This window comes from Actinomyces oris (assembly GCF_001937665.1).
GTDB classification, from domain to species: domain Bacteria; phylum Actinomycetota; class Actinomycetes; order Actinomycetales; family Actinomycetaceae; genus Actinomyces; species Actinomyces stomatis.
This window is the reverse complement of the sequence record NZ_MSKL01000005.1, coordinates 1-57,671: the sequence shown is the minus strand read 5'-3', so window position 1 is coordinate 57,671 and position 57,671 is coordinate 1. Positions and strand designations below refer to the sequence as shown.

Genomic DNA, 57,671 nt, shown 5'->3' with positions numbered 1-57,671 from the left:
GACGGACCACGATGACAGACGCTTCCTCCAAGCCCTCCGAGCCGCCTGCCGGCCAGGACCTTGCCGTCTCTGGCACGTCCACGGCTCCGTCTACGCCGCTGACGTCCCGGCCGCTCGGTGCCCCAGCTCAGCTCACATCCGCCGATCCGACGGACTTCACTCGCACCCTCACCCTGCCTGAGGATGTCGCCCCGGTGACCCTCCTGGGCGCCCGGGACGAGGTCCTCACCGACGACATCGAGGAATCCACCATCACCTTCGGCATCGGCCCCGCCGGCACCGGCAAGACCTACCTCGCCATGGCCAAAGCCGTCGACATCCTGGCCTACTTCGATCACCCCGGCTCCTCCGACGGCCCCACCGAAGCGGTCAACGGACGACTCGAGCACCTACGCGGCATAGCCCTGGGATTCCGCAACCTGGCCAGCGACACCACCCGCAGCCTCATCCACGTCGGATGTCTTAAGGACCACCTCGCAAGCGCCTAAGGGTGTCGATATGTCCCACCTACCACACCCTCAAACACGAAGAGCCCGTAAACTGTCAGAGGTTGTTCCACGTGGTTCTCCTTCACTGGTTCTGATGATGTTTTAGGGCCCTATGTCACACGACACGCTCCATCCAGGCTCTCGAATTGAAACGTCGGATACCGATGATAAGCCTTACTAGTTCTTCAAGGCATACCAACAAATATACGGCTGGCAACGGAATACCTAGAACGAGGCCCCCGATCATAGCCATCGGTACGCCGATGAGCCACGTCGTGGACAGGTCCATCTTGAATACGAACCCGCTGTCGCCGCCAGCGATCAGGACGCCGCGGGAAAGAACCATGTTGCAGACCTTGCACCAGAGCATCACGGCAAAGACTCCAAGAACGCCATGTGCGATCGCTGTCGCCTCCGGCGAGAGGTCCATCAAGGAAAGGTAGGAGGAACGTACGGCGAAGAGAACCAGACCGGTGATCAGACCCCCGACAAAGGAGGCACGGAGCAAATGCCTCGCCAACTTCATCGTTGCTTGCAAGTGACCTGCCCCGATGCTCTGACCGATCAAAACCGCTCCTGCCGCGGCCAGACCGCTCATCAGGGCGGTGCTGAGCGACATGGCAGAAGAGGTGGCGGCGAAGGCAGCGAAGTCCGTGCGGCTTATTCGCCCGAAAATCGCGGCGTACGCCTGCTCCCCGAGAACCCACTGCAGTCCTCCGCCCAGGATCGGGGCCGATCTCCTCAGGATTCGGTTCAGTTCTCGCCTGACGGGTACCATCTCATCGCGATCGCGCTCCTGGATCTCTGCCCGAAGACCTTGCAGGTAGTAGAGCCAGATACCGGAAAGCAGTGCGGCCTCGAAGGCGCGGGCGAGGACGGTTCCCAGCGCAGCCCCCTTGACACCCATCGCTTGAACCGGGCCGATTCCGAAGATCAGCAGGTAGTCGAGAAGAATATTGACGAAGGCCGCAGTGATACTGACCGCGGTCGGCAGGATCGTGACTTCCCGGCTTCGCAGAAGCGCGGAGAGGGATTGGCTGACTGCCAACGGGACATAGCTCCAGCACAGGATTCGCGTAAATTCGGCCGAGGTCGCAATCAGCAGAAAATCCCGTGTGAAAACTGACATGATCGGTGTCGCACCGAGGTAGAAGATTATCGCCAAAATGACGCCGACCAGAACGGCTACTTCCAGGCCCAACTCGACGAGGCGACGGTAGGCGTGCCTGGCCTTTTTCCCCCAGTACTGTGCAGCGAAGATGGACAGCCCTGTCACCCAGGAGGAGAGCAGGAGACCGATTGGCATGACCGCCTTCAGCGAAGCGCCGACGGCGCCTATCGCGAGATCCCCCAACTGACCGACCATGACCTGATCGACGATCTCGAGACTCGCCATGACAATGCTTTGGAGCGTCACCGGCAGTGCCAGGCGCGCAATGCGCCACCACTCGTTCTTTAGTGGGGTGGAGCTGGTTGCTATCGACATAGTCCCACGTACTCCTTGAATGCCTCACCGATGCGTTCCGAGTCCAACTGCCATACTTGCGACCCAAGGTGCACAAATATAACGCATTGTCCGGCGGCCAGGTGCACAGGATCGAGTTTGGTCGGATGGCGTCCACGGACGGCAGCCCCACTCGGGTTCACGAGCACGTCTATTCGGTGATTATAGCCGTTCTCGCCAATGAAATGCCACGCGAGCGCGCTGCCCTCATCGAATACACGTCCGCGCCAGGTGGCGGAATCGTTATAGAGCGAGGCCATCCGGGCGCGAGTTCGAAGAGCCTGCCTCGTAACCGTGCGGAGGTTTGCGGGATCGTTCCAGGGGAGCGCGTGATCGTTGAAGAGCGGCGTCCCCGTGATTGTCGTGCCACTGCCGTCCCCGATGACTGCGTTGATAGCGATCGACGCCTTGAATTCTTGGCCGCTGTGAATCCAGGGGATTCCGGGCAGCATGAGGGCAGCCAGCCAAATTCCCCGTGCTTGGTTGTCCGGCATCGTCGCGAAGGCCCTGACAGAATTATGGTTTTCAAGGGCTCGCAGACACCGGTGCATTCCGTAGGAGGATCCGGCGTCGAGTTCCGCGGCGCGCTTGGCGAACCATTCGCTCCCTGGCTTCTCGGGTATTCCCAAGTGGATGTCGTCAGTAATCAGCAGCGGCGGTTCGTTGAAGTCTTCATACCAGAGTTCGAGATTGGGGGCGGCTTTACGCATGCGTTGTCGATAGTTCTGCGGAAAGCCGTGCCCCATGTCAATGAACACGCCGTCGACGCCCAGAACGTTCTGCGCGTGGTGGAGCGTGGTAGTGATGTATTCCAGCACACCCTCATTCAGCCATTGGTCGTCGACAGCTTGCGGCGTGAAATAGCGTAGCGTGTTGTAGGCAGGGTAGTCGAATTCGGGGTTGGTGAACAGCCGCAAGTAGGTGATGTCGGTCCATGGCTGGTTGTGATCATCGAAGGGCCAGTCGCTGAATGCGGGAGCAGGTACTACGGGATCCTCTCCACCGGAGGAGTAGCCCGTGGTGGAGAGCCTGACCTCCGACGGATCTGGAGTAGGTTGGATCAGGTTCCTGAAAACTGACTCTGCTGTGGGGAGGTCGTGAAGCCGCCCTGTCTCGATTGCGGTCGCGATGCGCGCGTACTGATCGGCTGTGAATGAGGGCTTGCGGAACTCGGTGAACTTACTTCGTCGAATCCAGTACACCCATTCCGGATGATCAGACAGGTAGTCTGAGTCGGGAGCTAGGGCGCGGAGCGGGATTTCTTGGATGACCTTCATGCCAAACCGATGGGCTGCCTCGACCAGAGCACCATACTGCACTTTCGCAGAAAGGCCGAGGCCCGCCTCGACAACCGTATTGTCGAGGCGGCGAGGAGTGGTAATAGCGTAGGGTGAGCCCACGGTCCCTTTCGCTTTCGCTTCACTCATCTCGAAGACCGGGAGGATGTGGAGATGAGTCACTCCGAGATCCTTCAGGTACGGGAGCAGGAGGATCGTGCGCAGGTACGTTCCGCGTGTGATCGGCGTGTAAGGATCCCCGCCCCTGGTCCTGGTTGGGTGGACCCCCTCGAGTGCGGAGAAGTGCCGTATGAAGATGTTGTACACGGCTTGACCGGCGTTGGGTGCCTGTGGCTTGCTACGGAGGATCGAGATAACGGCTCGCTCCAGGGCATCGAGCACACTGACCTCGCGCACCCCTGTCCCGTCGTGAGGTGCGAACCAACAGGCTGGCACCGACTCCACCGTGTCGAGGCCGCGGTGTCTTCCGCTCAGAGCCTTGTGAACCTGGTCAAGGAAGGTCGTTTCAGTTCGCATGCTTGCCGACCAGCCAGGATTCTTGCCAACTCGGATCGGAGCAGCTCAGTTTTGTCGCAGCCGCCGTGATGGTGTGCCACTCGCGCAGCAGCTGCACGTGCGAGGGCAACGCATCGGTGACTGACCGCTTGATAACCGGTAATTCGGACTGGAGGGAATCGATCGCCCGACTGACGGCCACGTCCTCCTTCATGTGGATGAGTTGTGTAAAGTCTTGAAGGAGCAGATCAAGTCCTGCCGTATTCTTAAGGTGGACTTCTAGAAACTCTTCCAGGTGGCGAGCAAGCCTCCAGGCTATGATGCTTTTGTCACGTTCCGTGGTCGGATTATCGATCGACTTTAGGGTCTTGTAAAAATTTCTGTAGAAGTGCTGGTAAACAATGAGGGTTGCTACGCCCCGCCAGTAGGAGTAGAGCTTCGTTTCGTCACTGTATCTCGTGTCGGTGTGCATATGTACGGCGGAACGGTTGTGGTAGACGCGTCCCAAACCGAGCTCGATAATGTTTGCAATCGTGAAGTAGTCGGATCCGAGAGCATAGTCGACGGGCGAGCAGGGAATGTATCTGAAGAGGTCGTACAGGGCCACGTTTCCGCAGTCCGGTTCCTTTTTCGAGTTGAACTCCAGTCGATCCTCGATATATTCACTGGCATTACCTTGGATATGTTCTTCGAGAACAAGGCTAAAGTCTTCAGGTTCGATGCTGAGTGTACGGAAAAATCGATATGCCGGCTCGCGGTTGGGCTGGTGTATGAGGTGATCGATATCGATGCTCCACTTGCCTGTGTAGCCGCCGCCTACCATAAAACACGTCATGCCCTCCGTGTCAACTTCGCCCAGAAAGGACATTTCCAGTTCAAGTGGAGGAATTAGCCGTCCTTCGTTCTCCTGGGCATAGGTGTCGGAGTCGCGCCGGTGTAGATGCCGAGCTCCCATTGCGGAGGCCACCAGGTACAGCCGGTTAAAAACGTTGCCATAGTTGAGCACTCCGGTGTCAGAAATGCTGTCCAGGGCAGCCCTGGAGGGTGGGGGCAGATGACGCTTCAGCGCCTCCTGAAACTCGGCAATGTCGGAGTCATCCAGTCGATATATGTTAAGTTGGGGGTGCTCGGCCGCCACCTCAGAAATGAGGTGCCGGTTATCTGACCGGTTCTCAACGATGACTAAAGGAATTCGTTCGCCGAGCGTGTGTCGCGCGTGTTCGATCTCCGCTACGTGACGCTCCAAGGCGGCGCGCTCGATTGGTCTGTGGGTGGGCACCATAAACACCCTGTCGGAGTGTGTCACTTTATCCTCCATTCTTGACCTGGATGCAGGCATATCGTCGAAGGTGACAGCTAAGCGTGCCTCCTGTGGACGCCGTGGAGAGGTGCTGGATGCAGTGTGTTCAGATGAAACGGAGTGGGATGATGTGTATGTCTCGCGGTGCTATGAATTCAGGAGAGTTCTGAGGTGTCAGGGAGGAGGGGGTGTTCTATGAATTATTTCCTGATGAGAAATCCAGATTTATAGAGCCTGACAGAACTTGATGGCGCAGTGACATACGCAGATGAGGGTGTGGTCGTTCCGTAAGAATGTGAATCCAGGTAGCGTCGCGGCGTTATTTATATCACTCGGTCGATCGTTGGTCAAGCCTCCGGTGAGACTCGTGAAAGATGCCCGTCTACGAGGCTCGGTGCCTGGCGTAGGACTGCCCGCGAATCTTGCGGACCGCGGAGGGCATGACAGGGGTCGGCAAGGTCGTCGGGTGGTTGTTTGATCTCTAGTGGTTCCGACGTGTTGGTGCAGGTGCGGCGTGACTCGCACGGTGATGATGAAGGCTTCTACTTAATTCCGTCGCCAACGAGGTCGCGGAGGTCACGCCGCCGATGTCATCTTCCACCACGGTCGCCCTGACCCACCGGCACCTTGGCAAGGTTCTTAGGAGCGTGGCCGGTCCCAGAGTTCAGCGGGGTGCGCGCCATGACCTGACCAAGGTGTCAAGCCGTAGGTTTTGTGGAGGCTGGTCTATCTGGCGCCGGTGGTTTCCGACTGGGGCTGGCTGATGGTCTGCTGGCCGACGTCGTCGGTGTCTGGGGTCCAGGTGGCTTCGTGCTCGGCGGGGGTACGCATGCCGATGGTGGAGTGGGGCCGGATGGTGCCCGCATTAGTGGGCCCATTCGGCGGTGGCGACCAAGGGCGGCGTCGATGTCCTCCCAAGGTACCTGGTCACATGACAGCCAACGGGGCGATGATTCGACGGCGGTGTACGCCCCGGCCCAGGGTGCCGTGCCCTCGGCGTCTTTCGGGCCAATCATCTAGGATCGACAGTGATGACGACACCGCCCACCGCTGCAGCCGATTCGCCGGCGATGACCTCCTCAACCGCCAACTCCTCAATCCCGGCAGGTTCCACAGCCCCGACCGTCTCATCAGTCAACTCGGCCACCACTCATCCGGAGTCCACCACTCCCGACGCCACGGTCGTCCGCACCCTCACTCTGCCCGAGGACGTCGCCCCGGTGACCCTCCTGGGCGCCCGGGACGAGGTCCTGCGCGCCATCGAGAAGGGCTTCACCGACGTCGACATCCACGTGCGCGGCACCGCCGTCACCGTCTCCGGCCCCGCTGCCCGCGTCGACACCGTCGTCGTCCTGCTCTCCGAGCTCATCGACGTCGCCCGCACCGGCACGCCCCTGACCGCGGACGCCGTCGAACGCGCCGTCGGCCTGCTGGAGACCTCCACCCGCCCCACCGAGGTCCTCACCGACGACATCCTCACCTCCCACGGCCGCACCATCCGCCCCAAGTCCCTCGGCCAGAAGGCCTACACCGACGCCATCGAGGAATCCACCATCACCTTCGGCATCGGCCCCGCCGGCACCGGCAAGACCTACCTGGCCATGGCCAAGGCCGTCGACGCCCTGGCCCGCAAGCGCGTCTCACGCATCATTCTCACCCGCCCCGCCGTCGAGGCCGGCGAGAACCTCGGCTTCCTGCCCGGCAGCCTCACCGACAAGATCGACCCCTACCTGCGCCCCCTCTACGACGCCCTCCACGACATGCTCGAGCCCGAGGCCCTGCCCCGCCTCATGGCCGCCGGCACCATCGAGGTCGCGCCCCTGGCCTACATGCGCGGACGCACCCTCAACGACGCCTTCGTCATCCTCGACGAGGCCCAGAACACCAGCCCCGAGCAGATGAAGATGTTCCTCACCCGCCTCGGCTTCGGCTCGCGCATGGTTGTCACCGGAGACATCTCCCAGGTCGATCTGCCCGGCGGACGCGAGTCCGGCCTCATCGTCGTGCGCAGGATCCTCGCCGGTGTCGAGGGCATCAGCTTCTGCGAGCTCGGATCGGCCGACGTCGTGCGCCACCGCCTCGTGGGCCGCATCATCGAGGCCTACGCCCGCCACGACGCCGAGGTCGCCGCCCAGGATGCCGCCGCCCGACCCGCCGGACCGCCTGGCCGTAGCGGCCGCAACAGCCAGTACCGTCGGGGGAGCAGCAACCGCCCCGCCCGGCCTTACTCGGAGAGGAACCCGCATGACCACTGAGGTCATCAACGAGACCACCACCGTCATCGACGCCGCCGAGTTCGCGGACCTCGCCGACCACGTCCTGACCGCCATGCACGTCAGCCCCGCCGCCGAGCTCAACATCATGTTCATCGACCCCGAGCCCATGGAAGAGCTCCACGTGCGCTGGCTCGACCTGCCCGGCCCCACCGACGTCATGAGCTTCCCCATGGACGAGCTGCGCCCCGGCTCGGCCGACTCGCCCACCCCCGCCGGGACCCTGGGCGACATCGTCCTGTGTCCTCAGGTCGCCGCCAAGCAGGCCCTGGCCGCCGGGCACTCGGCGGTCGAGGAGATGCTCCTGCTCACCGTCCACGGCATCCTCCACCTCCTGGGCTACGACCACGCCGAGCCCGAGGAGAAGAAGGAGATGTTCGACCTCCAGCGCCGCCTCCTGCTGACCTTCCTGGCCGAGCGCGGCAAGTGAGACCCGCGTGACCGGTATCCCCACCGCCGCGCTCATCGCCTGCGCGGTCATCGTCCTGGCTCTGGGCGCCCTGCTCTCGGCCGGAGAGTCCGCCCTGCTGCGCTTCACCCGCGCCGCCGCCGACGACCTCATCGAGGAGGGCCGCCGCGGCGCCGCCCGGGTCCGCCGCCTGGCCGAGCACCGCCCCCGCGTCCTGGGCGCCCTCAGCGTCGCCCGCGTCGCCGTCGACATGCTGGCCGCCGTCCTCATCACCCTGGCCGCCTCCGGGCTCGTGCGCGCCTGGTGGCAGGTCCTGGCCCTGGCCCTGCTGGCCAACATCATCCTGCTGGGAGTCGTCGTCGGCTTCTCTCCGCGCACCTACGGCCGACGCAACCCCGCCGGCACCCTCCTGGCCCTGGGCGGCCTGCTCACCTGGGTCGACGTCCTGGGCGCCCCGCAGCGCCGCCTCCTCTCGCGCACCCGCCGCTCCGAGGCTGCCCCCACCGACGCCGAGACCCGCGAGGCCGTCAACGAGGACCTGCGCGAGATGATCGACGAGATCGGCGAGACCGACACCATCGAGGACGAGGACCGCGAGATGATGCGCTCGGTCGTCGAGCTCGGCCAGACCCTCGTGCGCGAGGTCATGGTCCCACGCACCGACATGGTCACCATCGACGCCCACAAGCCCGCCTCCGCCGCCATGCGCCTGTTCATCCGCTCCGGCTACTCCCGTGTGCCCGTCATCGGGGAGGACGCCGACGACGTGCGCGGCATCCTCTACCTCAAGGACGTCCTGCGCCGCCTGGCTGCCCACCCCGAGCACGAGGAGCTGGCCGTGGCCGGATTCGTTCGGGAGGCCGAGTACGTCCCCGAGACGAAGCCCGCCGACGACCTCCTGCGCGAGATGCAGACCGGTCGCTTCCACATGGCTCTGGCCGTCGACGAGTACGGCGGCACCGCTGGCCTGGTCACCATGGAGGACCTCCTGGAGGAGGTCGTCGGCGAGCTCACCGACGAGCACGACCCCGAGCTGCCCGAGGTCGTCGAAGTCGCCCCCGGCACCTACCGCGTCCCCGCCCGACTCGCCCTGGACGAGCTCGGAGAGCTCTTCGACCTCGAGATCGACGACGACGACGTCGACACCGTCGGCGGCCTGCTCACCAAGGCCATCGGCCGCGTCCCCCTGCCCGGAGCCGCCGGAGACACCCAGGGCGTCCACCTCCAGGCCGAGGAGGCCACCGGCCGCCGCCGCCAGGTCTCCACCATTCTCGCCTCCCGCACCACCGCCCCCGAAGAGGACACCGATGACTGACACCGCCGACCAGACCGCCTCCGCAGCCCGCGACGACCAGCCCCAGCCCCCCGAGGAGGCCACCGAGGAGCTCCTGTCCGAGCCCCTCGAGATGCCGGCGCCCGGCCCCGCCCCGGCCGGCTTCCGCTTCCCTACCGACGCCGAGCTCATGGACGGACCCAACCCGCTGACCGATCCTGACGATGAGGAAGACGGCGAGGACGAGACCGGAGACGAGGCTGACAGCTCCGATGGCTCCGGTGCCGCCATCGGGCTGGACGCAGACGGCTTCCCGATCCTGGACGAGGACGACGACGCGGATGAGGACGAGCCCGCTGACACTGCCGACTCGACCCGCGTCGAGATCGTCGTCCCCGACTTCCCCGAGGACTTCCGCGCCGGTTTCGCCTGCATCGTGGGCCGCCCCAACGCCGGCAAGTCCACCCTCACCAACGCCATGGTCGGCGCCAAGATCGCCATCACCTCCGGGCGCCCACAGACCACCCGCCACAACGTGCGCGGCGTCATCCATAAGGAGAATGCGCAGATCGTCCTGGTCGACACTCCCGGCCTCCACCGCCCCCGCACCCTGTTGGGCAAGCGCCTCAACGACCTGGTGCGCGAGACCCTCACCGATGTCGACGTCGTCGTCTTCTGCATCCCCGCCAACGAGAAGATCGGCCCCGGCGACCGCTTCATCACCCGTGACCTCGCCGAGCTGCGCACCCCTGTGGTCGCCGTGGTCACCAAGGCCGACACCGTCACCCGCGAGGCCCTGGCCGTCCAGCTCCTGGCCGTCAGCGAGCTGGGGGACTGGGCCGACATCGTCCCGGTCTCAGCCCAGCGCAACGAGCAGATCGACGTCCTCGAGGAGGTCCTGCTGGGGCACATGCCCCTGTCTCCGCCGCTCTACCCCACCGGGGAGATCACCGACGAGCCTCAGCAGGTCATGATCGCCGAGCTCGTGCGCGAGGCCGCCCTGGAGGGCGTGCGCGACGAGCTGCCCCACTCCCTGGCCGTCGTCGTCGACGAGATCGCCGACCCCGACGACGAGCGTGAGGTCGGCCGCATCAAGGGCGCCGGAGGTCGTCTCCAGGTGCGCGTGAGCCTCGTCGTCGAGCGCGACTCCCAGAAGGCCATCATCATCGGCAAGGGAGGACGGCGCCTCAAGGAGGTGGGCGTCACCGCCCGTAAGGGCATCGAGGAGCTGCTGGGGCGCAAGGTTTACCTCGACCTGCACGTACGCACCGCCAAGGACTGGCAGTCCGACCCCAAGGCCCTGGCCCGCCTCGGTTTCTGAACCCCTCCGCGCTGCGAGCGGAGTGGTGCGGACGGTATCTGGGACGGGAACGTGCGACACCAGGCGACTCGACATCCGAATCAGTCGCGCACAAGGGGTGCTGTCACGCACACTTGGAAGGTCCAATACCACATCGACCTGGAGACCAAACGCATGACGAACAACGCCGTTCCCAGTCAGCCCCGTACCGACGCAGGTAGCGCAGGGCGCCGCTGCCCCGACGACCTGTGGGCGCTGGGTGAGAGAGCCGTCGCCCGAGCACGCCGGTGGGCTGACGAGTCGGCCTCCGAGCCGGTACCGCGCTCGGCCAAGCTTCTCTCCGGCATCCTCTCCGACCCTGAGGGCCTGACATTCACCACTCGCTTCGTCGACGACGTCGTGCGTCCCACCGACCTCGACGTCGCCAGCACAGCCCTCAAGCGCCTGTCCGCAGGGCGTACCGACTTCCTGCCGCACGCCCTGGCCGGAGCCATGGGCCTGGGCTCGGCCGCCTCCCGCCTCGCCCCGCGCACCGTCACCGCCGTCGCCCGGCGGGTCTTCCGGGAGATCGTCGGTGACCTCGTCGTCGATGCCACCGACAAGGGCCTCGGACCCGCCCTCGCCCGCCTGCGCAAGGGCGGCAACCGCCTCAACGTCAACCTCCTGGGCGAGGCCGTCCTGGGGGAGAAGGAGGCGGCCCGCCGCCTGGCCGAGGTCTCCCGCCTTGTCACCCGCGAGGACGTCGACTACGTCTCGGTCAAGGTCTCCGCCGTCACCGGCCCCCACAACCCCTGGGGCTTCGAGGAGGTCGTCGCCCACGGCGTCCAGGCCCTCCTGCCCCTCTACCGCCTGGCCCGCGACCACGGCGCCTTCCTCAACCTGGACATGGAGGACTACAAGGACCTCGACCTGACCATCGCGGTCTTCACCGCGATCCTCGACCAGGAGGACATGCGCGGCTACGAGGCCGGCATCGTCCTGCAGGCCTACCTGCCCGACTCCCTGGGCGCCATGCAGCGCCTCCAGGAGTGGGCCGCCAAGCGTGTCGCCTCCGGCGGCTCACGAGTCAAGGTCCGCATCGTCAAGGGCGCCAACCTGTCCATGGAGAAGGTCGACGCCGAGATCCACGGCTGGGAGCTGACCACCTGGCCCTCCAAGCAGGCCACCGACACCAACTACAAGCGCATGCTCTCCTGGGCGATGACGCCCGAGCGCACCCGCAACATCCGCCTGGGCGTAGCCGGCCAGAACCTCTTCGACATCGCCTTCGCCTTCGAGCTGCGCGCCGCACGCGGCGTCGAGGACAGCGTCGAGTTCGAGATGCTCTCCGGCATGGCCACCGGCATCCAGGAGGTCGTCCGCCGCGAGACCGGCCACCTCCTGCTGTATGTGCCCGTCGTCAACCCTCACGAGTTCGACGTCGCCATCTCCTACCTGGTGCGCCGCCTGGAGGAGAACGCGGCGCCGGAGAACTTCATGTCCGGTGTCTTCGACCTGGCCAGCAACGAGCAGATCTTCGCCCGCGAGCGCGACCGCTTCCTGGCGGCCCTGTCAGACCTCGACCCGGACGCCCCGGTGCCGGTGCCCAACCGCACCCAGAACCGGCTCGCCGAGCGGGAGGCTGGCATTCCTCAGGAGACCGGGACGGTTGCCGAGCGCGCCAGGAGGCCCTTCGTCTCCGAGCCCGACTCCGACCCGGCCCTGGCCGCCAACCGCCAGTGGGCCCGGGACATCGCCGCCGCCATCCCGGGCTCCACGCGGGGCGTGGCCGAGGTGGAGGCAGGTGCCGCCCGCCTGGCCACGAACGCCGAGGTGGACTCCCTCGTGGCCGCGACGGCCGAGGCTGCCGGCGTCTGGCAGTCCCTGGACCCGGAAGAGCGGGCCGCCGCCTTGCACCGCGTCGGTGACGTGCTGGCCGCCCGGCGCGCCGAGCTCATCGAGGTCGCCGGCTCCGAGGCCGGCAAGACCATCGACCAGTCCGACCCCGAGGTCAGCGAAGCCATCGACTTCTGCCACCACTACGCCGAGGCCTCGCTGCTCCTGCACGACCCCGAGTACATGGTCGGGGCCCGCTTCGCCCCGGTGGACGTCACCGTGGTCGCCTCCCCCTGGAACTTCCCGGTGGCCATCCCCACCGGGGGAGTGGCCGCGGCCCTGGCGGCCGGCAGCGCCGTCATCCTCAAGCCCGCCCCGCCGGCCCGACGCTGCTCGGCCGAGCTCGTGCGCGCCTTCCACGACGCCGGGATCCCCGAGGACCTCGTGGTGCTCGCCCCGCTGGAGGACGGCGACGTCTCACGCCACCTGGTGACCCACAAGGACGTCGACCGCGTGGTCCTCACCGGCTCCTACGACACAGCCCGCCTCTTCCGCTCCTGGAAGCCGGACATGCACCTGCTGGGGGAGACCAGCGGCAAGAACGCCATCATCGTCACCCCCTCGGCCGACCCCGACATCGCCGTGCGCGACGCCGTCTACTCGGCCTTCGCCCACGCCGGCCAGAAGTGCTCGGCCTCCTCCCTGCTGGTCCTGGTCTCCTCGGCCGGCACCTCCGAGCGCATCGCCCGCCAGCTCGTGGACGCAACCGCCTCCCTGAGGGTCAGGCTGCCGCTGTCGCTGGACTCCCAGATGGGGCCCGTCGTCGTGCCCGACGACGAGAAGGCCGTGCGCGGCCTGACCACCCTGGGGGGCGGTGAGCACTGGGTCCTCAAGCCCCGCTACCTCGGTGATGGCCTGTGGACCCCGGGTATCCGAGCCGGGGTCGTACCCGGCAGCGAGTTCCACCTCACCGAGTACTTCGCACCCGTCATCGGCGTCATGCGGGTCGACACGCTCGAGGAGGCCATCGATGCGGTCAACGCGGTCGACTACGGGCTCACCTCCGGGCTCCAGACCCTCGACGCGGCCGAGCTGGCCGTCTGGCTCGACTCGATCCAGGCCGGCAACATCTACGTCAACCGCGGCATCACCGGGGCCATCGTGCGCCGCCAGCCCTTCGGCGGCTGGAAGCGCTCGGTCATCGGCTCGACGACGAAGGCCGGCGGTCCCTCCTACCTGCTGGGACTGGGGGACATCGAGCCCGCAGACGGCCAGTACGTGAAGGAGTCTGCGGGCCAGGGCACTGCGGCGCTGGACCCGCGCGTGGCGAGCCTGTGCGACGCCGTCAGCGGTCAGCTGGGCGAGGACGACCTGGCCGGGCTGCGCCGCGCCCTGGTGGCCGACGCCTCGGCCTGGAGGAGCGCCTACGGCGCCAACCGCGATGTCACGGCACTGGCCTGCGAGCGCAACGTCCTGCGCTACCGACCCACTGACGTCGTCGTGCGCGCCGGGTCTGGAACCGAGCCGGCCGACGTCGTGCGCGTCATGGCGGCCGGCGTGCGCGCCGGAGGGTTCATCAGCCTGTCGGTGGCCGACCGTCTGCCCCAGCCGTTGCAGAACGCGCTGCTGGCAGCAGGCGTCCAGGTGACGGTCGAGGACCAGGACACCTGGGACGCCCGCCTGGCTGAGCTCTCCGCCTCCGGCGGGCTGGGAACGCGTGTGCGTATCCTCGGCCCACGTGAGGAGACCTCGGCCGCCCGCTGGAGCCAGGCCAGCCGGGTGACCGGCGGGAGCCCCGACATCGCCCTGTACACCGGGGCCGTGACGGCCTGCCCGCACTCCGAGCTGCTGCCCTTCCTGCGCGAGCAGGCTGTGGCCATCACCAACCACCGCTTCGGCACCCCGCTGGACCTGGCCGAGGGCCTCCTGTAGGCCGGTCGGCGCCGGACCTCGGACACGTCGCCGAACCGAGTAGTCGGGTGGTGCCCTCCCCAGACGGAGGGCACCACCCGACTACGATGAGTGGCAGCGTTTTACGTCAGACGGGGGAACTCCTCGAGGGAGAAGACCGACTCCACGGGCACGTCGAAGTAGCGGGCGATGCGCAGGGCCAGGTGCAGTGAGGGGGCGTACTCCCCGCGCTCGAGGTAGCCCACCGTCTGGTAATGGACTCCTAGCGCCTCGGCGAGCTCTCGGCGGCTCACCCTGCGGTCGGCGCGCAGGACCGCGATCCGGTTGTGGACGATGTCGTCGGACATGGTCACAGACCGGACTGGGAGCGAATGGTGGACTGCACGCGCGCCAGACTACCGATCGTCTCCTTGCGGAAGCTGTGTCGCACGATGAACGAGGCCCCCGCGAAGCCGAGAACTGTCCATGCCACCAGGACCCCGACGGCAAGCGCCGGGGAGAAGGCTCGGCCCACCTCCCACGAGGGGTCACCCACCAGCACCCAGCGGGTCAAGTGCCCCGACCAGTAGGTGGGTAGTACCAGCTGAACCGCCTGCACCCAGGACGGGAGGCGGTCCATGGGCATGAAGAAACCACTCGTTCCGACGAGGGCGAAGATGGGCAGGTAGGAGGCCATGAAGCTGTAGGCGCCGCGAACGAAGGTGCCCACGAGGAAGCCCAGCGGGACCGTCGCAACAGCCGACAGCGCTATGAGTGGCAGGCAGGCCAGCACCTGGGACGTACTCACGGGCAGCGCCTCAACGAACAGGGCTCCCCCGAGAAGAATGGCACCCTGGAAGACCAGGGTCTGAATGATCGAGGACATCGTCTTTCCGATCGCCCACGCAAGCGGGCCGTGGGGCAGGATGCGCACCCGCAGCAGGGCGCCGCCGATACGGTCGATGTAGGTCTCGCTGGCGATCTGGAGGGTGATGAAGCAGCTGATCGTGCCGATGCTGCTGGCGAGGAACATGGGGCCGAAGGTTGCGTGGGCCTCGGCGTTCACCTGGGTGTTCCTGCCGACGACCACGATGGCGCTTAAGGATGCCAGCAGCGCGACGCTCATTCCGACAATACCTGCTCGAAGATCGGTGGCCGCCTGTCGGGAGGCTGCGCGCAGAACTGCCAGGACGGTGTGAATGCTCATGCTCGGGCCTCCTTGCTGACGAGGGAGAGGTAGGTCTCCTCCAGGGTGGGACGGGTGATGGTCAGCCCGGTAATGGTGTCGAGGTCGAGCCCCTTGACAAAGCACTCGGGGCGGTGGGTGGTGTGGACATGGTGAGCGCCGTCCTGGACCCAGGTGATCTCGGCGCCGCGATCGAGACGCTCGCGCAGCGCCGTGACCGTGCCGTCGGCAAGGATCCGCCCCTCGTTCATGATGAGCACCCGAGAGGCCAGGTGCTCGGCCTCGGCCAGGTCATGGGTGGTCATGATGATGGTGGCGTCATCGTCGACCCGGGCCAGGATGAGATCGTGCAGGCGCGCCTTCGAGACCGGGTCCAGTCCGGTCGTCGGCTCGTCCAGGATGAGGATCTCGGGTGAGGCCATGAGCGCGGCCGCGAAGTCAATGGTGCGTCGCTGCCCGCCGGAGAGCCGTGACAGCCGGGAGCCGGCCTTCTCGCTGAGCCCGACGGCGTCGAGCACCTCGTCGACACTGCTCACCCGGCTTGTCGCCGTCAGCTGGACCGAGCGGATCCACTCCAGCTGGTCCCTCACCCGCCACTTGGCGTGATCAGTCCAGCTCTGCTGCACCAGTCCGATCCGCGCCCAGAAGTCGGCGCCCGCCCGGCGCGGATCGGTGCCGAGCACGCGCACCCTGCCGCTGGTCGGCATCAGTGAACCCAGCAGGTTCTCCACGAGCGTCGTCTTGCCCACGCCGTTGGGGCCGAGCAGGCAGACGACCTCTCCGGCCTCGACCGACAGGTCGATGCCACGCAGCACCGGGGTGTCCCCGTAGGAGAACTCGAGGTTCTCCGTGGTGATGACTGGAGCCATCGCACAAATCCTCCTGAGTAGAGGCGTAACTGAATATAGTAGAGATACTACATCATGACGTTGGTGTTCGTCGGATTGAGAGTGTGGCCTGCGGTGGAGCTCCTTCGGCCTCCGTCTCACACTGCGGTCCCGTGCGGCCGTCCTACCTGACGACGGGGTGTCATCGGGGTAGGGTCTACGTCGTGCGAGCGACTCCAGGCCACCAGGTGAGCCTCCTGCTTAGTCGCCGCGGCGGGGCCTGACAGGCCGGCACCCCGACCGCGGCTGGCTCGTTCTGCTCGGCCACGTTCGCGGCCGCGTTCCTCAGGAGTCAGACGAGTCTTCCGGGAACCGCCGTCGGAACCACGAAGCACCTGATCCCAGGAGAACCCCGATGCGTAACGCCCGCCCCGCCCCCCAGCAGCCCTCCGGTATGCCGTTTGCCAAGTACCGGCCCTTCCTCGACGTCGCCACCATCGATCTGCCCGACCGCACCTGGCCGGACAAGCGCATCACCACCGCCCCCCGTTGGCTGAGCACCGACCTGCGCGACGGCAACCAGTCCCTCATCGAGCCCATGGGGCCCCAGGCCAAGCGCGCCGTCTTCGACCTGCTTGTGACCATGGGCTTCAAGGAGATCGAGATTGGCTTCCCGGCCGCCTCTCAGACCGACTTCGACTTCGTGCGCTCCCTGGTGGACGACGGTGCGATCCCCGAGGACGTCACCATCTCGGTACTCACCCAGTCGCGCGGCGACCTCATCGACCGCACCCTGGACGCCTGCGTCGGCATCCCGCGGGCCACCGTCCACCTCTACAACGCCCTGTCACCCATCTTCCGTGACGTCGTCTTCCGTATGGACCGCGACCAGGTCCGCGAGCTCGCCGTCGACGGCACCCGCCAGATCATGGCCCGCGCCGAGAAGGTCCTGGATGAGGACACGATCTTCGGCTACGAGTACTCCCCGGAGATCTTCGTGGACACCGAGCTCGACTACAGCCTCGAGGTCTGCGAGGCCGTCATGGACGTCTGGCAGCCCGAGGGGGACCGCGAGATCATCCTCAACCTGCCCGCCACCGTCGAGCGCGCCACCCCCAACGTCTACGCCGACCAGATCGAGTGGATGAGCCGACACCTGTCTCATCGCGACTCGGTGTGCCTGTCACTGCACAACCACAATGACCGCGGCTCGGGCGTGGCCACTGCCGAGCTCGGCCTCATGGCCGGCGCCGACCGCGTCGAGGGCTGCCTGTTCGGCCACGGCGAGCGCACCGGCAACGTGGACCTGGTGACCCTGGCCCTCAACCTCTTCAGCCAGGGCGTCGACCCCATGCTCGACCTGTCCGACATCGACGAGGTCCGCCGCATCGTCGAGCGGGCCACCGGCATGGACGTGCCCCCGCGCACCCCCTACGCCGGCGAGCTCGTCTACACCTCCTTCTCCGGCTCCCACCAGGACGCCATCAAGAAGGGCTTCGCCGCGCGCACCACGCAGGTCAACGCCAAGAAGGCCGAGGGGCTCTCCGACGCCGAGGCCGAGATCGCCGTCCCCTGGGCCATGCCCTACCTGCCCATCGACCCCCACGACGTGGGCCGCTCCTACGAGGCCGTCGTACGCGTCAACTCCCAGTCCGGCAAGGGCGGGGTCGCCTACCTGCTGGGCACCACCCGCAAGCTCGAGCTGCCGCGCCGCCTCCAGATCGAGTTCTCCCACATCGTCCAGCGCCACACCGACACCTACGGCGGTGAGGTCGACGGCGCCCGCCTGTGGTCGATCTTCGCCGACGAGTACCTGCCCGCCGCGGCCGCCCCCGAGGCCGAGCTCAGCCGCTGGGGCCGCTTCGAGCTGCGCGGGGCCACCCTGACCTCCACCGGTGACGACAAGGACTCCACCCTCACCGTCACCCTGATCGACGGCGGCCAGGAGAAGCACCTGACCGCCGCCGGCAACGGCCCCCTGGACGCCTTCGTCACCGCCCTGGAGAGCACAGGCCTGAGCGTGCGGATCCTCGACTACGCCGAGCACGCCCTGAGCGAGGGACACGACGCGAAGGCCGCCAGCTACGTCGAGTGCGAGATCGACGGCCAGATCCTGTGGGGCGTTGGCATCGACCCCTCCATCACCACCTCCTCCTTCAAGGCCGTCATCTCCGCCCTCAATCGCGCCCTGCGCTGAGAGGGCGTGAGAGACTGCGCCCGTGACGAGCAGGCTGTACCGGGATGAGGCGATCATCCTGCGCACCTACAAGCTGGGCGAGGCCGACCGCATCATCGTGATGCTCACCCGCCACCACGGCCAGGTGCGCGCCGTGGCAAAGGGGGTGCGCCGCACCACCTCCCGCTTCGGCGCCCGCCTGGAGCCCTTCTCCATGACCGATGTCCAGCTCCACGCCGGGCGCAGCCTCGACGTCGTCACCCAGGCCGAGATCATCGACCCCTTCGGTCGGGCCATGAGCGCCGACTACGCCATGTTCACCTGCGCCTCGACCATGGTGGAGACCGCCGAGCGCCTCAGTGCCGACGACGGAGACCTGGGCACCGAGGCCAGCCCCCAGCAGTACCTGCTGCTGGCCGGGGCCCTGGCCGCCATGTCCCACCGGCGCCACGCCCCCGGACTCATCCTGGACTCCTACCTGCTGCGGGCCCTGGCCCTGGGGGGCTGGGCGCCCTCGTGCTACGACTGCGCCCGGTGCGGTGCACTCGGACCGCACCGGGCTTTCCATGTGCAGGCCGGCGGCGCGGTGTGCGAGTCCTGCCGCTCGGCCGGCGCCGTCGAGGTCGAGCCGGCCACGATGGTGCTCCTGGGGGCCCTGCTCACCGGCGACTGGGCCGTGGCCGACGCCTCCGGCCAGCGCGAGCGCTCGCAGGCCTCCGGGCTCGTCTCGGCCTACACGACCTGGTACCTGGAGCGGCGCCTGCGCTCCCTCGCACTGGTGGAAAGGGCATAACCATGACAGACGTCACCAGAGACATGACGGTCGAGGCCGCCCCGCCCCTGCACCGGCCCGGCCTGACCCCGCCCGTGCTGCCGGCCGCCTCCCTGCCCCAGCACGTCGCTGTTGTCATGGACGGCAACGGGCGCTGGGCCAACGCCCGTGGCCTGCCCCGCACCGAGGGCCACCGGGTGGGGGAGGCCAATATGCTCGACGTCGCCGCCGGCGCCATCGAGATCGGTGTGAAAGAGCTGAGCGTCTACGCCTTCTCCACCGAGAACTGGCGGCGCTCGCCCGGCGAGGTCCGCTTCATCATGGGCTTCGCCCGTAAGGTCCTGCGTGTCCAGCGCGATGTCCTCAACTCCTGGAACGTCAGGCTGCGCTGGATCGGGCGCACCCCGCGCCTGTGGAAGTCCGTCCTGCATGAGCTGCGGGAGGCTGAGCGCATCACCGCCAACAACACGGGCCTGGTCCTCAACCTGTGCATCAACTACGGCGGGCGGGCCGAGATCGCCGACGCCACCCGAGCCATCGCCGAGGACGTCGCCACCGGCCGGCTCAAGGCATCCTCCATCAACGAGAAGACCATCCAGCGTTACCTCTACTCGCCCGCCATGCGGGACGTGGACCTGTTCATCCGCACCGGCGACGAGCAGCGCACCTCCAACTTCCTCATGTGGTCCTCCTCCTACGCCGAGCTCTACTTCTCACCCCTGGCCTGGCCCGACTTCAACCGCACCGAGCTGTGGAGGGCGTGCGAGGTCTACGCCGGGCGCGAGCGCCGCTACGGCGGCGCCGTGGACAGGGTGCTGCACGAGGAGCCCGCCGGTGTCGAGGTCCTAGAGGACAACGAGGCGGACGAGGAACCGCACCACGACGGGCAATAGGGAACTGTCTTGTCTCCTCACATCTGAGACATGTGAGTGTCATGGCTGCTGAGACGCTCGCTCCTGCGGGATTCCGGGGTGGGACAAGTTGGCCTGGAGTCGATGGCGGGCGCGATGGAAGAGGCCTGACGGGGCACCAGTGTCCATGACGCTGACATCAACCTTGCTCAGGCGTCGTACTTCGAGGAGAAACCCCAGAATTCCAACGATTTCCGCTGGCCGCTTCCACGGCGAAGCCGCTGATGTCAGCGCTGTGGACACTGGGCTGCTAGTGGGATCGACTCCGCGGGGTCGGTGCGACACCGGCTCCGGCCCGAGTCGGCCTACGCCACGAGGGTGGGGATCCACTGGCCAACGGTTGTGCGTACTGCACGAACCCCCGGCCTACGTGGAGTACCCCCGGCCCTCTTTCAGTAGCTCCCAACCCTCGTGCAGTACACGCCAGGCACCACCCAAGCAACGGCGAAACCCGGCTCAGGCACCGGGCCGATCTGTTCAGTCCTGTGAGGCGTCCTGCGTCGAGCAGGCGGCACACAGGCCGAAGAACTCCGCCGTGTGCTCCATCTGGCTGAAGCCCTGTTGAGCCGAGACCCGCTGAATCCACTTCTCCAGCTCACCGCCGGCAACCTCCACGGTGTAGCCGCAGCTGCGGCACACGATGTGGTGGTGGTGCTCCTGCTTCTCGCAGGCCCGGTAGAGGACCTCGCCCTCGGCGCTGCGCACCTGGTCCACTGCTCCGGTCTCCGCCAGGGCCTGCAGGTTGCGGTAGACGGTGGCCAGACCCACCTTGGTCCCCTCGGCCTCCAGGGCGGAATGGATCTGCTGTGCCGAGCGGAACTCGTCGGTGCGGGCGAGGATGTCGGCGACGGCGGCGCGCTGGCGCGTGGCGCGGGGACGCTGCGCCGTGCTGCTTGCGCTCATGATCTGCCTCCTGATGTGGTGCGGTGCCGTCGGGAGTGGCTGACGAGCTGCAGCAGTCCGGACAGGAGGGCGACGACGGCGTAGCCCCCTACTAGGAGTACCACGATCATGGCACCGGGAGAGGCCGCCACCAGGTAGGTGATCGTCAGACCGGACACGCAGGCCACCACTCCCAGTCCCATCGCCAGGTACATGGTGCGTGCGAAGGAGTGCGAGACGAGCTGGGCGATGGCCACCGGCACGATCATGACGGCCGAGACCAGCAGGGCGCCCACCACCCGCATGGACACTGAGACCGTCAGCGCCGCCACCACTGCCACCAGCACGTTGAGGGCACTGGTGGGCAGCCCGCAGGCGTGGGCGAACTCCTCGTCGTGGCACAGCGCGAACAGCGGGCCGCGCAGTCCCAGCCCCACCAGGAGCACCAGGGTGGCCAGAGCGATGGTGAACCAGGCGTCGGAGACCGAGACCGTGGAGATCGAGCCGAACAGGTAGGAGTTGAGATTCGTGGTCGTACCGCCGGCGACGCGAATGAGGATGACGCCCCCGGCGATGCCGCCGTAGAACAGGATCGCCAGGGCCACGTCGCCCCGGGTGCGGCCGTTGGCGCGGATGACCTCGATCATCACGGCGCCCAGCACGCTGATGATGATCGCCCCGGGCACGGCCCAGGCGTCGTGGGGAGTGACGTTGGCGGCGGCCCCGGCCAGCCAGCCCAGGGCGATGCCGGTCAGGGCGATGTGCCCGATCCCGTCGCCCAGCAGCGCCAGGCCCCGCTGAACCAGGTAGGTGCCCACCACCGGGGCGGCCAGCCCCACCAGGACCGCCACGATGAAGGCCCGCTGGATGAGGGGGCTGGCGAGCATGTCGGAGACGAACTCGATCATGGGCGGGTGCTCCTACCGGAATGGGGGCGCGTTTCAGGCAGCCGATGGTCGAGGACGGGGGCGTGATGGGCCGGAGGGCCTCCGGCGTCAGGGTGGTGGTCGTCATCGCCGTATCCGCTGCGAGCGCGGCGCGGACCGTGGGGCGCACCGGCCCCGCTGTCACGCAGATGAGCGACCTCGTAGGCCGGGCCGTCGGCGACGAGCCGGCCGTCCTGCAGGAGAATCGCCCGCTGGACGACGTCGGAGAGCTCACCCATCTCATGAAGGACCGTCACCAGGGTCAGCCCCTGCGCGCGCAGTCCCTGGAGGATCTCGGCCAGGGACTCACGGCTGGCACGGTCGATGCCGGCCAGGGGCTCATCGAGGATGAGCAGCTCGGGGGAGCGGACCAGGGCCCGGGCGATGAGGACCCGCTGGGCCTGCCCGCCGGAGAAGACCTGGACGTGGTCCGCGGCCCGGTGGGCCAGGCCGACGGCGTCGAGCGCGGCCATGGCCTTCCGCTTGGCGCCCCGCCCCCGGTCGGCCCAGGGCCTGCGCGGTCCCAGGAGCCCGGAGCGCACCACCTCCAGGGCCGTGGCCGGGACGCCTGAGCCCGCACCGATCCGCTGGGGGACGTACCCGACGCGCTCCCAGGGGACCCTGCGGCGGCGCGCGGTTGGGGTGCCCAGTACCTCGATGCTGCCGCTGGACAGGGGAACCAGCCCCAGAACGGCTTTGACGAGGGTGGACTTGCCCGAGCCGTTGGCGCCCAGGATCGCCACGGACTCGCCGCCGCCCACTGCCAGGCTCACGTCGTCCAGGATGAGGGAAGACCCCAGGACGACGCTGAGCTCACGGACCTTGATGGCGAGCGCGGACGACGCCGCCCGGGGTGAGCCGGACGGCGTCGTCACAGACGCTGATGATGTTGGAGATGATGAGGTCATACCGTTGCGATCATGCCAATCTGAGTGGGCGTTATCTGCTTCGGGCCCCGGGCTCACCGGGCCGGCCCCGAGGCTACTGGCACACCAGGGCGGACTTGAGCCGCTCCAGGTTGCTGGACATGGCGTCGCTGTAGTCGCCCCTCTCTGGCTTGGACTCCAGGGGACTGAGAACGCTTGTCTCCGCCCCGGTCTCCGCGGCGATCGCCTTTGCGGGAGTGTCTGAGACCAGCTCCTCGGTGAAGATGGTCTTCACCCCCGTCTTCTCGACCACCGACTTGATGTTGGCCATCTCAGCGGGGCTGGGCTCGGCCTCCGGGTCGATGCCGGAGATGGAGGCCTGGGTCAGGCCGTAGCGCTCGGCCATGTAGCCGAAGGCGGCGTGGGAGGTGATGAAGGTCTTGTGCTGGCAGGTGGACAGGCCCTGCTTGTACTGGTTGTCCAGGTTGGTCAGCGCCGTCTTGAGCTTGTCGAGCCCCGCCTTGTAGTCGTTGGCGTTGGCCGGGTCGATCTGGGCGAAGGAGGCCTCAAGGGTCTCGGCCACCTTGATCATGCGGTCCGGGTCGAGCCAGAAGTGCGGGTCGAGGTCGCTGTCGTGCCCCTCCTCGCCCTCGGCGTGGCTGTGCTCGTCCTTGTGCTCGTCGTGGCCCTCCTCGCTGGCCTGCGCGGTGGCGGCGGCACTCGCCGTGGCCGAGGCGCCGTCGGTGGCCTCCTCGCCGTGCTCGTGCTCCTCCTCGACCCCCTCGTGGTGGACGAGGTTGGCCGGCTTGCTCAGGTCCACCACGGTGGGCCCGGAGCCGATCTCCTTGACAGCCTTGTCCAGGGAGGGCTGGAAGCCGGGAACGTAGGCGATGAGGTCGGCCTTGCCCAGCGAGGCGGTCTCCTTGCCGGAGAGCTCGAAGTCGTGCGGCTCGACGTTGGACGGGGTCACGGTGGAGACCTTGACGAGCTTGCCGCCAATGGCCTCGGCCAGGTACTGGATCGGGTAGAAGGACGTGGAGACCGTCAGGGTCTTGCCCGGGGCGATCGTGTGCGGTGCCGAGGCACTTGACGAGCTCTCGCTCTTCAGGGCGCTGCACGCGCTCATGCCGGCAGCCAGCATCAGGGTGGCTCCGAGCGCCACGATGCGACGGAGATGATGGGAACGAGCCTGTGAAACACTCATGCGAATCATTCTCATACTCTGACAGCCGTGCGTCAAACTCCGAGGGATTCCGTGTGTGCGCTGCTGAGAGCCGGTTTGAACGGCGGTCAGGAGGTGCCCCGGTGCTTACACGCGCATGCGTGGTGCGACGGGCCCCTCACCAACTGTCCGCGACTGTCCGCCTAGACTGTTCCCACTCGTCCCCACCATCCAGGCGGGACCACGACCACTCCTGAAGGAGCATCCGTTGGCATCCACCCCTTCACGTCTTGACGCCGTCATCAACCTCGCCAAGCGGCGCGGGTTCGTCTTCCCCTGCGGCGAGATCTACGGCGGAACCCGCTCGGCCTGGGACTATGGGCCGCTGGGCGTCGAGCTCAAGGAGAACATCAAGCGCCAGTGGTGGCAGTACATGGTCCGCTCGCGCGACGACGTCGTCGGACTGGACTCCTCAGTCATCCTGCCGCGTGAGACCTGGGTCGCCTCCGGCCACGTCGGCGCCTTCACCGACCCGCTCGTGGAGTCCCTGCACACCCACAAGAGGTACCGCGCCGACCAGCTCGTCGAGGACTACGCGGCCCGCAAGGGCCTCGACCCCGAGGCCGTCACCCTCGACATGGTCCCCGACCCCGTCACCGGCCAGCCGGGCTCCTGGACCGAGCCGCGCGAGTTCTCCGGCCTGCTCAAGACCTACCTGGGGCCGGTCGACGACGAGTCCGGCCTGCACTACCTGCGCCCCGAGACCGCCCAGGGCATCTTCATCAACTTCACCAACGTCATGAGCGCGGCCCGCAAGAAGCCGCCCTTCGGCATCGGCCAGGTGGGCAAGTCCTTCCGCAACGAGATCACGCCGGGCAACTTCATCTTCCGCACCCGCGAGTTCGAGCAGATGGAGCTGGAGTTCTTCTGCGAGCCGGGCACCGACGAGGAGTGGCACCAGTACTGGATCGACTACCGCAAGGCCTGGTACACCGACCTGGGCATCAGTGAGGACAACCTGCGCCTCTACGAGCACCCCGCCGAGAAGCTCTCCCACTACTCCAAGCGCACCGTGGACCTGGAGTACCGCTTCGGCTTCGCCGGCTCGGAGTGGGGCGAGCTCGAGGGCATCGCCAACCGCACCGACTTCGACCTGTCCACTCACGCCGAGCACTCCGGCAAGGACATGTCCTACTTCGACCAGACGCGCTCCGAGCGCTGGACCCCTTACGTCATCGAGCCCTCGGCCGGCCTGACCCGCTCGCTCATGGCCTTCCTCGTGGAGGCCTACACCGAGGACGAGGCCCCCAACACCAAGGGCGGGGTGGACAAGCGCATCGTGCTCAGGCTCGATCCGCGCATCGCCCCGGTCAAGGCGGCCGTCCTGCCGCTGAGCCGCAAGGAGGAGCTGACGGGCCCGGCCAAGGAGCTGGCCGCCCGCCTGCGCCGCTCCTGGAATGTGGAGTACGACGACGCCGGTGCGGTCGGTCGTCGCTACCGCCGCCAGGACGAGGTGGGCACCCCCTTCTGCCTGACCTACGACTTCGACTCGCCCGAGGACGGGGCGGTCACCGTGCGCGAGCGCGACACGATGACCCAGGAGCGCATCCCGCTCGAGGGCGTCGAGCGCTACCTGGCTGAGCGCCTCGTCGGCTGCTGAGCCGCGCCGAGCAGGCCGGCGGCGCCACTGACCCGACCACCATCCGGATCCCGCCCCGTGTCCCTGGCTCACGTCAGGGACACGGGGCGGGCATGATGGGACGGTGAGCACCAACTCGACCTCCCCGAGCAACGAGTCTCTTTCCGCTGAGGACCTTCCCGAGCCGTCGGCGGGACCGGTCGGCTCTCACGGCGGCCACAGCCACTCCCACTCCGGGCCCCTGGACCTGGAGGCGGGGGAGGCCCGCCGGGTGCGGATCGTGCTCGGTGTCATCGTCGGCGCCCTGGTCCTGGCCACCGTCGTCGGGCTGTTCGTGCTCTGGCCGGGCAAGAGCTCGCTCATCGGCTCACGCTCCTTCACCGCCGAGGGCGGCTCAGTGGGCAAGGCCACCATCACCTCCACGGACCTGTCCGGTTGTGAGAGCTCCGTGAGCGCCCTGACGGAGGTCAACGGCGTCAAGCAGGAGGAGTTCGCCAAGAGCCACGTGTGCGCCCGCATCACCGAGGGTGAGGGCAAGGACCTGGTCATGCCGGTCCAGCTGGTGGGCGAGCCCCGCAAGCTCGCCCACGCCGGCGACAGGCTCGTCGTCCTCTACTCGCCCCAGGCCGTCCTGTCCGGCTCCCCCTACTCCTTCATCGACTACCAGCGTCAGCTCCCGGTCGGTGCCCTGGCGGTTGTCTACCTCGTGCTCGTTGTCGCCGTGGCCGGGCGCAAGGGCGTCCTGAGCGTCCTGGGTCTACTGGTGGCCACCGGTGTGCTCGCCTTCTTCATGATCCCTGCACTCCTGTCAGGCTCCCACCCGCTGGCGGTGACACTGGTCGGATCGATGGCGATGATGCTGGCCGCCGTCTACGTGGCCCACGGCGTGTCCATCCGTACCACGACGGCCCTGCTGGGAACGGTGGCCGGCATCGTGCTGACCGTGCTGCTCGCCCTGTGGGGGACCGACGCCGCCCACTTGACCGGCGACGTCGACGAGACCGCCCGTCTGCTGGCCTCGCGCACGCACATCGATCTGCAGACGCTGCTGACCTGCGGCATGGTCATCGCCGGGCTCGGCGTCCTCAACGACGTCACCATCACCCAGGCCTCCTCGGTGTGGGAGCTGCACGCCGCCAACCCGCTGCTGTCGCGCACGCGCCTGTTCACCGGCGGGATGAGGATCGGCCGGGACCACATCGCCTCGACCGTCTACACCCTGGCCTTCGCCTACGCCGGTACGGCACTGCCCCTCATCCTGGCCGCCTCCCTCATGGACCGGGCCGTGCTGGACACCATGCTCTCGGGCGAGATCGCCGAGGAGATCGTGCGCACTCTCATCTCCTCCATCGGCCTGGTCCTGGCGATCCCGGCAACGACGGCGATCGCGGCGGCCCTGTGCCGTGTCACCCCGGTCCTCGACGAATAGCTGACGACCGACCTCAGGACCCGGTGAAACCGCTCTCTCAGCCTCCGGAGACGTCGGACTCGGCCTGGCTGAGCATCTCGCGGTGGGCCTCGTCCAGAGCGGGGGAGTCCAACCAGCCGTCGGGCAGGCGGGGAGTCTTGGGGCTGCCGGCCTCCCGGGGGCCCTCGACGATGTCACCGGGGTAGTCGACGACGTCGGGCAGGCGCGAGCGCATCCGCTCCAGGCCGGCGTCGAGCTCATCGAGGGTCCGGATCCCCATGAGGTCGGCACGCGCCGCGCCGCCCACCGGGTAGCCCTTGAGGTACCAGCCCACGTGCTTGCGCAGGTCACGCACCCCCCGGTCCTCGCCCATCTCCTCAGCCAGCATGCGCCCGTGGCGGCGGATCACCTCGATGACGGCGTCCAGGTCCGGGCGGGTGCGTGCCGACGAGCCGTGCATGGCCGCCACGATGTCGGCGAACAGCCAGGGGCGGCCCTGGCAGCCGCGGCCCACGACGACGCCGTCGCAGCCGGTGGTCTCCATCATGCGCACCGCGTCGTCGCCGAGCCAGATGTCCCCGTTGCCGAGCACCGGCAGAGCGGTGGACTCCTTGAGGCGGGCGATCTCCTCCCAGCGGGCCTGACCGGAGTAGTGCTGGCGCGCGCTACGGGCATGCAGGGCAACGGCCGCGATCCCAGCGTTCTCGGCGGCTCGGGCGGCGTCGAGGAACGTCTCATGCTCCTCGTCGATGCCCAGACGCATCTTCATGGTCACCGGCACCTGACGCGCCCGCCCGACGGCGTGGGCAGCGGCCTCACTGGCACGTACTGCCTCGGTGAGGATCGCCGCCAGCAGATCACGTTTCCACGGCAGCGCCGCCCCGCCTCCCTTGCGGGTCACCTTGGGGACCGGGCAGCCGAAGTTGAGGTCGATGTGGTCGGCCAGGTCCTCCTCCACCAGGATCCGCACCGCGGCCCCCACCGTGGCCGGGTCGACCCCGTAGAGCTGGATGGAGCGCACTCTCTCGGCCGGGTCGGTGCGCACCATTGCCAGGGTGCGCTCGTTGCGCTCCACCAGGGCCCGGGTCGTGACCATCTCCGTGACGTACAGGCCCGCCGGTGCCAGTAGGCCGCCGGCGGGTGCGGCCACAGGTCCGGGGCGGGAGGGCCTCAGTGCCTCCGGCAGCGCCGCCTCGGCCATCTCACGGCACAGGCGGCGGAAGGAGGCGTTGGTGACGCCGGCCATGGGGGCGAGCTCGACGGGGGTGGGTACCGCCAACGGCCCGATGCGCAGCGGTGCGGGCGTACGGCCCGAGGCGCAGGCGTCGGGGAGGCGGGGGGAGGTCTCACTCATCGTCACCCCGACATGCTGACACACGGCGGGTTCCGGGGCGGTGACCCGCCCCGTCATACGTCCCGGAACGGAAACAGGTATAGACCACTTGTGAATGAAGTAACAGGGCTGGATCCGGGCCGGCGCATGACGAACTGCTGATGACGAGTGCTCATGCGCGTTACCTTGTGTGCTTGTGCTGATGAACGAAGAGACCGAGCCGTCGATATCACGTTCCGTCGTCGTGACCGGAGCCTCCCGCGGAATCGGGGAGGCGGTTGCGAAGGCGTTTATCGCACAGGGCGACCGGGTGGCGGGTGTCTCCCGCTCCGGTGAGGCCCCCGACGGCGCCCTGGCCCTGGCCGCCGATGTCACCGACCCCGACGCCCTGGCCCAGGCCCTCGCCGCCGCCACCGAGGCGCACGGCCCCATCGAGGTCCTCGTGGCCTCGGCCGGCATCAACCGGGAGTCCCTGGCCGCCCGCACCTCCTCCCAGATGTGGGACGAGGTCATCTCCGCGGACCTGACCGGCACCTTCAACACGGTGCGCGCCGTGACGCCGGCCATGATGCGGGCCCGCAGGGGACGCATCATCCTGGTCTCCTCGGCCATCGCCGCTCGTGGAGGCGTGGGCCTGTCGGCCTACGGCGCCGCCAAGGGCGGTGTGGAGGGTCTGACCCGCTCCCTGGCCCGCGAGCTCGCACCGCGCGGCATCACCGTCAACGCCGTGGCCCCCGGCTTCGTCACCACGGCGATGACCGCCTCCCTGCCCGACCACATCCGCACCGCCTACCTCGAGCAGATCCCCCTGGGGCGCTTCGCCGACGTCGCCGACATCGCCGGCCCCGTCCTCTTCCTGGCCTCACCCGCGGCCGCCTACGTCACCGGTGCGATCCTCGGCGTCGACGGCGGCCTGGGCATGGGGCGCTAGGCGCACGGCAGGGCGCGAGACGCCGTCGGGGCCGTATCCGGGGACCGCCGCGGTGCCGTAGGGTAGAGCCGTGACAACGGATCCCATGCGCCGGCTCGTGCTCGTCCGACACTCCAAGGCCTCTCACGATGCCGTCACCGACCTGGAACGTCCTCTGACCCCCAAGGGCACCGCCCTCGCCGACCTGCTGGCCAAGGAGCTGCGCAAGCGCCTGGAGACCACCGACCTGCTCCTGGTCTCCCCGGCGGCCAGGGCCCGCGAGACCGCCCGCCCCATCCGCGACCGCCTCGAGCCCGCCGACACCCTCGTGCGCGAGGAGATCTACAACCTGGGCCCCAACGGCATCCTCAGAGTTCTGGCCGAGGAGGGCGCAGACGCCAGAACGGTCGTCGTCGTCGGCCACGAGCCCACGATCTCCGTGCTCGCCCACATCCTCCACGACTCCGACGACGACCTGGCCTCCCAGATCTCCTTCGGGGTGCCCACGGCCACCGCCGTCATCATCGACGTCCCCGGCGCCTGGGCGGGCCTGGAACCCAAGAGCGCCCGCATCCGAGAGATCTTCACCGCCCGCAAGCGCGACTGAGGCCGGACACCCCCGAAACAGCCGCCGCTCAGCCCCCGATCAGCTGCAGGACGGCACGCAGGTCACGCACGTGGATGGCAGCATCGGCCTGCTCAACGACCACCGGCTTGGCGCAGAACGCCACCCCCAGTCCCGCGGCCTCCAGCATCCCCAGGTCGTTGGCCCCGTCCCCGACCGCGATGGTGCGCTCCATGGGCACACCGTCCTGCTGGGCCCAGGCGAGCAGGCAGCGGACCTTCTCCTGACGGTCCACGATCCGCCCCAGCACCCGACCGGTGAGACGACCGCCCTCCACCTCCAGGCGGTTGGCCGCCACGTGGTCGATGCCCAGCTGCTCGGCCAGAGGCACCACGACCTCCTCGAAGCCGCCCGAGACGACCCCCACGCGGCAGCCGCGCGCGTGCAGCGTCTCAATGAGCTCGGCCGCCCCCTCAGTGGGACGCACCTCGGCGAGGACCTCTGCGAAGACCTCCTGGCAGACCCCGGCCAGTGTCGCCACCCGCTCACGCAGGGAGGCCGCGAAGTCCATCTCCCCGCGCATCGCCCGGGCCGTGACCTCGGCGACCAGCTCACGAGTCCCGGCGCGCTGGGCGATGAGCTCGATGACCTCCTGCTCGATGAGAGTGGAGTCCACGTCCATGACCAGAAGGCCGGGGCCCTCGGTCACCAGGGGGCCATCGGTCAGCGCCCCGCTGAGACCCACGGAGTCGCCGGCACGGTGTCGAGAGGTGTCGCTCATGACGCCATGCTAGTGGGCGAACCGGTGGGCGAGTACGGCCGCGCCGTCGCCCGGAAGCTCGGGCGACGGCGCGCACATGAACGGCGGTAGGCCTCCGGTCAGCGGGTGACGACCTGCCCCTTGGCCACCACCGTGATGCCGGACTCGGTCACGGTGAAGCCCCGCTCGCGGTCGTGCTCGGGGTCGATCCCCACCATGGCGCCCTCCTCGACCTGGACGTACTTGTCCAGGATGGCGCGATTGACCACGGTGTTGCGGCCCACCTCGGCGCCGTCCATGAGGACCGACTCGCGCACCGACGACCAGGAGTTGACGCGCACACCGGGGGACAGGACCGAGGAGATCACCTCACCACCGGAGACGATGACACCCGGTGAGACGATCGAGTCGACCGCGTGCCCCAGGCGCTCGTGGTGGCCGTAAACGAACTTGGCCGGCGGCATCGCGGCCTGGTAACCGGCGAACAGCGGCCAACGGTCGTTGTACAGGTTGAACACGGGGGTCACCGAGATGAGGTCCTGGTGCGCCTCGAAGAAGGCGTCCACGGTCCCCACGTCGCGCCAGTAGTCGCGGTCGCGCTCGGAGGAGCCGGGCACGTCATTGTCCTTGAAGTCGTAGACGCCGGCCGCACCCTGGTTGACGAACCAGGGCACGATGCTGCCGCCCATGTCGTGCTTGGAGGCCTCATCGGCGGCGTCGACCGTCACGGCCTCCAGGAGCGCGTCGGCGTTCATGATGTAGTTGCCCATCGAGGCCAGGACCTCCTCGGGGGAGTCCGGCAGACCGGGGGTCTCCTTGGGCTTCTCCACGAAGGCCTTGATCCTCCCGCGGTCGGCCGGGTCGGTCTCGATGACGCCGAACTGGTCCGCCAGGGACCGGGGCTGACGGATGCCCGCCACGGTGCAGGGCAGTCCGGAGGCGATGTGGTGGTCCAGCATCTGGGAGAAGTCCATGCGGTAGATGTTGTCCGCACCGGTGATGACCACGTAGTCCGGCCGCTCGTCGTCGAGCAGGTTGAGGGACTGGTAGATCGCGTCGGCACTCCCCAGGAACCAGTGCTTGCCCACACGCTGCTGGGCCGGCACCGGCGCGATGTAGTTGCCCAGCATGTCGGACATGCGCCACGTCTTGGAGATGTGACGGTCCAGGGAGTGGGACTTGTACTGGGTGAGAACCACGACCTTGAGGAAGCCGGAGTTGATCATGTTGGACAGGGAGAAGTCGATGAGCCGGTAGATACCGCCGAAGGGCACGGCCGGCTTGGCACGATCAACGGTCAGGGGCATGAGGCGCTTGCCCTCGCCACCGGCGAGGACGATTGCGAGAACACGAGGTTGAGCCATGTGGCCCACCTTACGTTGCTCGAGAGGCTTGCGGGGCCGAATGGGTCACAAGCCGGGTAGATTCTGCACCGAATCGTTGCCTGGAGCCTCGCCCCGCTCCCTGTGCGCCAAGCGGATCGTCCTGACCGAGACCCCGGATCCCACGCGCGCCCCGACACCCTCCGACGCGGGACGGACCTCAGCCGGACCTTCTCGCAGGAGTCGGTGGAAACCACCGGTGTTGAACGGTCCCGCCGGGGCCCGTGTGCGTATACCGTCAGAGGTGGTGCCCGACACCCACCGCGGGCGCCCGTCCTGCGCCGAGGACGGCGCGGTCAGTCCATCCAGCAGACAGAGGAGAGGCACACCCATGAGGGTCGACCTGCTGACCAAGGAGTACCCACCCTTCATCTACGGCGGCGCCGGGGTCCACGTCAACGAGCTCGCCAAGGTCCTGCGCCCCCTGGCCGACGTCCGTGTCCACGCCTTCGGAGGCCCCCGCGAGCCCGGCACCGAGGGCGCCGACGACGGCGTCACCGGCTACCCCGAGATCGCCGAGCTCGACGGCGCCAACGCCGCCCTGCGCACCTTCGGCGTCGACCTGGAGATGGCCCAGGGCACCGAGGGAACGGACCTCGTCCACTCCCACACCTGGTACGCCAACCTCGCCGGACACCTGGCCGGCCTCCTCCATGGCGTCCCCCACGTCATCAGTGCCCACTCCCTGGAGCCCCTGCGCCCCTGGAAGGCCGAGCAGCTCGGGGGCGGCTACGCCCTGTCCTCCTGGGCGGAGAAGACCGCCTACGAGGCCGCCTCCGGCATCATCGCAGTCTCCAACGGCATGCGCGAGGACATCCTGCGCTCCTACCCGGCCGTCGACCCCGAGCGCGTCAAGGTCGTCCACAACGGCATCGACCTCGAGGCATGGAAGCACCCGCAGGGCGAGGGCGCCGACGCCGCGGCCGCCGCCACCCTCAAACGGCTCGGCATCGACCCCGACCGCCCCGCCGTCGTCTTCGTCGGACGCATCACCCGTCAGAAGGGCCTGCCGCACCTGCTGCGCGCCTGCGAGCAGCTGCCCGCGGACGTGCAGGTCATCCTGTGCGCCGGCGCCCCCGACACCCCCGAGATCAAGGCCGAGGTCGAGGGCCTCGTGGCCAGGCTGCGCGAGAAGCGCACCGGCGTGGTCTGGATCGAGGAGATGCTGCCGCGCCCCGAGCTCATCGCCGTGCTGGCCGCCTCCGACGTCTTCGTGTGCCCCTCGGTCTACGAGCCCCTGGGCATCGTCAACCTCGAGGCCATGGCCGTGGGCCTGCCGGTCGTCGGATCGGCCACCGGTGGCATCCCCGATGTCATCGTCGACGGCGAGACCGGCCTCCTGGTGCCCATCGAGCAGGTCCAGGACGGCACCGGCACCCCCATCGACCCGGCCCGCTTCGAGGCCGACCTGGCCGAGCGCCTCACCACCCTGGTCACCGACACCGAGGCCGCCAGGACCATGGGGCAGGCCGCCCGACGTCGCGTCGAGGAGCATTTCGCCTGGGAGGCCATCGCCCAGCGCACCATGGACGTCTACAACTGGGTCCTGGCCCAGGGCTGAACGGGACGACTCCCGCCCGACCACGCCACCGAGTGGCGTAGGCCCACTACCGGGCCCACCACTCGGTGGCCGCGGCGGCGCCGTGACGCGCCACCGCCAGCAGCGGACGCAGGACGCCGGCTCGCCGCTGCGCCTGAAGGGCGGTCGTGGCCGCGCCGTCATCGTCCAGGGCCAGCTCGCACATCCCCGCCAGCCGCAAGGAGCGCTCCAACAGCTCCCGATCACGGCGCGCCAGCCACGGCGGGATGAGGCGCGGATCCACCACGGCGGTGAGAAGGTCATTGAGGGCATCGGCCATCTCCGGGCGCTCGCGGGCCAGGTCGAGCTCGACGAGCGCCTCGATGGCCTCCTCTGTCGCGGAGTGCACCTGTCTGCGGGCGTGCGCCGCATCCAGGGGAGGCAGTGGGCCGGCCACCGGCTCGGCGTGCCAGGTCACCGAGGTGCCGGAGTCCTCAGGCACCAGCAGCACTCGACCGGGTGCCCCCTCCAGGACGACGCCCTCCTCGATGTCGGGGAGGATCCCCCAGGTGCCGGTGCCACCGGCCGGTGAGGGCAGAACCGCGCTCACCCGGCTCAGTGGGCGGGCGGCGGTGAGCCACTGCGCCAGGCTGACGCGCTCTGGACCGTTGGTGTCGTCGGCGGGGCCGTCGACGACACCGCCGACGACGTCATGGGCGCCGTCGGGGCCTTCAATGAGCGACAGGCCGTGCGATGAGGGCGATGGCGCCCACAGAGCCAGCACGATGCTGACAGGCGGGTTGAGGGGATCCATGGGGGACAACCATAGTGAATGGCGGCGAGGCGGGCCCCGAAGGGGACCGGGCGCCATGCGGATCGCGGCTCTCGTCCCGCATCTGCCCTGTGTGAACTCGGCGTCACGATAGGATCACTTCATGACCAGTGTCCTGCACCTCAACGACGTCTCGCTGCACCGCGGCAGCCACCAGATCCTCAGCCACGTCAGCTGGACCGTGGAGGAGGGCCAGCACTGGGTGCTGCTGGGCTCCAACGGTGCGGGCAAGACCACGATCGCCAGGATCGCCTCGGCCAGGCTCTTCCCCTCCTCCGGCACGGTGGACATCCTCTCCGAGCGGCTCGGGCGCGTGGACGTCTCCGAGCTCCACCCCCGTATCGGCCTGTTGTCCTCAGCCCTGGCCGCTGATGTCCAGAACGGCGAGAAGGTGCTCGGCGTGGTCCTGTCGGCCTCCTACGGGCGCATCGGGCGCTGGCGCGAGGAGTACGACGACTTCGACCTTGAGCGCGCTCACGCCCTTCTGGGCGCCCTGGGGGCCGCTCACCTGGTCGACCGGCTGTGGGGAACGCTGTCATCGGGGGAGCGCAAGCGCGTCGAGCTGGCTCGCGCCCTCATGCCGGACCCGGAGATGCTCTTCCTCGACGAGCCGGCCTCGGGCCTGGACCTGGCAGGTCGTGAACAGCTCCTGGCGGCGCTCACCGAGATCATCTCCTCGCCGGACTCGCCCTCCATGGTCCTGGTGACCCACCACCTGGAGGAGATCCCGGAGGGCTTCACCCATGCACTCACGCTGCGTGAGGGGAAGGTCGTGGGCTCCGGTCCGCTGGAGCAGGTCCTCACCGTGGACACGATCAGCACGACCTTCGGCATGCCGCTGGAGGTCACCTACGACCGCGGTCGCTACGCCGCCAGGGGCCGACCCGGCGGCCACGGCAGGCGCGTCGCCGCGGCCAGGGGCTGACCGGCTCCGGGCGCATCAAGCCGCTTTGGACCGCCCCGTCCCCGCCCGGTACGGGACCACGTACTCACCAACCGCGTTCATCAGGAGGTTCTCATGGAATGGCTGATCTGGGTCGGAGGGGCGTTGCTCCTCATCGTCATTGAGACGGTGACAGCCGACCTCACCTTCCTCATGATTGCCGGTGGTGCGCTGGGAGGAGGACTGACATCCTTCCTCGGTGGACCCGTGTGGGCGCAGGTCGTGGTCTTCGCCTGTGTCTCCACCCTGCTTCTCTTCGCCGTGCGCCCTTGGGCCAAGCGGCGCCTGGCGGCCGCCACCCCGCAGATGAAGACCAACGTCGACGCCCTCATCGGCAGGTCGGCCACCACCATCACCGCGGTGGATGACGGCGGCGGCCGGGTCCGCCTGGGCGGTGAGGAGTGGAGCGCCCGTCTGGCTCCTGCCACCCAGGGGGGCGTCACCCGCCTGGAGGCAGGGGCGAGCGTGACCGTGACACAGATCGACGGGGCCGTGGCGGTGGTCTCCCCGGCGGCGACTTCCGCCACCGCCCCCTCATCCTGACGTGCAGTCTCGGTGTGGGGAGCTCATAGCGGCGCGGACCGGGCCGATGGTGCCCTACTGTGTTGGCATCGTCAGGATCCGGCATCGCGTCTGCTGACCCTCCCCTCCCGCCCTGATATTCCCGGCGTCGGCCCATCAACCGTTCTGACCACCCGTTCAACCCCGCAGGAGGAAACTCGTGCCCTTCGTCTCCATCATCTTGCTTCTCTTGGCCGTGCTGGTCATCGTCGCCATCTTCCGGTCGGTGCGGATCGTCAAGCAGAGCACCGCGATCATCGTTGAGCGCCTCGGGCGCTTCCAGGCGGCCTACGGCGCTGGAATGCACTTCCTGGTGCCCTTCATCGACCGGGTGCGCAACATCATGGACCTGCGTGAGCAGGTCGTCTCCTTCCCGCCTCAGCCGGTCATCACCTCCGACAACCTCGTCGTGAGCATCGACTCGGTGGTCTACTACCAGATCACCGACCCCATGCGTGCCACCTACGAGATCTCCAACTACCTGCAGGCCATTGAGCAGCTGACGGTCACCACGCTGCGTAACGTCGTCGGCTCCATGGACCTGGAGCAGACGCTGACCAGCCGTGACCAGATCAACGGCCAGCTACGCGGTGTCCTGGACCAGGCCACCGGTCGTTGGGGAATCCGCGTCAACAGCGTGGAGCTGAAGTCCATTGACCCGCCGGCCTCCATCCAGGGCTCCATGGAGCAGCAGATGCGCGCCGAGCGCGACCGCCGCGCCGCGATCCTGACCGCCGAGGGCGTCAAGCAGTCCCAGATCCTCACGGCCGAGGGTGACAAGCAGTCCGCCATCCTGCGCGCCGAGGGTCAGGCGCAGTCCGCGATCCTCAAGGCCCAGGGTGAGTCTCGCGCCATCCTCCAGGTCTTCGACGCCATCCACCGCGGCAACGCCGACTCCAAGCTGCTGGCCTACCAGTACCTCCAGACCCTGCCCAAGATCGCCAACGGCTCCTCCTCCAAGATGTGGATCGTGCCCACCGAGTTCACTGCGGCACTCGACGGCATCGCCGGCGCCCTCGGCGGCGGCAAGGACGGAGGCCCCGGCGGCGGCTCGGACCACTCCGACGACGACGCCTCCCGTCCCGGTGTTGACCTCTCGGGCAGCGAGCTCGACCTGGGCATCGCCTCGGACCTGGCCAGCACCAGCCTCCAGGCCCCCGAGGAGGCCCTCGCCCAGGCCCGCGGCGAGGTCGAGTCGGCCTCCCAGGAGGCCAGTGAGGAGCCCGCTCCCAAGGGAGGAGTCTCCCCGAAGGCTCCCGTGGATGAGGTTGACGGCGAAGCCACTGTGGCCGTCCCGACCTCCGAAGGCGTCGAGGGGGCTCACGCCGCACACGGCAGCCACGTGGCCGACCCCGAGGACGAGGGGCAGCAGCCGGGTTCCGTGCCCCCGCGCGGCGGTTACGGCATCCAGGCTCAGCCGGGGTACGGCACGCCTCCCGGCGCGCCCCAGGGACCCTACGGAGCCTGAGCCGGCTGCCCTGAGGCCCGTTGGGAACCAGGAGAGGTCCCAGGGGGCATTCGCTGCGGCGGGAGGAGTGGGCGATCCACGATGATCGGCCTATTCTTCCCGCCGTACTGCTGTGCTGAGCGGGGAAGGACCCAGAAGGTGACGAGCGATGATTATTGAGCTGGACGACGGCGCCGACGAGCGCCTGGCGGACTACACCAGGCTGACGGACGTGGCGCTGCGCCGTCGGCTGGAGACGCAGCGGGGCCTGTACATGGCCGAGTCCTCCAAGGTCATCACGCGGGCCGTGGCCGCCGGGCACTCCCCACGATCCTTCCTCATGGCCCCGCGCCACCTGGCTGAGATGCGCCCGGTCATCGCCTCAGCGGCCGGATGCGGGGGAAACGACGACGGCGGGGAGGTTCCTGTCTTCGTCGCTCCCGAGGAGGTACTGGAGTCCATCACGGGTTTCCACCTGCACCGCGGGGCGCTGGCCGCCATGAACCGGCCCGAGCTGGCCAGTGTTCCCGAGCTCCTGACGGCCGCGCGAGGGGGAGCAGGGGCCAAAAGGGTTGCGATCCTGGAGGACCTGGTGGATCACACGAACGTGGGGGCCGCCTTCCGCAGTGCGGCTGCCCTGGGGATCGACGCCGTTCTGGTCACTCCGCGTTGCGCGGATCCTCTCTACCGGCGCAGCGTGCGTGTCTCCATGGGCACCGTCTTCCAGGTCCCCTGGACCCGGATCGAGCGCTGGCCTGCCATGGATGAGCTCCATGCGCAGGGCTTCACCGTGGCCGCGCTGGCCCTGTCGGAGAACTCGGTGGCGCTGGATGAGTTCGCGGCCTCGCCGGCCTGTACGGAACCGGACTCGCGGGTCGCCGTCGTCCTGGGCACGGAGGGTGACGGGCTGTCCCACTGGACGATTGCCGCGGCCGACGAGGTGGTGCGCATCCCCATGGCCGGGGGAGTGGACTCCCTCAACGTGGCGGCTGCCGCGGCCGTGGCCTTCTGGGCGCTGCGTCTGCCCTGACCCGGACCGGAACCGGCACTGCCAGCAGGTACCGGGTAAGTAGCACGTCGGGGCCGGATCCGTCCATTCACGGATCCGGCCCCGACGTCGTATCAGCGGCCTATCGGGTCGGCTGTGTCGCTATGAGAATCAGGCCTCGGGCGCGGTCACCTTGATGAGCGCGTCACCGGGCTCCACCGAGTCTCCGCCGACGACCTCAACCGAGGCGAAGGAGGCGGTGTTGGTGATGAGCACCGGCGTGGTCAGCGGGTAGCCGGCCTGCTCGATGACGGAGCGATCCACGCGGACGAGCTCTTGACCCTCGCTGACGCGGTCGCCCTGGGAGACCTTGACGTCGAAGCCCTTGCCCTCCAGGTTGACGGTGTCCAGACCCACGTGGATGAGGATCTCCACGCCGTTGTCCAGGGTGATGCCGAAGGCGTGCCCCGAGGAGGGGGCGACGACGACGGTTCCGTCCGCGGGAGCCGTGACGACGATGTCGCCTTCGGGCTCCAGACCGACGCCCTGGCCGACGGCGCCCGAGGAGAACACCGGGTCGGGAACCTTGTCCAGGTCCATGGTTGTGGCCTTGAGCGGTGAGGTGATCTCGGTGACCGCGCCGGGAACGAGGGCCGGCTTGGGCGTGGGGGCCTTGGCGGTCCGGTCGCCCTCCTCAGCGGTACCGGCAGCCGCGGCGGCGCCGTCGGTCTCGGGCTCCTCAGCGGCCTCAGCCGGGGCAGATGCAGAGACCTTGGCGGCCTCCGCGTCGGCCACAGCCGCACGGGCCTCGGCCCGCTCCTCCTTGGTGCGGTAGTCCGTGAAAATGATGAGAGTCATCGAGGTGGCGAAGGCCGCGGCGATGGCGATGCCGTACAGGGCCATGGGGGTGAAGACCGGGATGCTCAGCAGTGAGCTGAACACGAAGGTAGAGGCCTTGATACCGCCGCCGATACCGGTGATGAGACCGCCCACGAGACAGCCGGCCAGCAGACGCGGGTAGATGCGCTTGAAGCGCAGGTGGATACCGTAGAGGCTTGGCTCGGAGATGCCACCGAAGAGGCCGGCGGCCAGGGCACCGGAGGCCGTCTGACGCATGACCTTGTCCTTGTCACGAATGGCCAGGACCAGCACACCGGCGGTGGCGCCGAAGCAGGCGAAGTTCCACGAGCCCATGGGACCCTGGATGAAGTCGTAGCCCAGCGAGCTGATGTTGGCCAGCATGATGGCGTTGAGTGGCCAGTGCAGACCCAGCGGCACCAGGAACGGGTAGAGCAGTGGGATGACGATTGCGAAGACGATCGGAGCGCTCGTGTTGAGCCACGCCAGTCCGGATCCCAGGCCTGTACCGACCCAGATACCTACTGGACCGATGATGAAGGCCGTCACCGGCATCATGATGATGAAGGAGAAGAACGGAACAAACACCATCTGCACGTTAGAGGGAATGAGTTTGGCCAGACCCTTGTAGACCAGGGCCAGGATGGCCACCATCATGAGGGGAACGAAGACCTGGCCGCTGTAGTCGTTGAGCTGCATGGGAACGCCCGCGATATGCGCGACACACAGGTCCTTGTTCAACGTGGCGTTGTGGGTGCAGGTCGTTCCCATTGCCTTGTCGAGTTCAAGGAATGGAGGCGTCATAAGCGCCGCCATGACCGCAGCGCCGACCCAGGGGTCGATGTTGAGCTTCTTGGCGGCGTTGTATGCCACCATGATGGGCAGGAAGTGGAACACCGACTTGAACATGGCCTCCGCGAAGACCTGTGCGGCGGGCTTGTCCGCGGCCGTGAGGTTCGGGTCACTGGCATTGATGACGCCGAGTGAATCCAGTACCGCAAGGCCGGCGATGATGAGCGAGGCGCCCAGCAGCACCGGCAGCAGGGGGCGGAAGGAGTCCGAGAGGTACTCGAAGAAGGCATCGACGTAGGCGTTCTTGCCGCGGGCCTTGGCCCGAGCGGCGGCCTTGACGTCGGCGTCGGACTCACCTGAGCTGGAACCGGAGGAGCTGCCCTGGCTCTTCATGGCCGGCAGGCTGTTGATCTCGTCGTACACGCTCTGTACGGCACCACCGATGACGATCTGGTAACGGTCCCCGGACTGGGGGACTGCGCCCATGACGCCCGGGATGGCCTCGACGGCCGCCTTGTCGATGCCGGAGGCGTCCTTGAGCTCGAAGCGCAGTCGGGTGGCGCAGTGGGTGAAATGGATGATGTTCTCGGCGCCGCCCACGGCGTCGAGGATTGCCTCAGGGGTTGAGGTCGTGGTTGCCATTCGGGCCCTTTCCTACTGGGCGAGGTCGACGACGACGGATGCACGCCGGTGCGCTCCGAGTCCCCGATGGGCTCGCTCTCGGTGGTGGGGATCTGACACCTCGTGCGCCGCACGGGCGCGAAGAAGGTGGTTGAGGAAGAGGGTACTGTCTTATGGCTCAGAACAAAAAGGGAACAGTCCGTCCGGATGGTGCTGCTGGCCTTCTCAAGACGGCCAATGTCCACGAATCTGCGCGATCCCGGTATCCACTGGTAGGTGTTTGCACAGATGAGGCTCTTTGCGTGCACAGCCGCCCAGACCAGTGGGTGCGCCGGCGGAGTGGTTTTTGCACGCTTGAGGCACGCCTCCCCCGCCTCACGTGAAGGAGCCCGACATGAGTGCGCAGACCTTTCTGGTTGCCCAGCCGGCACCGCCGGTCCTACCGAACAATCCGGTTCGCCCTCCCACCACGACTTCGCCTCCCGCCCCGTCCCAGACCGGCTCGCCGGATTCGCCGAGCCTCTACGGTCCACCGGGGTGGACGGTGCGCATCGGCCTGTGGCGCCTGCTTGAGCCCTGGCTCGACACCCCGCGCTGCCTGCCGGGGGAGACGCCACTGCGGCTGGATGCTCTGGGCGCCCCGGTGAGCGACTACGTGCCCTTCCGTGGGATGGACGCCGCCACGGCGGCCGACCTGCTCCTGCGGCTGCCGGCTGCGGCACTGAGTGACCGCCAGAACCTCGCCCCGACCCTCAAGACGTTGCTGTCCGCCTGCGCCGGAGCGGACGGGCAGGTGCGCCTGTCCGGTTACGGCATCGGTCCCCAGCGAGAGGACGAGCGTCTGAGCGTCGAGGCCCTATGGGTCGCCGACGCCGACCTGCAGGACTACGAGGTCCTCGCCGAGCACAGTCGGGCCTGCCAGTGCTCCGCGCTGTGGGATCGGGTCAAGGAGCGGTACGAGCTCGACGCCAGGTGCGTCCCTGACGACATCGTGCGCACCCGGCCAGAGTGGGCCGGCGGAGGGGTCGGCTGGTGGATGTGGTGGGACTGATAGGTCCGTTGCGGCGGGCAGGACCGGCGGGCCCGTACGATGGCGCGCGTGATCAATGTCCAGGACCTCACCATGCGTATCGGTGCCCGCCAGCTCGTCGCTCACGCCGGCTTCCGGGTCGACAAGGGGATGCGCATCGGCCTCGTGGGCCGCAACGGCGCCGGCAAGACCACCATGACCAAGCTGCTCGCCGCCGCCTCCGTGGCCCAGGGAGCCGGCCGTGCCGTCAACGACGCCGATGAGCGCCACGGGCTGGAGGCCGTCGAGCACGAGGGCACGATCACCTGCACCAGCTCGGTGGGCTACCTGCCTCAGGACACCAAGGTCGGGGACCTTGGCGAGATCGCCCGGGACCGGATCCTCTCGGCCCGTGGCATCGACGCGCTCCTGGCCCGCATCCGCAAGGCCGAGGAGCGCATCGCCGTCACCGAGGGTGAGGCTCAGGCCAAGGCCCTGGACCGCTACACGCGCCTGGACCACGAGTTCACCATGGCCGGCGGCTACGCCGCCGCCTCCGAGGCAGCCCGCATCAGCGCCGCCCTGGGCCTGCCCGACCGCGTCCTCGACCAGCCCATCGGCACGCTCTCGGGCGGCCAGCGCCGTCGGGTCGAGCTCTCCCGGGTCCTGTTCCAGCAGCCCGACACGCTCCTGCTCGACGAGCCCACCAACCACCTGGACCACGACTCGATCCTGTGGCTGCGCGACCACCTGCGCACCTACGCCGGTGGCTTCATCGTCATCAGCCACGACGTCGAACTCCTGCGCGACACCGTCAACCAGGTCATGTACCTCGACGCCGGCCGCGGGGTCCTCGACGTCTACCACCTGGGCTGGGACGCCTACCTCAAGCAGCGCGCCGACGACGAGCACCGGCGCCGTCGAGAGCGCGCCAACGCCGAGAAGAAGGCCGCCGTCCTGCGCGCCCAGGGGGAGAAGATGCGGGCCAAGGCCACCAAGGCCGTGGCCGCCCAGCAGATGCTCAAGCGGGCCGAGCGCCTCATGGCCGACCTGGAGGACGAGGCCGCCGTGGAGAAGGTCGCCCACCTGCGCTTCCCCGACCCGGCCCCCTGCGGCAAGACCCCGCTGCGGGCCGCCGGACTGTCCAAGGCCTACGGCTCCTTGGAGGTCTTCGCCGGCGTGGGCCTGGCCATCGACCGCGGCAGCCGGGTCGTGGTCCTGGGCCTCAACGGCGCCGGCAAGACCACGCTCCTGCGCCTGCTCGGCGGGGTGGAGGAGCCCGACTCCGGCGAGGTCATCCCCGGCCACGGTCTCAAGATCGGCTACTACGCCCAGGAGCACGAGACCATCGACACCGAGGCGACCGTCGTGGAGAACCTGCGCCGCGCCGCCCCCGGCATGGACGACACCCAGGTGCGCAGCGTCCTGGGCTCCTTCCTCTTCTCGGGCTCGGACGCCGACAAGCCCGCCCGGGTCCTCTCCGGCGGGGAGAAGACCCGTCTGGCCCTGGCCATGCTCGTGGTCTCCAGCGCCAACGTCCTCCTGCTCGATGAGCCCACGAACAACCTCGACCCGGCCAGCCGCGAGGAGATCCTCGGGGCGCTGGGCACCTTCGCCGGCGCCGTCGTCCTGGTCACCCACGATGAGGGAGCCGTTGAGGCCCTGAACCCCGACCGGGTCCTCCTGCTGCCCGACGGCGACGAGGACCTGTGGGGGCCGGAGTACCTCGAGCTGGTGGCCCTCGCCTGAGGGCGAGGCCGTCACATCCCACCCGGCCCGGGGGCGATGCCGTCGGACACAGTGAGTCCCCTCACCCCGGCTCCGGTGTGGGGACCGCGTAGGGTTGTCACCAGGAACAAGGCATCCGGATGGAGTGTTGGCTCCAACGGATCCTTACGGCTCTCGTCAGAAGAGCCGCCGCAGGACCTTCAGCGGCGCCGCACGGAGCGCCGCAGACACACGTAGGCATACGAGACCAGGAGATGACCATGGCAGAGACCGCCCTGACCGACACCACTGACACCGAGACCCCTGAGCACGAGGTCATCCTCACCGAGACCGCCGCGGCGAAGGTCGCCAACCTCTTGGCCCAGGAGGGTCGCGACGACCTGCGCCTGCGCGTGGCCGTCCAGCCCGGAGGCTGCTCCGGCCTGGTCTACCAGCTCTACTTCGACGAGCGTCTCCTGGACGGCGACGCCGTGCGCGCCTTCCCCACGGGCAGTGACGAGATGGCTAGCGTCGAGGTGGTCGTCGACCGCATGAGCGTGCCCTACCTGTCCGGCGCCACCATCGACTTCGCCGACACCATCGAGAAGCAGGGCTTCACCATCGACAACCCCAACGCCGCCGGAAGCTGCGCCTGCGGCGAGTCCTTCCACTGATCCCTCCCGCGCAGGCCCTCCCTCACGCAAGGAGCTCATGTGCGCCGCACATCCCTGACCCTGACGGCCCTGGCTGCGGCCGCCTGCCTCGCGCTGGCCGGCTGCTCAGGGTCCTCCAAGAACACGTCTGCCACGCCGTCGGCACAGGTGTCCCCGACCCTGACCCCCTCGATCATCAACTGCGCTCAGGAGGCCGGCACCATCGAGACCGACTCCGAGGCGCTTCCGGCAATCGCCGGCGATGCGGAGGCCGAGCCGACCGTCACCTGGAGTGAGGGGAAGCAGGCGCCTGCCAACCTCGTCTCCAAGACGCTCACCGCCGCGGAAGGCCCGGCGGTGACTTCGGGCGACATCATCACCGCCAACTACGTGGGCTGGAAATGGGGTTCAACGGAGGCCTTCGACTCCTCCTTCAAGAAGGGCTCCCCGATCTCCTTCGGCCTGACCGGGGTCATCCCCGGATGGACCTGCGGTCTATCCGGACACAAGGTCGGCGAGCGTGTCCTGCTGTCCATCCCGGGCAAGCTCGGGTACGGCGAGACCGCCGATCCGGCTCGTCCGAACTCGCCGACCGGCCCTCTCGTCTTCGTCGTCGACATCACCGGCCGCATCACGGGCGATGAGCTGACTCCGGCCACCAAGGACGCCACGATCGACTCCGCGGCGGTCAAGAAGCTCGCTGATCGCGGGGTGACGCTTTCCGGGAACCTGGGCGCCCCCGCGGCCGCTCTCGCGAGCCCTCAGGCTGAGGAGCCGCTGCAGCCGGAGGTCGTCGTCGTCGCCCGCGGCAAGGGCGAGGCGATCAAGGAGACCGACACGGTGGCCGTGCAGATGTCCCGCACCTCGTGGGACGGAACGACGCGGAGCTCGACCTGGGAGGATCACGCCCCCAGCGCCATGTCGGCCGCACAGATCCGTGCGGCCGGGGTACCAGTGGGCTCCAGGATCGTGCTGCTGGCCCCCGGTAACTCCAACGGAGGGCAGCGTCAGTCGGCCTACATCTTCGTGATGGACCTCGAGAAGGTCATCTGAGCGGAGAGCTGCTCAGGCAGCCACTCGATACAGCTGTGGCCCGCACCCCGGTCAGGGGCGCGGGCCACAAGTCTGTGCGGCGTGCTGCCAGGGCTCGGCGTCAGCGAACGATGAGGCCCTGGGTCTTGGCGACGGCGTCGGCCAGGCGCTCGGAGACGTCCTGCCAGTTGGCGATGTTCCAGACGGCCTTGACGTAGTCGGCCTTGACGTTGAGGTAGTCGAGGTAGAAGGCGTGCTCCCACATGTCCACCATGAACAGCGGGATGGTGCCCACGGGCACGTTGCCCTGCTGGTCGAAGAGCTGGAAGGTGACGAGCTTTCCGGAGAGGGAGTCGTAGGCGAGCACGGCCCAGCCCGAGCCCTGGATGCCCATGGCGGTGGCGGTGAACTGCGCCTGGAACTTCTCGAAGGAGCCGAAGGAGTCCTTGATGGCCTCCGCGAGCTCGCCCTCGGGCTGGCCTCCGCCATTGGGGGAGAGGTTCTTCCAGAAGATGGAGTGGTTGGTGTGGCCGCCCAGGTTGAAGGCGAGGTTCTTCTCCCACAGGTTGATGGCGGCCAGGTCGCCGGCCTCACGGGCGGCGGCCAGGGCCTCCAGGGCGGCGTTGGCACCGGCGACGTAGGCGGCGTGGTGCTTGTCGTGGTGGAGCTCCATGATCTTGCCGGAGATGTGGGGCTCCAGGGCGGCGTAGTCGTAGGGGAGCTCGGGAAGGGTGTACACGGCCATCAAGGACTGCCTTTCGGTGGGTGAGGTGGCTTCAGTCCCGCCTCAGCAGGGCTCGTTAGGACTGAAGTCCTGAACATGGCTCATGCTAGACGTGGGGCCGGAAGAGGGATAGTGAGCCGCCTTGTGATTACACTGACCGCGGAAACACTGCCGTCCGTACCCGTCCACGAAGGATCCGATATGACCGACCAGGCTGCTTCCGCCCGCCTCGAACTTCTCGTCTTCTCCGACGACGCCACCGTGCGTCGGGAGGTCATCGACGGTGTCGGACGCCGACCTGCCAAGGGCCTGCCGCTGGTGAGCTGGACCGAGGCGGCCACCGCCGAGGGCGTGCGCATGGCCATCAAGGACCGCGAGAAGAAGGACCAGCCGCCCTTCGACGCACTGGTCCTGGACGCCGAGGCCAAGAAGCTCGGCGGCATGGGGCTGGCCCACGAGCTGTTCACCGAGCTCGAGGAGCGCCCCGCCGTCGTCCTGCTGACCGCCCGCCCCCAGGACGACTGGCTGGCCGCCTGGGCCAAGGCGGAGGTCGTCGTGCCCCGCCCCCTGGACCCGCTGAGCCTCCAGGAGGGTGTCGCCAAGGCCCTCACCGCCCGCCGCGGCACCGTCACCCCCGCCGGCTGAGCTCGGCTCCACCCTTCCGGCCAGGCGCCGGAGAGGACCTGAGCCGTCTGGCCGTGGGCCGCTCGCCTTCGTTTCGCATGCATTGAAGCGGCCTTCTACACCGCGCGGCAGGAGATGCTGCCGTGGTCGCGTGCACCGGTGACCCTGCGGTGCTCCACGTCCAGGACATTGAATCCGCTGCGCTCCAGAAGCGAGGCCAGCTCCTGCGAGGGCCAGTAGTAGGCCGGGGCGACCGCGTGGGGGAACTCCTCGACCCGGTCCCCGGCGAAGAACCCGATGAGCAGGCTCCCCTGCGGCTTGAGGCTGCCTCCCAGGGACGTCAGCGTTCCGGGCAGATCCTGAGGCGGGATGTGAATGAGGGAGTACCAGGCCAGGACAGCGCCGTAGACGCTCGTAGGCAGAGAGTCGGAGGAACCCTGCCGATAGGTGACATGCGGGTGCTGATCGCGGGCGATCTCGATGAAGCTCTCGACCGGGTCCACCCCCTCGACCTCCAGGCCCAGGTCATGAAGGTAGGCGGTCCAGTGCCCCGGCCCGCACCCCAGATCAACGATCCGCCCCTGTACCCCTCGCGCCCATCGGGCGATGAGCCGCCTGTCCTCTTCCGCCGTCACCGCCATGTGGCCAAGCGCCTGTGCGTACTCCTCGGCACGAGCGGTGTACGCCGACCACACATCACTGGAGCTCATCGCGCCGAGCCTACAAGGAGCCGAGCCCTCAATCCTCCGAGGCCAGGACCTTGCGATGGCGGGCAGCCGCCCCGATCGGCCACGTGAGCACGGTGGGGTCGCCGTCGACCTCCACGATGCGGGCGCCCTCCTCCAGGACCCAGTCGGCCAGCAGATTCGTCTCCTCAATGCTTGCGACCTCACCGACGCGGCCCGGCCTCTCAACGACCCGGGCGCTGGCGCGCAGCAGCTCGACGGCGGGACGTGGGTCGGCCCCCGGAGCGGTCGTCATGGAGCCGGCCAGCACGCCCCAGCGCACCACCACCAGCTCCCAGCCTCCGACCTCGCGCCTCCTGGCCGCCATGAGATGCGGGCAGGTCAGCAGGGGCCGTACCCGCTCGGCTCGGGCCACCGCGCGCAGCAGGCAGCGCAGGCGCCCCGTCCAGGTTCCGGCCTCCTCGTAACGCTCGGCCTGGGACAGTGCCGCGATGCGCTCCAGCAGGGGAGTGGCCACCAGGTCGACCTCCCCCGACAGGCAGGCCAGCACCTCGGCCGGCTCCGCCGGGACGTCGTCGCGGCGCACCCGGCGCAGCTCGTGGCCGTCCCAGCGGCGCAGACGCAGCACCGACTCGGCGGCGCGCAGGGCCTCCTGGCCTCGGCTGCGCGAGGCGAAGGGGCCGACCGCGCGGTCGACCTCCTCCGTGGGCAGCACGGTGGTGAGTGCCAACCGCGGCTCGGTCCCCGGGCCTGAGCCCTGGGCCAGGTGGAGCCAGGGGCGGCGGCGCGGGGCCCGGGAGCGGCGGTTGACCGGTGGGTCGAGCTCGGCGATCATCCGCAGCTCGCGCACCCGCGCCTCAATGAGCGTGGGGGTGGCGATGTGCCGCACGCTCACGGTGGTGTCCAGCATCTGCGCCACCTTGCGGCGCTTCTCCGCGGCGGTGAAGTAGGAGCGCACCCGACGCTTGAGGTCCACGGCGCTGCCCACGTAGAGCACCTGGTTGGCCGCCGAGCGGAACTGGTAGACGCCGGGGCCACTGGGAAGAGCGTCGGCCAGTCGGCTCTTGGCCCGGCGCCTGGCCGGAACCGGGTCGGAGGCCGTGGTCAGGTCCTCCAGGTGCGTGACGCCGAGCGGCGCCATGACCTCCAGGGCCGAGTGCAGCACGTCCACGGTGGCGCGCGCGTCATCCAGGGCCCGGTGCGTGGGACGGGTCCGGGAGCCCACGAAGGCGGCCAGCGTCCCCAGCTTGTGGTTGGGCACCTCGCTGCGGCTCCAGGCCTTGCGGGCCAGCGCCAGCGTGTCCAGCACGCGGGGCTCGGGCCACTCCAGGCCCAGGGTCGCCGCGGCGCCACGCAGGTGACCGACGTCGAAGCGGGCGTTGTGGGCCACGAGGACGACGTCGTCGGCCAGCAGATCCGCCCAGGACAGGAAGGCCTCCACGCAGGTGCGTACGCCGGGGGCGCCGGCCACCATGGCGTTCGTGATGCCGGTGAGCATCGTGATCTGGGCGGGGATGGCGACACCGGGGTTGACCAGGGTGGAGAAGTCCGCCAGTACCTGTCCGCCGCGCACCTTGACGGCCCCGATCTCGGTCAGAGAGCGAGCGCCCGGCGCCCCACCGGTGGTCTCCAGGTCCACCACGACGAAGGTCGCCCGCTCCAGGGGCGTGCCCATGTCGGCGAAGGACACCTGGGTCCCGATGGTGCTCACGGTCGCAGGCTAGAGGATGGCAGTGACATGCATCCTCGCCAGTAGTCGGGAAGTCGGTGCGAGCAGGGTGGGAAGCACCCTAGAATCATCCCCATACCCGAGCGGCACCGGCCGGCTCCGGTGCCGTCCGTCTCCGATGGTGCAGGACCGTGTGGTGGCCGCCCAGCCAGCAGTTCACAGGAGGCCCCGCGTGGGATACGGACCCATCAAGGCAACAGTCGGCCCGGCCCTGGAGATGCTCTATCAGCCCTGGATCCGCGGTGAGGAGAACATTCCCACCGAGGGAGCGGCGATCCTGGCCTCCAACCACCTGGCGGTCATCGACTCCTTCTTCCTGCCGCTGCTGGTGGACCGTGAGGTCGCCTTCATCGGCAAGGCCGACTACTTCACCGGCAAGGGCGTCAAGGGCTGGGCGGTGAAGAACTTCATGAAGACGGTGGGCACCATCCCCGTGGACCGCTCCGGCGGCAAGGCCTCCCAGGCGGCGCTCCAGGCCGGCATCGACCGCCTGCGCTCGGGTCAGCTCTTCGGCATCTACCCCGAGGGCACGCGCAGCCCCGACGGGCGCCTCTACCGCGGCAAGACAGGTGTGGCCCGCATCGCCCTGGCCACCGGCGCCCCCGTGGTGCCCGTGGCGATGATCGGCTCCAACCTGGCCCAGCCGATTGGTAAGTCCATCCCCTCCACCCGCCACCGCGTCGGCATCGTCATCGGCGAGCCGCTGGACTTCTCCCGCTACAAGGGCCTGGAGAACGACCGCTTCGTGCTGCGCTCCATCACCGACGAGATCATGTACGCGCTCATGGCGCTCTCCGGCCAGGAGTACGTGGACCTCTACGCCGCCGACGTCAAGAAGGCCATGGACTCGGAGAAGAAGACCGCCGATGAGGTCGTCACCGAGATGCTCGCCGCCCAGGCGCAGGCCCGCCCCTCGGCCGCGCCCGTGGCCGCGCCCGGTGGGCGCCCCGCCCCCGAGGTCTCCGTGCCCGAGCCGCCGGAGGACAAGAGCGGCAAGGACAAGAAGAAGGACAAGGCCTCCGACGACGAGGCCGAGCCCGGCGCCGAGTAGGGGCCTTGGGGACGGGGCGACTTCCCCGGCTCCCTGATTCTGTCCGGTTGGTCCCTGTCAGCGGCTACCGATGGCACGTAGACTGACGCCCGGTGCGGCCCGTGCCGCCCGATCCGGCCGGGGCGCTGGCCCCGAGTACCCACAACCCGAAAGGTTCCCGATGTCGATTCGTCGCGTCGCCCTGCTCACCGCTGGCGGTTTCGCCCCCTGTCTGTCCGCCGCCGTCGGCGACCTCATCGAGCGCTACACGCAGGTTGCTCCCGAGGTCGAGATCATCGCCTACCAGTACGGCTACCACGGCCTGCTCACCGGCAACTACATCGTCATCGACGACGAGGCCCGCAAGAACGCCGGCATCCTGCGCGACTTCGGCGGATCCCCGATCGGCAACTCCCGCGTCAAGCTCACCAACGCCAAGAACCTCGTCGAGCGCGGCCTCGTGAAGGAGGGCGTCAACCCCCTGGAGTTCGCCGCCGAACAGCTGCGCAAGGACGGCGTCGACGTCCTGCACACCATTGGTGGTGACGACACCAACACCACCGCCGCGGACCTGGCCGCCTACCTCCACGAGAACGACTACGAGCTCACCGTCGTCGGCCTGCCCAAGACCATCGACAACGACGTCGTCCCGATCCGCCAGTCCCTGGGCGCCTGGACCGCGGCCGACGAGGGCGCCGGCTTCGCCTTCAACGTCATCGGCGAGCACCGCTCCAACCCCCGCATGCTCATCGTCCACGAGTGCATGGGCCGCAACTGCGGCTACCTCACCGCCGAGACCGCCCGCCGCTACCACGACCTGCTCCAGACCAAGCAGTGGGCCCCCTCCCTCGGCCTGACCAAGGAGCGCTGGGACGTCCACGCCGTCTTCGTCCCCGAGATGAAGCTCGACATCGCCGCCGAGGCCGAGCGCCTCAAGGCCATCATGGACGAGCAGGGCAACGTCAACATCTTCCTGTCCGAGGGCGCCGGCGTCCCCGAGATCATCGCGGAGATGGAGGCCGCCGGCCAGGAGGTCCAGCGCGACCCCTTCGGCCACGTCAAGCTCGACACCATCAACCCCGGCCAGTGGTTCGCCAAGCAGTTCGCCGAGCTCATCGGTGCTGAGAAGGTCATGGTCCAGAAGTCCGGCTACTACTCGCGCGCCGCCCACGCCAACGCCGAGGACCTCGCCCTCATCAAGAAGATGTGCGACCTGGCCGTCGACTGCGCCCTGCGCGGCGAGTCCGGCGTCATCGGCCAGGACGAGGAGAACAACGACGAGCTCACCGCGATCGCCTTCCCGCGCATCGCCGGCGCCAAGCCCTTCGACATCACCCAGCAGTGGTTCACCGACCTCATGGCCGACCTGGGCCAGAAGGTCGAGCCCGCCGAGGTCGCCCCCGAGCACTGAGGCTGAGCCCACACACTGAGACACCGCGGCCGGTGCCGTCCTTTGTGACGGCGCCGGCCGCTCTGTTCCGCGATGCGGCCCGATTCCGGGCCATATCCCGACTGTCCTATGCTGACGGGCGTGATGAACGAGCTCTCCGTCGCCCGCACGGACGTACAGGTCCCCGCATGGCGCCACCTGCCCGCCCTCCAGCAGCCGACCTACCCCGATGAGGTCGCGCTGGCCGACGTGGTGGCGGACCTGCGCCGCCGGCCCCCGCTCGTCTTCGCCGGAGAGGTCGACTCCCTGCGCGACCTCATCGCCCAGGCCAGTGCCGGGGACGCCTTCGTCCTCATGGGCGGGGACTGCGCCGAGTCCTTCACCCACAACACGGCCGACAACATCCGCCTCAAGGTCCAGACCATCCTCCAGATGGCCGCGGTCCTCACCTACGGCGCCTCCACGCCCGTGGTCAAGATCGGCCGCATGGCCGGTCAGTACGCCAAGCCCCGCAGCTCGGACACCGAGACCCGCGGCGAGGTCACCCTGCCCTCCTTCCGCGGCGACTCCGTCAACGGCCACGAGTTCACCCCCGAGGCCCGTATCCCCGACCCCACACGCATGCTGGACGCCTACCTGCGCTCGGGCACCACCCTCAACCTCATCCGCGCCTTCACGATGGGCGGCTACGCGGACCTGCGCGAGGTCCACTCCTGGAACCGCGGCTTCACCGCCAACCCCGCCTACAAGCGCTTCGAGTCCTTCGCCGAGGAGATCGACCGGGCCATGCGCTTCATGGAGGCCGCCGGCGTCGACTTCGACGCCCTGCGCCAGGTCGACTTCTACGCCGCCCACGAGGCCCTCCTCCTGGAGTACGAGGACGCCATGATCCGCGAGGACTCCCGCTCCGGGCGCCTGTACGACACCTCCGCCCACATGCTCTGGGTGGGGGAGCGCACCCGCGAGGCCGACGGTGCCCACGTCGCCATCCTCGCCGGCGTCCACAACCCCGTGGGCGTCAAGGTCGGCCCCACCACGTCCCCCGACGACGTCGCCCGGCTCATGGACCGCCTCAACCCCGACGGTTTGCCCGGACGCCTGTCCCTCATCACCCGCATGGGCGCCGACCGCATCCGCGATGCCCTACCGGTACTGGTGGAGGCGGTGCGTGCCGACGGGCGCCCCGTCACCTGGATCGCCGACCCCATGCACGGCAACACCATCACCTCGGACAACGGCTACAAGACCCGCCGCTTCGAGACGATCCTCGACGAGATCCGCGGCTTCTTCGAGGTGCACCGCTCCCTGGGCACCGCCCCGGGCGGCATCCACGTCGAGCTCACCGGCGACGATGTCACCGAGGTCCTCGGCGGCGGCGAGCACATCGACGAGGCCGGCCTGGCCGAGCACTACGAGACCCTCGTCGACCCGCGCCTCAACCACCAGCAGTCCCTCGAGGTCGCCTTCGAGATCGCCGAGATGCTCAAGGGCTGAAAACCTCCACCGAGAGCCCGTCCCACAGTTCCGGCGAAACGTGGCCCGGTCCGCTCCGGCGGAACCGGGCCACAGCCGTCAGAAGATGTTGATGGTGACCTTGGAGTCCGGCTTGACGCTGGAGCCCGGCGCGGGGTCGGTGGAGCGCACCGTCCCGAAGGGGCCGCCCAGGCGCTTGTTGACCTCCACCTTGAGCCCGGCGTCCTCCAGGGTCTTCTTGGCCTCGTCCCGGCTCTTGCCGGTCACGTCGGGGATCGTCACCTTCTCCGGCCCCTTGGAGACGGTCAGGTCCACCGAGTCGCCCTTGTAGTAGCCCGAGGCACCGGCGATGGGCGAGGAGGAGATGACGTTACCCTTGGCCACGGAGTCGGAGTAGCCCTTGCTGACCTTGCCCTTCTTCAGGCCGGTGTCCTCCAGGGCCTTCGTGGCCTCATCCTCGCTCAGACCGGTCACGTCGGGGATCGTGGCCGGTTCCTTGCCCTTGGAGACCACGAGCGAGACCTTCTCAGTGTGTTTGATGACCTTGCCGGCCTTGGGGTCGGAGGAGATGACCTTGCCCGAGTCGATGCTGGCGGAGTACTCCTCGGTGACGTCCCCCAGGTTCAGTCCGGCCGCCTTGATCGCGGCCGTGGCCTGATCCTTGGTCTTTCCGACGACGTCGGGAACGGTCTTGGTCTCCACGCCCCGGGAGACAGCGGCGGTGACGACCTGGCCGAGTCCCACCTTCTGGCCCGCCCTCGGCCGGCAGGAGACGATGCTGCCGGCCGGGACCGTGTCGGAGTAGACGCGCTCCGGCGTGCCCCAGTCGAGCCCCTGCTTCTCCAGGGCGAGCTGTGCCTGGTCCTCGGACATGCCGACGATGTTGGGCACGGAGACCCTCCTGCCCGGACCGGCCGTCAGGTACCAGGTGGCGCTCGCCCCGGTTCCGGCCACGGCGAGCAGCCCGATGATGACCGCACGACGGCGGCTGAAACCGCCGGTGACCGCCTTCCGTGCGGGGACGGCGGTGGTCTTCTGCGCGTCGGCCGCCACGGCCTTGCGTGAGAGTGCGCGTGTTCTCCCCCTGGAGTCCGGGCCGATGGAGCCGATGGGAAGGGAGACGGTGCGCATACCGGCGTGCGACGAGGAGTCCTCGGCTGAGGAGACGTCGGCTTCGTCCTGGGGCTCGTCACCGATGGCGGAGCGGGCGGCCTGAGCGTTGGCCGTCATGACCTCCTGGGTGCGGATCGAGCCGGTGCCGCCACCGCGGCGCACGGAGAGCTCGGAGTCGGTCAGTTCGTCGACGACGTTACGCAGCAGCGCCAGCGCCTCATCGGCGTCGGCCGGGCGCTCCTGCGGCTCACGGCGAGTCATGGTGGCCACGAGCTCGTCGACGTCGGCCGGCATCTCGGGCACCAGCTTGGAGGGCAGGGGCACGTCCTCGTGGACGTTGCGGAAGGCGATCTGAATGGGGGAGTCCGCGGTGAAGGGCTGCTGGCCGGTGAGGAGCTCGTAGAGGACAACCCCGGCGGAGAAGACGTCGGCGCGAGAGGTGGAGTCCCCGGAGGTGATGAGCTCGGGCGCCAGGTAGGCGACCGTGCCCAGCACGTTGCCCGTCGTCGTTTGCGTCACCTCTGTGACCGCCCGGGCCAGACCGAAGTCGGCCACCTTGGCCACAGAGCCGTCCGAGGGCAGCAGGACGTTCTCCGGCTTGATGTCGCGGTGGACCAGGCCGGCCCGGTGGGCGGCGCCGAGCGGGCGCAGCAGCTGGGCCACCAGCCCCAGGGCCTCCTTGACTGACAGTGGTCCTGCTGCGATGAGGTCGCGCAGTGTGGGCCCCTCGACGTACTCCATGACGAGGTAGGCCACCCCGTCGAGGCTGCCCTGATCGAAGACGGCCACCACACCCGGGTTGGACAGGCGTGCCGCGGCCCGCGCCTCACGGCGGAAGCGCGAGACGAAGTCGGGGGAGTCGGCCAGGTGGGCGTGCATGAGCTTGAGCGCCACGGTCCGGTCCAGGCGACGGTCGTGGGCGCGGTAGACGGTGGCCATCCCGCCGCGCGCGAGGCGGTCGACGATCTCGTAGCGAGAGTCGACCAGCCGACCAATGAGGGGATCTGTGACCACGGCGCGATTCTACGATGCCGGTGGTGCCGTGACAGCCGGTGGTCGGATGAGGCGGGTAGTACTGCCCACCCGTCGGGGTGTCCCCGTTTCCTCGGCCGGGTCAGGAGAGCCGGTGTGTCAGCAGGTCCGCCAGCACCGCCAGGTCCTCCAGGGATGCGGTGCTCACCACGCCCTCGTTCCTGAGGCGCTCCAGCGCCCGGCTCCCGGCGTCGCGGTGCATGGTGATGATCTCCTCGTGGGCGGCGCGCGCGCCGCAGTCCTCGATGAGAGCGGCGACCTCGCCGATCTGCTCCGGTGTCGCCTCGGGATTGGCCAGGACGCTGCCGAGCAGCTGCCGGCCGGCCTCGTCGCAAAGTCCCCAGGTCAGGGCCAGCAGCACCGTGCGCTTGCCCTCGCGCAGGTCGTCGCCGGCCGGCTTGCCGGTGGCCTGCGGCGAGCCGAAGACGCCCAGCTCGTCGTCGCGCAGCTGGAAGGCTATGCCGACCTCCTCGCCGAAGGCGGCCAGGTACTCGGCGGTGGGCCCACTCGGATCCAGGCCGGCCAGGAGGGCGCCGATGAGCAGCGGGTGGCGCACCGAGTACCGGGCCGACTTGTGACGCACGACCGACAGGGCGTCGTCGTGCATGCGTCTGGCCGCGGCACCCGGCTCCCGGCCCCAGGGCAGGGGCAGGTTCTCGCTGCGCACATCGAGGAACTGGCCCAGGGCCACCTCGGTGGTCATGGCGTCGAAGGCGCTCCGGGCGTACCGGGCCGCTCTGCTGCCGGTCTCGCAGGAGGCGCGCGACTGCGCCAGTGCGCTCATCTCCTCGCCGGCCAGGGACAGCAGGAGGTCACCGAGAAGGATGGCGCCATTGGCTCCGAAGGTCTGTGGGCGTCCCCGCCAGCCGCGGGCCTCGTGGTCCCGGCCGAAGGCGCGGTGCGCCGCGGGCAGGCCCCGTCGAGTGTCGGCGCCGTCCATGAGATCGTCATGGACCAGGGCGCTGGCCTGGTAGAGCTCCAGCGCCGCACCCAGGTGGACGGCGTCGGAACCGGTCAGGCACTCGGCTCGGTGCTCCGACGTGCTCAGGAGCGCGCAGCCGACGGCCCCCAGGACGGCCCGCATGCGCTTACCCCCGCTCAGGACGCTCTCGGCGGCCTGGAGCAGATCCGGTGCGGCCTGCCCCAGGTCCTCCCAACGCCGGTGGCAATCCTCCAGGACCTCCGTCAGACGGTGCTCGACGGCGGGACGGATACGGCCCAGGGCCGCAGGCAGCGCGCTCATAGCCGCCAGAGTAGACCCAGGGCGGACGTCAGGAGGGGCGGTGACGCTCCCGGCAACGGTTTTGCCGCGGCGGGACGCCGACTGCGAACAAGGTGAGGTCATACTAAGCCGCCCGTGCGGAGAACCTGGGGAATAAACGCTACAATTCTGGGGTTGTCTGCTGTGCCGGATCGGGTTCCCATACCCCGACACCGGCTGTCCGCCCGCCCACGCGAAAGGAACTCCGTGGCTTCTTCCACAGTGACGCGCTCCAGCACCGAGCTCACTGACGACGTCGACGAGACCCCGCTCGACGACGAGGACTTCGACCTCGACGACGACGCCGACTACGACGACGAGGACTACGACGACTCTGACGATGACGACGAGGACTCCTCTGATGAGGACGAGGACCAGGATGACGACTCCGAGGCGCAGACCGTCCAGGAGGATGACGGCCCGGCTCCTGAGCTGCGCGACTACTACCTGGATGTGAGCCTGGAGGAGAACGGCGACGGCTCCAAGCGCAGCCCCTTCAACAACCCCGCCTCGCTCAAAGGGGTCCGCCTGGCTCCCGGGGCGACTCTCTTCGTGCGTTCGCGCACAATTGTGGAGAACCTGGAGATCGCCGGCCACGGCACCCTGGAGGAGCCCATCACGCTGGCTCCCTACGGCCACGGACCGGTGCCCCGGTTCGTCGTGGGCGACTCCGCCCCGATGGTGGCGCGCGACTACCTCGCTCAGAACGGCTACATCTTCCGCGGCTGGGTCATCAAGGGCATTAAGATGCAGCCCTCCATCGCGGCCCTGACCGGTGAGCTCGAGCGCATGCGCCGGGAGGAGGCGGAGAAGGCCGCCTCCAAGAAGTCCGGTAAGCGCGGCAAGTCCCAGGACAAGGACGGCTCCTTCACCGTCTCCGACTCCGACGAGGGCGACGAGCCCGCCCAGCGGGTCGTCACCGCCGGCGCCACCGCGGACCCGGTCAAGGACTACCTCAAGCAGATCGGTAAGGTCGCGCTGCTGAACGCCGAGCAGGAGGTCGAGCTCGCCAAGCGCATCGAGGCCGGCCTCTACGCCGAGCACCGCCTGGCTGAGGAGGGCAACGACCTGCCGGCCAAGCTGCGTCGCGAGCTGCACTGGGTGGCCCAGGACGGCCAGAGGGCCAAGAACCACCTGCTGGAGGCCAACCTGCGACTGGTGGTCTCCCTGGCCAAGCGCTACACGGGGCGCGGCATGCTCTTCCTGGACCTCATCCAGGAGGGCAACCTGGGCCTCATCCGCGCCGTGGAGAAGTTCGACTACACCAAGGGCTTCAAGTTCTCCACCTACGCCACCTGGTGGATCCGCCAGGCCATCACCCGCGCGATGGCGGACCAGGCCCGTACCATCCGCATCCCGGTGCACATGGTCGAGGTCATCAACAAGCTCGCCCGGGTGCAGCGCCAGATGCTCCAGGACCTGGGACGTGAGCCCACCCCGGAGGAGCTGGCGGTCGAGCTGGACATGACCCCGGAGAAGGTGGTCGAGGTCCAGAAGTACGGGCGCGAGCCGATCTCCCTGCACACACCGCTGGGTGAGGACGGGGACTCCGAGTTCGGTGACCTCATTGAGGACTCCGAGGCCGTGGTCCCGGCCGACGCGGTGAGCTTCACCCTCCTGCAGGAGCAGCTCCACGCTGTGTTGGACACCCTCTCGGAGCGCGAGGCAGGCGTGGTCTCCATGCGCTTCGGTCTGACCGACGGCCAGCCCAAGACCCTCGACGAGATCGGCAAGGTCTACGGGGTCACCCGAGAGCGCATCCGCCAGATCGAGTCCAAGACCATGTCCAAGCTGCGCCACCCTTCGCGCAGCCAGGTCCTGCGCGACTACCTGGACTGAGCGGACCTCAGCGGACGAGGGAGCGTCCGGCTCACTCGTGTCAACGGCGTCGGCCCCG

Annotated in this window: 47 protein-coding genes (1 of these 47 running past the window's edge); 27 read left to right on the top strand and 20 right to left on the bottom strand. The window is 68.5% G+C overall.

What is annotated here, in order from left to right; genetic code table 11:
• On the top strand, window positions 1-488 hold the 3' portion of the coding sequence (locus BKH28_RS13235; RefSeq protein ID WP_334070573.1) for a PhoH family protein. It extends 43 nt beyond the left edge of the window; 488 of the gene's 531 nt are visible here — the last part of the coding sequence; its start codon lies beyond the left edge, outside the window; it ends in the stop codon at window positions 486-488.
• Between the two features lie 115 nt (window positions 489-603).
• Here BKH28_RS13235 and BKH28_RS01555 read toward each other — a convergent pair whose 3' ends face one another.
• The 3 genes from BKH28_RS01555 to BKH28_RS01545 all read right to left on the bottom strand — a co-directional run bounded on the left by BKH28_RS01555 (window position 604) and on the right by BKH28_RS01545 (window position 5,091).
• Window positions 604-1,974, bottom strand: a complete 1,371-nt coding sequence (locus tag BKH28_RS01555; RefSeq protein WP_075417186.1) for an MATE family efflux transporter — start codon at window positions 1,972-1,974, stop codon at window positions 604-606.
• Complete coding sequence (locus BKH28_RS01550; protein ID WP_143224037.1) at window positions 1,965-3,452, bottom strand: hypothetical protein; 1,488 nt, start codon at window positions 3,450-3,452, stop codon at window positions 1,965-1,967. The genes BKH28_RS01555 and BKH28_RS01550 overlap by 10 nt, the downstream gene beginning before the upstream one ends.
• A 343-nt stretch (window positions 3,453-3,795) precedes the next feature.
• Window positions 3,796-5,091, bottom strand: a complete 1,296-nt coding sequence (locus tag BKH28_RS01545; protein ID WP_143224036.1) for a DUF6271 family protein — start codon at window positions 5,089-5,091, stop codon at window positions 3,796-3,798.
• A gap of 1,025 nt (window positions 5,092-6,116) precedes the next feature.
• On the opposite strand from BKH28_RS01545, the gene BKH28_RS01540 reads away from it, so the two are divergent.
• From BKH28_RS01540 to BKH28_RS01520, 5 genes are all read left to right on the top strand, one after another.
• Window positions 6,117-7,340 (top strand): PhoH family protein, encoded by a 1,224-nt coding sequence (locus BKH28_RS01540; RefSeq protein WP_256695420.1) that lies wholly within the window; start codon window positions 6,117-6,119, stop codon window positions 7,338-7,340.
• On the top strand, window positions 7,330-7,788 hold the full coding sequence (gene ybeY, locus BKH28_RS01535) for an rRNA maturation RNase YbeY (RefSeq protein WP_009233916.1): 459 nt from the start codon (window positions 7,330-7,332) through the stop codon (window positions 7,786-7,788). The genes BKH28_RS01540 and ybeY overlap by 11 nt, the downstream gene beginning before the upstream one ends.
• Before the next feature lie 7 nt (window positions 7,789-7,795).
• Entirely contained in the window at window positions 7,796-9,082 is a 1,287-nt protein-coding gene (locus tag BKH28_RS01530) for a hemolysin family protein (protein WP_075417183.1), read from the top strand.
• The gene (gene era / locus BKH28_RS01525; RefSeq protein WP_075417182.1) at window positions 9,075-10,361 is read left to right on the top strand and encodes a GTPase Era; all 1,287 of its coding nucleotides are present in this window, start codon (window positions 9,075-9,077) and stop codon (window positions 10,359-10,361) included. Before BKH28_RS01530 ends, era begins: the two co-directional genes overlap by 8 nt.
• Before the next feature lie 153 nt (window positions 10,362-10,514).
• Window positions 10,515-14,087 (top strand): proline dehydrogenase family protein, encoded by a 3,573-nt coding sequence (locus BKH28_RS01520; RefSeq protein ID WP_075417181.1) that lies wholly within the window; start codon window positions 10,515-10,517, stop codon window positions 14,085-14,087.
• A gap of 101 nt (window positions 14,088-14,188) precedes the next feature.
• On the opposite strand, the gene BKH28_RS01515 is transcribed toward BKH28_RS01520, so the two are convergent.
• From BKH28_RS01515 to BKH28_RS01505, 3 genes are read right to left on the bottom strand one after another with little or no spacing between them, the layout of a single operon-like run.
• Window positions 14,189-14,413: a helix-turn-helix transcriptional regulator gene (locus BKH28_RS01515; protein ID WP_075417180.1), complete on the bottom strand. Its 225-nt coding sequence runs from the start codon at window positions 14,411-14,413 to the stop codon at window positions 14,189-14,191.
• A 2-nt stretch (window positions 14,414-14,415) separates the two neighbouring features.
• Window positions 14,416-15,252 carry an ABC transporter permease gene (locus BKH28_RS01510; RefSeq protein WP_075417179.1) on the bottom strand — a complete coding sequence of 279 codons (837 nt, stop codon included), beginning with the start codon at window positions 15,250-15,252 and terminating at the stop codon, window positions 14,416-14,418.
• Window positions 15,249-16,100, bottom strand: a complete 852-nt coding sequence (locus tag BKH28_RS01505; protein ID WP_075417178.1) for an ABC transporter ATP-binding protein — start codon at window positions 16,098-16,100, stop codon at window positions 15,249-15,251. Before BKH28_RS01505 ends, BKH28_RS01510 begins: the two co-directional genes overlap by 4 nt.
• Window positions 16,101-16,473: 373 nt before the next feature.
• Between BKH28_RS01505 and leuA the strand changes: the two genes are divergently transcribed.
• Genes leuA through uppS form a run of 3 tightly spaced genes read left to right on the top strand, consistent with a single transcriptional unit; the run spans window position 16,474 to window position 19,899 of the window.
• Entirely contained in the window at window positions 16,474-18,255 is a 1,782-nt protein-coding gene (leuA, locus tag BKH28_RS01500; RefSeq protein WP_075417177.1) for a 2-isopropylmalate synthase, read from the top strand.
• Window positions 18,256-18,277: 22 nt separating this feature from the next.
• Window positions 18,278-19,027 (top strand): DNA repair protein RecO, encoded by a 750-nt coding sequence (gene recO / locus BKH28_RS01495; RefSeq protein ID WP_075417176.1) that lies wholly within the window; start codon window positions 18,278-18,280, stop codon window positions 19,025-19,027.
• Window positions 19,028-19,029: 2 nt separating this feature from the next.
• Window positions 19,030-19,899 carry a polyprenyl diphosphate synthase gene (gene uppS, locus BKH28_RS01490; protein WP_075417175.1) on the top strand — a complete coding sequence of 290 codons (870 nt, stop codon included), beginning with the start codon at window positions 19,030-19,032 and terminating at the stop codon, window positions 19,897-19,899.
• Between the two features lie 495 nt (window positions 19,900-20,394).
• Here uppS and BKH28_RS01485 read toward each other — a convergent pair whose 3' ends face one another.
• The 4 genes from BKH28_RS01485 to BKH28_RS01470 all read right to left on the bottom strand — a co-directional run bounded on the left by BKH28_RS01485 (window position 20,395) and on the right by BKH28_RS01470 (window position 23,795).
• The gene (locus BKH28_RS01485; RefSeq protein WP_075417174.1) at window positions 20,395-20,820 is read right to left on the bottom strand and encodes a Fur family transcriptional regulator; all 426 of its coding nucleotides are present in this window, start codon (window positions 20,818-20,820) and stop codon (window positions 20,395-20,397) included.
• Entirely contained in the window at window positions 20,817-21,707 is an 891-nt protein-coding gene (locus BKH28_RS01480) for a metal ABC transporter permease (protein ID WP_075417173.1), read from the bottom strand. The genes BKH28_RS01485 and BKH28_RS01480 overlap by 4 nt, the downstream gene beginning before the upstream one ends.
• A complete protein-coding gene (locus tag BKH28_RS01475; RefSeq protein ID WP_075417172.1) occupies window positions 21,704-22,633 on the bottom strand; it encodes a metal ABC transporter ATP-binding protein in 930 nt (309 codons plus the stop codon). The genes BKH28_RS01480 and BKH28_RS01475 overlap by 4 nt, the downstream gene beginning before the upstream one ends.
• Window positions 22,634-22,706: 73 nt before the next feature.
• Complete coding sequence (locus BKH28_RS01470; RefSeq protein ID WP_075417171.1) at window positions 22,707-23,795, bottom strand: metal ABC transporter substrate-binding protein; 1,089 nt, start codon at window positions 23,793-23,795, stop codon at window positions 22,707-22,709.
• Between the two features lie 226 nt (window positions 23,796-24,021).
• Here BKH28_RS01470 and BKH28_RS01465 point away from each other — a divergent pair, with 226 nt between their 5' ends.
• Both BKH28_RS01465 and BKH28_RS01460 read left to right on the top strand, forming a co-directional pair.
• Window positions 24,022-25,413: a glycine--tRNA ligase gene (locus BKH28_RS01465; RefSeq protein ID WP_075417170.1), complete on the top strand. Its 1,392-nt coding sequence runs from the start codon at window positions 24,022-24,024 to the stop codon at window positions 25,411-25,413.
• Between the two features lie 103 nt (window positions 25,414-25,516).
• The gene (locus BKH28_RS01460) at window positions 25,517-26,821 is read left to right on the top strand and encodes a YibE/F family protein (protein WP_075417169.1); all 1,305 of its coding nucleotides are present in this window, start codon (window positions 25,517-25,519) and stop codon (window positions 26,819-26,821) included.
• 37 nt (window positions 26,822-26,858) lie between these two features.
• Here BKH28_RS01460 and dusB read toward each other — a convergent pair whose 3' ends face one another.
• Complete coding sequence (gene dusB / locus BKH28_RS01455) at window positions 26,859-28,154, bottom strand: tRNA dihydrouridine synthase DusB (RefSeq protein WP_143224035.1); 1,296 nt, start codon at window positions 28,152-28,154, stop codon at window positions 26,859-26,861.
• A gap of 181 nt (window positions 28,155-28,335) precedes the next feature.
• Between dusB and BKH28_RS01450 the strand changes: the two genes are divergently transcribed.
• Window positions 28,336-29,064: an SDR family oxidoreductase gene (locus tag BKH28_RS01450; RefSeq protein ID WP_178388802.1), complete on the top strand. Its 729-nt coding sequence runs from the start codon at window positions 28,336-28,338 to the stop codon at window positions 29,062-29,064.
• Between the two features lie 85 nt (window positions 29,065-29,149).
• Entirely contained in the window at window positions 29,150-29,650 is a 501-nt protein-coding gene (locus tag BKH28_RS01445) for a SixA phosphatase family protein (RefSeq protein WP_081379987.1), read from the top strand.
• Between the two features lie 28 nt (window positions 29,651-29,678).
• On the opposite strand, the gene serB is transcribed toward BKH28_RS01445, so the two are convergent.
• Both serB and BKH28_RS01435 read right to left on the bottom strand, forming a co-directional pair.
• Window positions 29,679-30,389, bottom strand: coding sequence for a phosphoserine phosphatase SerB (serB, locus tag BKH28_RS01440; protein ID WP_075417165.1), 711 nt, complete (start codon window positions 30,387-30,389; stop codon window positions 29,679-29,681).
• Between the two features lie 98 nt (window positions 30,390-30,487).
• Complete coding sequence (locus BKH28_RS01435) at window positions 30,488-31,732, bottom strand: glucose-1-phosphate adenylyltransferase (RefSeq protein ID WP_075417164.1); 1,245 nt, start codon at window positions 31,730-31,732, stop codon at window positions 30,488-30,490.
• 349 nt (window positions 31,733-32,081) lie between these two features.
• Here BKH28_RS01435 and glgA point away from each other — a divergent pair, with 349 nt between their 5' ends.
• The gene (gene glgA, locus BKH28_RS01430) at window positions 32,082-33,311 is read left to right on the top strand and encodes a glycogen synthase (protein WP_075417163.1); all 1,230 of its coding nucleotides are present in this window, start codon (window positions 32,082-32,084) and stop codon (window positions 33,309-33,311) included.
• 46 nt (window positions 33,312-33,357) lie between these two features.
• Here glgA and BKH28_RS01425 read toward each other — a convergent pair whose 3' ends face one another.
• Entirely contained in the window at window positions 33,358-34,083 is a 726-nt protein-coding gene (locus tag BKH28_RS01425; protein WP_075417162.1) for a hypothetical protein, read from the bottom strand.
• A 121-nt stretch (window positions 34,084-34,204) separates the two neighbouring features.
• Between BKH28_RS01425 and BKH28_RS01420 the strand changes: the two genes are divergently transcribed.
• From BKH28_RS01420 to BKH28_RS01405, 4 genes are all read left to right on the top strand, one after another.
• Window positions 34,205-35,026 carry an ABC transporter ATP-binding protein gene (locus tag BKH28_RS01420; protein WP_075417161.1) on the top strand — a complete coding sequence of 274 codons (822 nt, stop codon included), beginning with the start codon at window positions 34,205-34,207 and terminating at the stop codon, window positions 35,024-35,026.
• A 93-nt stretch (window positions 35,027-35,119) separates the two neighbouring features.
• Window positions 35,120-35,587: an NfeD family protein gene (locus tag BKH28_RS01415; RefSeq protein ID WP_075417160.1), complete on the top strand. Its 468-nt coding sequence runs from the start codon at window positions 35,120-35,122 to the stop codon at window positions 35,585-35,587.
• Window positions 35,588-35,765: 178 nt separating this feature from the next.
• A complete protein-coding gene (locus BKH28_RS01410; protein ID WP_075417159.1) occupies window positions 35,766-37,073 on the top strand; it encodes an SPFH domain-containing protein in 1,308 nt (435 codons plus the stop codon).
• Window positions 37,074-37,221: 148 nt separating this feature from the next.
• The gene (locus BKH28_RS01405) at window positions 37,222-38,082 is read left to right on the top strand and encodes a TrmH family RNA methyltransferase (protein ID WP_075417158.1); all 861 of its coding nucleotides are present in this window, start codon (window positions 37,222-37,224) and stop codon (window positions 38,080-38,082) included.
• Window positions 38,083-38,211: 129 nt separating this feature from the next.
• Here BKH28_RS01405 and BKH28_RS01400 read toward each other — a convergent pair whose 3' ends face one another.
• On the bottom strand, window positions 38,212-40,332 hold the full coding sequence (locus tag BKH28_RS01400; protein WP_075417157.1) for a glucose PTS transporter subunit IIA: 2,121 nt from the start codon (window positions 40,330-40,332) through the stop codon (window positions 38,212-38,214).
• 373 nt (window positions 40,333-40,705) lie between these two features.
• Here BKH28_RS01400 and BKH28_RS01395 point away from each other — a divergent pair, with 373 nt between their 5' ends.
• The 4 genes from BKH28_RS01395 (at window position 40,706) to BKH28_RS01380 (ending at window position 44,733) form a co-directional block, all read left to right on the top strand.
• Entirely contained in the window at window positions 40,706-41,362 is a 657-nt protein-coding gene (locus BKH28_RS01395) for a hypothetical protein (RefSeq protein WP_075417156.1), read from the top strand.
• A 48-nt stretch (window positions 41,363-41,410) separates the two neighbouring features.
• Complete coding sequence (locus BKH28_RS01390) at window positions 41,411-43,069, top strand: ABC-F family ATP-binding cassette domain-containing protein (protein ID WP_178388801.1); 1,659 nt, start codon at window positions 41,411-41,413, stop codon at window positions 43,067-43,069.
• A gap of 239 nt (window positions 43,070-43,308) precedes the next feature.
• Window positions 43,309-43,701: a HesB/IscA family protein gene (locus BKH28_RS01385; RefSeq protein ID WP_075417154.1), complete on the top strand. Its 393-nt coding sequence runs from the start codon at window positions 43,309-43,311 to the stop codon at window positions 43,699-43,701.
• A 39-nt stretch (window positions 43,702-43,740) separates the two neighbouring features.
• The gene (locus BKH28_RS01380; RefSeq protein WP_075417153.1) at window positions 43,741-44,733 is read left to right on the top strand and encodes an FKBP-type peptidyl-prolyl cis-trans isomerase; all 993 of its coding nucleotides are present in this window, start codon (window positions 43,741-43,743) and stop codon (window positions 44,731-44,733) included.
• A gap of 100 nt (window positions 44,734-44,833) precedes the next feature.
• Here BKH28_RS01380 and BKH28_RS01375 read toward each other — a convergent pair whose 3' ends face one another.
• Window positions 44,834-45,457, bottom strand: a complete 624-nt coding sequence (locus BKH28_RS01375; protein WP_075417152.1) for a superoxide dismutase — start codon at window positions 45,455-45,457, stop codon at window positions 44,834-44,836.
• A 180-nt stretch (window positions 45,458-45,637) separates the two neighbouring features.
• Here BKH28_RS01375 and BKH28_RS01370 point away from each other — a divergent pair, with 180 nt between their 5' ends.
• Window positions 45,638-46,081, top strand: a complete 444-nt coding sequence (locus BKH28_RS01370; RefSeq protein WP_075417151.1) for a hypothetical protein — start codon at window positions 45,638-45,640, stop codon at window positions 46,079-46,081.
• Window positions 46,082-46,176: 95 nt separating this feature from the next.
• Here the strand turns inward: BKH28_RS01370 and BKH28_RS01365 are convergent, their stop codons facing one another.
• A complete protein-coding gene (locus tag BKH28_RS01365; RefSeq protein ID WP_075417150.1) occupies window positions 46,177-46,770 on the bottom strand; it encodes a class I SAM-dependent methyltransferase in 594 nt (197 codons plus the stop codon).
• Between the two features lie 28 nt (window positions 46,771-46,798).
• On the bottom strand, window positions 46,799-48,457 hold the full coding sequence (locus tag BKH28_RS01360) for a DEDD exonuclease domain-containing protein (RefSeq protein WP_275531616.1): 1,659 nt from the start codon (window positions 48,455-48,457) through the stop codon (window positions 46,799-46,801).
• 190 nt (window positions 48,458-48,647) lie between these two features.
• Between BKH28_RS01360 and BKH28_RS01355 the strand changes: the two genes are divergently transcribed.
• From BKH28_RS01355 to BKH28_RS01345, 3 genes are all read left to right on the top strand, one after another.
• Window positions 48,648-49,526 (top strand): lysophospholipid acyltransferase family protein, encoded by an 879-nt coding sequence (locus BKH28_RS01355; protein WP_075417149.1) that lies wholly within the window; start codon window positions 48,648-48,650, stop codon window positions 49,524-49,526.
• A gap of 160 nt (window positions 49,527-49,686) precedes the next feature.
• Window positions 49,687-50,916 (top strand): pyrophosphate--fructose-6-phosphate 1-phosphotransferase, encoded by a 1,230-nt coding sequence (locus tag BKH28_RS01350; protein ID WP_075417148.1) that lies wholly within the window; start codon window positions 49,687-49,689, stop codon window positions 50,914-50,916.
• A 123-nt stretch (window positions 50,917-51,039) separates the two neighbouring features.
• Window positions 51,040-52,389 (top strand): class II 3-deoxy-7-phosphoheptulonate synthase, encoded by a 1,350-nt coding sequence (locus tag BKH28_RS01345; protein ID WP_256695419.1) that lies wholly within the window; start codon window positions 51,040-51,042, stop codon window positions 52,387-52,389.
• 78 nt (window positions 52,390-52,467) lie between these two features.
• Here BKH28_RS01345 and pknB read toward each other — a convergent pair whose 3' ends face one another.
• Window positions 52,468-54,495 (bottom strand): Stk1 family PASTA domain-containing Ser/Thr kinase, encoded by a 2,028-nt coding sequence (gene pknB / locus BKH28_RS01340; RefSeq protein WP_075417146.1) that lies wholly within the window; start codon window positions 54,493-54,495, stop codon window positions 52,468-52,470.
• Between the two features lie 100 nt (window positions 54,496-54,595).
• Entirely contained in the window at window positions 54,596-55,756 is a 1,161-nt protein-coding gene (locus tag BKH28_RS01335; protein WP_075417145.1) for a polyprenyl synthetase family protein, read from the bottom strand.
• Window positions 55,757-55,981: 225 nt separating this feature from the next.
• On the opposite strand from BKH28_RS01335, the gene BKH28_RS01330 reads away from it, so the two are divergent.
• On the top strand, window positions 55,982-57,613 hold the full coding sequence (locus tag BKH28_RS01330; RefSeq protein ID WP_075417144.1) for an RNA polymerase sigma factor: 1,632 nt from the start codon (window positions 55,982-55,984) through the stop codon (window positions 57,611-57,613).
• The last annotated feature ends 58 nt before the right edge of the window (window positions 57,614-57,671 follow it).

Coding starts and splice junctions, on each gene's coding strand:
- BKH28_RS01450 (WP_178388802.1), top strand. CDS start 28,336: ATGAACGAAGAGACCGAGCCGTCGATATCACGTTCCGTCGTCGTGACC.
- BKH28_RS01435 (WP_075417164.1), bottom strand. CDS start 31,732: ATGGCTCAACCTCGTGTTCTCGCAATCGTCCTCGCCGGTGGCGAGGGC.
- BKH28_RS01520 (WP_075417181.1), top strand. CDS start 10,515: ATGACGAACAACGCCGTTCCCAGTCAGCCCCGTACCGACGCAGGTAGC.
- BKH28_RS01510 (WP_075417179.1), bottom strand. CDS start 15,252: ATGAGCATTCACACCGTCCTGGCAGTTCTGCGCGCAGCCTCCCGACAG.
- BKH28_RS01365 (WP_075417150.1), bottom strand. CDS start 46,770: ATGAGCTCCAGTGATGTGTGGTCGGCGTACACCGCTCGTGCCGAGGAG.
- dusB (WP_143224035.1), bottom strand. CDS start 28,154: ATGAGTGAGACCTCCCCCCGCCTCCCCGACGCCTGCGCCTCGGGCCGT.
- BKH28_RS01555 (WP_075417186.1), bottom strand. CDS start 1,974: ATGTCGATAGCAACCAGCTCCACCCCACTAAAGAACGAGTGGTGGCGC.
- BKH28_RS01345 (WP_256695419.1), top strand. CDS start 51,040: ATGAACGAGCTCTCCGTCGCCCGCACGGACGTACAGGTCCCCGCATGG.
- BKH28_RS01480 (WP_075417173.1), bottom strand. CDS start 21,707: ATGATCGAGTTCGTCTCCGACATGCTCGCCAGCCCCCTCATCCAGCGG.
- BKH28_RS01350 (WP_075417148.1), top strand. CDS start 49,687: ATGTCGATTCGTCGCGTCGCCCTGCTCACCGCTGGCGGTTTCGCCCCC.
- BKH28_RS01375 (WP_075417152.1), bottom strand. CDS start 45,457: ATGGCCGTGTACACCCTTCCCGAGCTCCCCTACGACTACGCCGCCCTG.
- BKH28_RS01395 (WP_075417156.1), top strand. CDS start 40,706: ATGAGTGCGCAGACCTTTCTGGTTGCCCAGCCGGCACCGCCGGTCCTA.
- BKH28_RS01475 (WP_075417172.1), bottom strand. CDS start 22,633: ATGACCTCATCATCTCCAACATCATCAGCGTCTGTGACGACGCCGTCC.
- BKH28_RS01515 (WP_075417180.1), bottom strand. CDS start 14,413: ATGTCCGACGACATCGTCCACAACCGGATCGCGGTCCTGCGCGCCGAC.
- serB (WP_075417165.1), bottom strand. CDS start 30,389: ATGAGCGACACCTCTCGACACCGTGCCGGCGACTCCGTGGGTCTCAGC.
- BKH28_RS01485 (WP_075417174.1), bottom strand. CDS start 20,820: ATGAGCGCAAGCAGCACGGCGCAGCGTCCCCGCGCCACGCGCCAGCGC.
- BKH28_RS01425 (WP_075417162.1), bottom strand. CDS start 34,083: ATGGATCCCCTCAACCCGCCTGTCAGCATCGTGCTGGCTCTGTGGGCG.
- BKH28_RS01470 (WP_075417171.1), bottom strand. CDS start 23,795: ATGAGTGTTTCACAGGCTCGTTCCCATCATCTCCGTCGCATCGTGGCG.
- BKH28_RS01540 (WP_256695420.1), top strand. CDS start 6,117: ATGACGACACCGCCCACCGCTGCAGCCGATTCGCCGGCGATGACCTCC.
- BKH28_RS01335 (WP_075417145.1), bottom strand. CDS start 55,756: ATGAGCGCGCTGCCTGCGGCCCTGGGCCGTATCCGTCCCGCCGTCGAG.
- BKH28_RS01415 (WP_075417160.1), top strand. CDS start 35,120: ATGGAATGGCTGATCTGGGTCGGAGGGGCGTTGCTCCTCATCGTCATT.
- BKH28_RS01405 (WP_075417158.1), top strand. CDS start 37,222: ATGATTATTGAGCTGGACGACGGCGCCGACGAGCGCCTGGCGGACTAC.
- era (WP_075417182.1), top strand. CDS start 9,075: ATGACTGACACCGCCGACCAGACCGCCTCCGCAGCCCGCGACGACCAG.
- glgA (WP_075417163.1), top strand. CDS start 32,082: ATGAGGGTCGACCTGCTGACCAAGGAGTACCCACCCTTCATCTACGGC.
- BKH28_RS01420 (WP_075417161.1), top strand. CDS start 34,205: ATGACCAGTGTCCTGCACCTCAACGACGTCTCGCTGCACCGCGGCAGC.
- BKH28_RS01445 (WP_081379987.1), top strand. CDS start 29,150: ATGCGCCGGCTCGTGCTCGTCCGACACTCCAAGGCCTCTCACGATGCC.
- BKH28_RS01385 (WP_075417154.1), top strand. CDS start 43,309: ATGGCAGAGACCGCCCTGACCGACACCACTGACACCGAGACCCCTGAG.
- BKH28_RS01370 (WP_075417151.1), top strand. CDS start 45,638: ATGACCGACCAGGCTGCTTCCGCCCGCCTCGAACTTCTCGTCTTCTCC.
- BKH28_RS01400 (WP_075417157.1), bottom strand. CDS start 40,332: ATGGCAACCACGACCTCAACCCCTGAGGCAATCCTCGACGCCGTGGGC.
- BKH28_RS01505 (WP_075417178.1), bottom strand. CDS start 16,100: ATGGCTCCAGTCATCACCACGGAGAACCTCGAGTTCTCCTACGGGGAC.
- uppS (WP_075417175.1), top strand. CDS start 19,030: ATGACAGACGTCACCAGAGACATGACGGTCGAGGCCGCCCCGCCCCTG.
- leuA (WP_075417177.1), top strand. CDS start 16,474: ATGCGTAACGCCCGCCCCGCCCCCCAGCAGCCCTCCGGTATGCCGTTT.
- ybeY (WP_009233916.1), top strand. CDS start 7,330: ATGACCACTGAGGTCATCAACGAGACCACCACCGTCATCGACGCCGCC.